Consider the following 57,671-nt stretch of genomic DNA (forward strand, 5'->3'; position numbering starts at 1 on the left):
GGGGTCAGCGGCCGCTTCGTGAACGCCCAGCTCCTGCGGCGGCGCGCCGGGGCGCCCGAGACCCCCGACACCTTCGGCACCACCAACGTCTCGGCCGGCTATGAGCTGGACACCCTGGGCGCCCAGGCGGGCCGTTTCCGGGTCGGCCTGGACACCGACGTGCCCCTCACCGAGACCCTGAGTGCCCAGCTCGCCGCCGAGGTCGACACCACGGCGCGCAGCTCGGTCGCGGTGGGGCTGAACTACGCGCGGGGGAATACGCGCGCCTCGGGCCGCGCCGAGTTCTCGGTCTCGGGAGGGGGGGTCAAGCAGGTGTACACGGCCTCCGCCGCCCTGCAGCTCAGCCCCGACGTCGTGATCTCGCCCAGCGGCGAGTACGCCGTCCTGGAAGACGGCACGCGCGGTTCGCGCTTCTCGCTGGCAGCGGCCTGGCGCGGCGAGCGCTGGAGCCTGCTGACCAACAACGTCCTGCGAGGCGGCTTCTACGGCGATCTGCTGGAGGGCGAGCTGCGCGCCTCCTACCAGCAGGGCGAACGCCTCTTCATCCGGCCCGGCGCGGCCTACCGCCTGACCGGCGGGGTGTTCACCGGGCAGCTCGGCCTGGGCGCCACCTACTATGTCACCAACATCTTCGGCGTGGGCGGCAACGTGGCCTACCTGTACCAGCCGGCCACGGGCACCGGCCAGCTCGCTCTGGGCGCCGAACTCAGCGCGCGGCTCGCGCCGGGGCTGGTCGCCTCGGCCGGCGTGAACGTCCGGGGGTTCAGCGGCCTGGGCAGCACCTCCAAGACCGAGCCCGGCTATTACCTGCGGCTGGACTACCTCTTCGACGAGACGCTGTTCCGGAAGTAGGTCAGGCCAGAGCCCCGGCGCTGGCCGGCGGTGGGGCCGGACATGAAACAGCAGGGTGGGGATGCGGCTGACAGTGCGTTCCCACCCTGTCGTGTCGGCCCGGGCAGATCGGCAGCCGTGTCTCGTCCCACACACCGCGGCGCCTCTGTCTTGACCCCGTTCTCTGAAACCCGGGTTTCCTGAATTCCGGTCTCTCTATCCCCTGACCTCGGTGAGCCCGGCCGGGTCAGGGGGGTGCGGCCCGTTCGGGCGGCGTGTCCACCACGTTCAGGTCGGCCTGGACTTCCCAGACCAGATCGCGCCAGACCCAGCCGCTGCCGGGAAAACGCAGGCCCATCTTCAGCTCGTTCAGCAGCCGGGCGCGGGCCTCGCGGATCGGCATGCCCCCCGCGATCATCTGTCCCAGGGGTTCCAGCGGTTCGGCCACACGGGGCACGCCGCCCGCGCCCCGGCGCGGCGCCGCGTGCAGTTTCAGGCGGAACCACTCGTAGCGCTCGACCGCCTCCAGCCGCCCGTCGCGCAGGGCCTGGGCCACGAACTGCGCCACCTCGAAGACCGGCACCTCGGCCTCGCGGGCCGCCGCCCGCACCGAGCGCCCGCCCTCGCGCTCGAACAGCGGCTCGGCCCCCCGGAAGTAGCCGCTGGGACTGCCGATCACGGCGCACAGCTGGCTCCATTCGTCGCTGGTGCGCGCCCAGTCGGAGATCAGGTGGGTGTAGCCCCCCAGCGCCTGACCGGTGACCGCCTTTTTGGTGAACGCGAACGAGCCCACCTCGGGAACGAGCGGACTGGCGTACAGCGCCTCCAGGCCCAGCCAGTCGAGGATGCCGCCGGAGACGATCTCGCCGCCCACGAAGGCCACCGCGTAGGGCACCTCGGCCTGGACATCCAGCACGCCGGTCTGGCGGGTCGAGTGGATCAGTTCCAGCGCGCCCAGCAGCGGGATGTCACTCAGGAGGCCCTGCATGGCCTGAAGCTAGCATGACCCCCGCGGAGCGGCAGGCTTGAATGCCGGCCTCCCGGTCGGCCAGGAGATCCGCCCAGGCGCCCCCGAGTTCCCCGGCCACGTCCGAGGCGATCAACCCGTAGCCGTGCCGCGCCCCGGCGCGCTCACCGGCCCGCGCGTGCAGGCGCACCCCCGCGATGGCGGCGCCGGGGGTGTCCAGTCCCTGCCCGAGCAGCGCCGCCAGCACGCCCGAGAGCGTGTCGCCCATGCCGGCGCTGGCCATGCCCGGATGCCCCCCGCGCGACACGCTCAGGCCCGCCGGGTGGGCCACCACGCTCGGCCCGCCCTTGAGCACCACCACGCCGCCCAGCCGCGACTGCAGGGCTCGCGCCGCCATCAGTGGGTCACGGGCGACCTCGCGGGTGTCCACTCCCAGCAGCCGGGCCGCCTCGCCGGGGTGGGGCGTCCAGATGCAGCGGTCGTGGCCGGCGCCCGCCAGCTCGGGCTGCAGCGCGTCGGCGTCCAGCACGGTGGGCACGTTCCAGGACAGCGCCGCGCGGGCCACGGCGGCGGCTTCCGGCCCCAGGCCCATGCCCACCGCCAGGGCGCCCGGCAGGGGAGAGCGGCCCAGCTCCAGAAGGGTCGCCGGCCAGTCCGGGTGCCGGCGCACCATCAGCTCCGGCGTGACCAGCGGCACCTCGGCCAGGGAGTGGATGGTCACCAGACCGGCGCCGGCCCGCAGCGCCCCCACCCCCGCCATCGCCGCCGCGCCCGTGGTGCCGGGGTGCCCGCCCACGATCCAGACCCGCCCGGCGCTGCCCTTATGGGCGTCGGCGCGGCGCACGGGCAGCAGCGCGGCGACCTCGGGGTCGCTGGGCCGCGTGGCCTGGGCATGTTCCTGCACCCATTCCGGCACCACCCGCAGCGGCAGCAGCGTGACCTGTCCGGCCCGCGCGGCGGCCGCGCCGAACAGCAGGGCTGGCTTCCAGCCCATGAAGGTGACCGTGTGGTCGGCCTGAACCACCTCGTCCGTCACCTCCGACGAGGCCGCGTCCAGGCCGCTGGGCAGGTCGATGGCGACCACCCGCCGATCCGCGCGCTGCTCCCGCCAGCGCTGCACCTGGGCCAGCCACTGGGCCAGGGCTGGGCGCACGGGGGGCGTGAAACCGGTGCCCAGCAGGCCGTCGACCACCACGCCGGCTCCGGCCAGCGCCCGGCGCAGGCTACGGGGGCTGAGGAGTCCGGTCTCGCCCCCGACCGAGCGCCAGCGCCGACGGTTCAGGCGGGTCAGCGGGTGCGTCGACGGCAGGGCCAGCACGTCCACGTCGCGCCCCAGCACCTGCAGGTGGCGGGCCGCCACGAAGGCGTCGCCCCCGTTCGCTCCGCCCCCGGCCAGCAGCAGCACCCGGCCCCCCGGATAGTGCGCGTGCAGGACATCGGCCACGCCGCGCCCGGCCTCCTCCATGGCCAGGTCGAGCAGCCCCGCGCGCTCCAGCCGCTCGTCGACCCGCCGCGCCCCCTGGGGGCTCAGGACGAATGCGGTCACGGCCCGGCCACCTCCGGCTCAGCTCAGCGCGCCGCGCAGGGCCAGGACGATGACCACGGCGACCAGCGCGAGCACGCCCCAGCGCAGCCATTTGAGCAGCGGACTGACCGAGAACTGCTCGCGCATCTCCGCGTCGGTGTCCTCCTTGGAGCGGCGCATCCCCAGCCGCTGGCCGCGCCGGATCGAGCTGACGGATTCCCCGACCCGGCCCTGGCGGCGCAGCGCCACCCCCAGGTTGTGATGGGCACCGTCGTAGTCGGGGTGGATCTTCAGGGCCTGACGGTAGCGGGCCTCGGCCTCCGCGCTCTGGCCGGCCTCCAGATCGAGGTTGCCCAGGTTGGTCAGCGCCCGGTAGTGGGCGGGATCGGCCAGCAGCGCTTCCTCGAAGTGGGCGCGGGCGCCCGCCGTGTCGTCCAGCAGGGCCGCCTGCACGCCCAGTGAGTTCAGCGCCTCGGCGCGGGTCAGGCCCAGTTCCAGCGCGGGCGCCAGCCGGGCCTCCAGGCTCTGCGCCACCTCGCCCCTGGGCGCCGGGCGGCTGTCCAGCGCGGCGACGGCCCGTTCCAGGGCGGCCGGGTCGAGCAGCCGGCGCAGCACGCTCAGCTCGCCCGCCGGGGCGTCCTGTATGGCCCGCTTCAGGTCGGCCAGGGCGCGTCGGGCCGCCGGGTAGCGGCGTGCCCGCAGGCCCTCCTGAATGCCGACCACCGCGCTCAGGGCCTCCTGCACGTCCGGATCGGCGCCGGACAGCCGGGCGGTGGCCAGCGCGCGGCGCCACTCGGCGGCGTGGATCAGTTCGTTCAGGTCGGGCAGTGCAGTGGCGGGAGCGCTCAGGCCGACCCCGGCGGGTTCCGTCATGCCTGCAAGTATAGGGGCGGGGCCGGCGGGACAATCGTGCCGCCACCGCGGATCGGCAGCAGGCAGGCTCGCGGGAAGGGCATGGTCGGTGTCTCTGACGGACAGTGGCCGATGGGGAGCCGAAAAGGGCGTTCTGGCCGGCTTTTCTATCGCCAGATCACCGGTCTTTGTCCCTCCTCTTGTGGGCGACCCGGAGAGCTGCACAGCACAGGGTCGGCGTCGCGGGCTGAGCCTGCCTTCGAGTTGGGCGATGAACGACCACCCCTCGTCCAACCCCGGTGGGTCTCGTCTTACGTCAGACCTTCCCGGCGGGAGGGTTTCGGAGGGGCTGACCCGGACAGGAGCGAGGCAAGAGGGCACTTGGCAGCGTCGACTGGACGAGGCATGGTGCGTCTGCCCCGGCCCGCGCCTGCGGTGGCCCGGCATATACTGATGCGCTCAGCGCGCCGCCCGGTGTCGCCACCCCCTTCCCGCTCCAGCGGGTGAGCCCCGGAGGAGCCGTGACCCAGCCCGATCCAGTTTCCGCCCCCACCGAGTCCCAGCACGAAGGCACGCCGGCCACCAGAACGGTGCCCCTGCACTCGCCCGCCCGCGTGCGCGAACTGCTGGCCCGCCACGGCCTGCGCCCGACCAAGAGCCTGGGGCAGAACTTCCTGATCGACGGCAACATCCTGCGCGCCATCGCCGAGGCGGGCGGGGCCGGGGCCGGCGGGCACGTGCTGGAGGTCGGCCCCGGCCTGGGCGTCCTCAGCGCCGAGATCGCCTCGCGCGGCGCGCGGGTCACGGCGCTGGAAAAAGACGAGCGCCTGCGGCCGGTGCTGGCCGAGACCCTCCAGGGGCTGGACGTCACGGTGGTCTGGGGCGACGCGCTGGACTTCGATTACGCCGGCCTGCCCGGCGGCACCCGGGTCATCGCCAACCTGCCCTACTACATCACGGGGCCGCTGCTGAGCCGCTTCATGCGGGCCGCGCCCATCGTGTCGGCCACCGTCCTGGTGCAGAAGGAAGTGGCCCAGCGGCTGGTGTCCCCGCCGGGCAGCGACAGCTACGGCTTCCTCAGCGCCCTGGCGGCCCTGTACGGCAGCGTGCGCCACGTGCGGGACGTGCCCAAGGGGGCCTTCCTGCCCGCGCCGGACGTGACCAGCTCGGTGATCCGCCTGGACTTCGACCGCTCCCGCCCGCCCCCGCCGCCCGAACTGGAGCGCTTCGTCGAGGCCGCGCTGCACCACCGCCGCAAGACCCTGCGCAACAACCTGCGGATGGTCGGCCACGACGCGGCGCAGATCGACGGGGCCCTGGCGGACATTGGCCTGCGCCCCGACGTCCGCGCCGAGGACGTGCCCCTGGCTGCACTGGAAGCGGTCGCCCGGAAACTGGGCGTGATACGGTAACCGCAGCTCTACACCTGATTTCCACCCGAGTAGTCGAGTTCCTGTTCATCCCCACAAGGGCCAGTCCAGCCGGCCCTGGAGGTCTCCACCGTGAAGTTCTACGTTATTGGCGATGTCACCGTCGACCACCTCTACCACCTTGATCACCTGCCCCGGCCCGGCGAGGAAGTCACGCCCCTGCGCTCCAGCATGAAGCCGGGCGGCGCGGGCGGCACCATCAGCGTCACGCTGGCCCGGCTGGGGCACACGGTCACGCTGGCGGCGCGGGTCGGCTCCGACCCCTTCGCCGAGTACGCCATGAGCCAGGTGCGCCTCAGCGGCGTGGGCATGGGCGCCATCCAGCAGGACGAGCGGCACCTGACCAGCACCATCACGGTCATGCAGACCGAGCACGGCGAGCGCACCATGATCAGCGACGGCGCCGCCAACCGGCAGCTCGATCCGGCCAAACTGAAGAAGAAGGACATCGAGGCCAGCGACGCCCTGATCGTGAACGCCTACAGCCTCATCGAGGGGCCGCAGCGCGAGTACTCCCTGCAGGCCATCGAGTACGCCCGCGCCGCGAAGAGGGCGGTGCCGGTGTTCATCGACCTGGGCACCGGCGCCGTGAACAAGGCCCGCACCAGCCTGCTGGACGACGTGATCGGCGCGGACTACCTGAGCCTGAACCAGCACGAACTGCAGGCCCTGACCGGCACGGGTTCCATCAGCGCGGCGCTGGCCAAACTCGGGCAGGCGGGGGCGCAGCGCGTGGTCGTCAAGGTCGGCAAGATGGGCTCCATTACCTGGACGCCGACCGAGACCGAACTGGTGGACGCCGTGCTGCCCGAGGGCGACGTCGTGGACTCGACGGGCGCGGGCGACACCTTCACCGCCACCTTCGCGCACGCCGTCCTGGGGGGGCTGAGCATGGCCCAGGCCGCGAAAGCCGCGAACGCCGCCGGGGCGCTGGCCGCCACCAGCGTGGGCGCGCAGGAACGGCCCATCACGGCCGCCGATCTGGCCGACGTGCTGCCCAAAGCCAAGAAGTAGGCTCCACGGTTCCCCGCCCCCAGGCGCCGCCGTGGCCTGGGGGCGAACTTGCTAGCCTGCGGCCATGTCCTACCAACCCGATACGCTGGCTCCGCGCCGCCCGGTCTACGCTGCGCGCGGCATGGTCGCCACCGGACAACCCCTGGCAGCCCAGGCGGGCCTGAGCATCCTGCAGGCGGGCGGCAACGCCATCGACGCCGCGATCGCCACGGCGGCGGCCCTGACCGTCGTGGAGCCGACCAGCAACGGCCTGGGCGGCGACCTCTTCGCGCTGGTCTGGACCGGGGGTGAGCTGCACGGCCTGAACGCCAGCGGGGCGGCCCCCGCCGCGCTGAGCCTGGAGGCGCTGCAGGAGCGCCACGGCGGCGAGATGCCCCGCCACGGCTGGACGCCCGTCACCGTGCCCGGCGGCGTGCGCGGCTGGGCCGACCTGCACGCCCGTTTCGGACGCCTGGAGTTCGCGCAGGTGCTGGCCCCGGCGATCCGGTACGCGCGGGACGGCTACCCGCTCTCGCCCGTGCTGGCGGCCGGCTGGGCGCGCGCCATCCAGATCTACCGCGCCCTGGAGGCGCCCCTGCTGGACGAATGGTTCCGCACCTTCGCCCCAGACGGCTTCTCCCCGGCCCCGGGAGCCCTGTGGCGCAGCGAGGCCCACGCCCGCACCCTGGAGGCCATCGCGGCCAGCCACGGCGAGGCCTTCTACAGCGGCGACCTGGCCGCGCGGATCGACGCTCACGCCCGCGCGACCGGCGGCCTGCTGCGCGCGGCCGACCTGGCGGCCCACCGCTCGGAGTGGGTCACGCCGATCCACACGGACTACCTGGATCACCGTGTCTATGAGATTCCACCCAACGGCCAGGGGATCGCCGCGCTGATCGCCCTCAACGTGCTGCGGGATCTTCCCCTGCCCGGGCGCCGGGACGATCCCGAGGGCCTGCACCTGCAGATCGAGGCCATGAAACGGGGCTTCCACGACGCGCACCGCTTCGTGGGCGACCCCCGGCACGCTCCGGTGGATGTCCAGTCCCTGCTCTCGGAGGCGAACGCGGCCGCCCACCGCTCCCTGCTGGGCACGGTCGCCCACGACCCGGCCACCCGCGCGCCGGGCACCGGCGGCACCGTGTATCTGGCGACCGCCGACGACGCCGGGAACATGGTCAGCCTGATCCAGAGCAACTACATGGGCTTCGGCTCCGGCGTGGTCGTGCCCGGCACCGGCGTGGCCCTGCACAACCGGGGCCACAACTTCAGCCTGGAGGCCGGGCACCCGAACGTGCTCGCGCCCGGCAAACGCCCCTACCACACCATCATCCCCGGCTTCCTGGGCCGCACGGACGGCACCCCGGTCGGCCCGTTCGGCGTCATGGGCGGCTTCATGCAGCCCCAGGGGCATCTGCAGGTCGTGCTGAACACCGTGCGCTACGGCATGAACCCGCAGCAGGCCCTGGACGCCCCGCGCTGGCAGTGGCACAGCGGCCTGCAGGTCGAGGTCGAGCCCGCCCTGGGCACCGGCCTGTCCCGCGAGCTGGCGCGGCGGGGGCACGGGATCACCGTGGGGCTGGAGCCCGGAAGCTTCGGGCGCGGCCAGATGATCCGCCGCAGCGCGGACACCGGGGTGCTGGAAGGCGGCACCGAGAGCCGGACGGACGGCCATATCGCCGCGTACTGATCCATGCCCTGCGTGAAGATATCGGCAGGCGTTTTTCGTCGGATGGGACAGTCTCGCTGCTACAGTGGTTTTCCCCCCTCGTTATTGTCCTCATCTTCCAGACACCCGCCTGACATGCCGGCGTATCCTGACGGGCGTGAAAAAACATCTTCCCCTGATCGGGGCGCTGCTGCTCGGTGCAGCCGGCGCTCAGACCGTCGAACTCCGCATTCTGGAAACCACGGACCTGCACACCAACGCGCTGGGCTACGACTACTACCAGGACAAGCCGACCGGTGAGTACGGCCTGGAATACACCGCCACGCTGATCAAGAATGCCCGCGAGGAGAAGCGCAACTCCATGCTCTTCGACAACGGCGACCTGATCCAGGGTAACCCGCTGGGCGATTACGTGGCGCGCGTCAAGCCCCTCGCCGCCGGCCAGATGCACCCCATGCACGCCGCGATGGCCGCCATCGGCTACGACGCCGGCAACCTGGGCAACCACGAATTCAACTATGGCCTGCCCTTCCTGCAGGGCGTGCTGGGCAGCGCTCCCATGCCCTACGTCAGCTCCAACGTCTTCCTCGCCGACGCTGACACGGATCCCTCCAACGACAAGAACGCCTTCACGCCCTACCTGATCCAGCGCAAGCTGGTGCGCGACACCTACGGCCGTCCGTACTATCTCAACGTCGGCATCATCGGCTTCCTGCCTCCGCAGATCATGCAGTGGGACAAGAGCAACCTGGAAGGCAAGGTCACGACCCGCGACATCGTGGAGACCGCCCGCCGCTTCATCCCCGAGATGAAGGCGCGCGGCGCCGACGTGATCGTGGCCATCGCCCACTCGGGCATCACCGCCGACTACCAGCCCGGCCAGGAGAACGTGGCGACCGAGCTGACCAAGGTGGAGGGCGTGGACGTGGTGCTCAGCGGCCACAGCCATCAGGTGTTCCCGGGGCCGGTGTACAAGAGCATTCCCGGCGCCGACATCACCAATGGCACCATCAACGGCAAGCCCGTGGTCATGGCCGGCTTCTGGGGCAACGACCTGGGCATCGTCGACCTGAGCCTGACCAAGAAGGGCAACCGCTGGGCCATCACATCCGGCAAGGCCAGCGTGCGACCGATCTGGGACACGGCGACCAAGAAGAACCTCGTCACGCCCGACCCGAAGATCGCGGCGGCGGTGAAGGCCGCCCACGAGGGCACCCTGGCCTATGTGCGCGGCAAGGTCGCCGACCTGTCTGCGCCCATCAACTCCTACTGGGCACTGGCCCAGGACGACCCCTCCGTGCAGCTGGTGAGCAACGCCCAGACCGCCTACGTCAAGGCGGCCCTGAGCAGCGGCCCGTACAAGGATCTGCCGGTGCTGAGCGCGGCCGCTCCCTTCAAGGCCGGCGGACGCGGCGGCGCCAGCTACTTCACCGACATTCCTGCGGGCACCCTAGCGATCAAGAACGTGGCCGACCTGTACGTGTACCCCAACACCGTCCAGGCCGTGGTCGTGACCGGCGCCCAGGTGGGGGAGTGGCTGGAGCGCTCGGCCGGGCAGTTCAAGCAGATCGACCCCGCCAAGACCGAGCCCCAGGTGCTGGTCGACGATTCCTTTCCCACCTACAACTTCGACGTGCTGGACGGCGTGACCTACGAGATCGACGTGAGCCAGCCCAGCCGCTATGGCGCGGCGGCCGAACTTGCCAACCCGAATGCCAGCCGCATCAGGAACCTGCAGTACCAGGGCAAACCCATCGATCCGGCCCAGAAGTTCGTGGTCGCCACCAACAACTACCGCGCCTCCGGCGGCGGCAAGTTCCCCGGTCTGGACGGCAAGAACATCGTCCTGGAAGCGCCTGATGAGACCCGCCAGGCGTTGATCGGCTACTTCCAGCAGCAGAGGACGGTGAACCCCACCGCCGACGGCAACTGGAAGCTGACGCCCCTCCCCGGCGTGACCCTGCTGTATGTCAGCTCGCCCAACGCCCAGAAGTACCTGCCCGCCGGCGCGACGCTGCTCAGGACGCGCGACGACGGCTTCGCGGAGTACACGATCAAGTTCTGATCCGAGCTAACTGAGGTGGCCCAGAGATGTAATGGTCTCTGGGCCACTTGCCATGGAATTTGATAGGGGCCTTCCTTAAGCTGGATGGAGCTTTGACTGGAATGTCACGTGCTGGAGGGTTGGGAACACGCTGTCTCCATGTCAATCCAGGACGGATGGATCGCCGTGCGCTTGGAGTCGGTGGGATTAACTTCTCAAGTCTCCATATTGAGGGGCAAAGCAATGAAGGCCGCAGGACTAACCTGGGCCTCCACCGGGAGAGAAGACTTTACTTGTTGACGATGACCTGTACCGTGTCACCAGGTACCGTCGTGACTATGCCTGTGTCCATGTCTTCGACCAACCAGATGACCTGGTACACGCCGGCTCCACCGAAGGAGACAGTGCTGGCAACGCTGCCCTGAGCGCTCGCCGTGAACGTCACGTTCTGCTGAACATTGTTTTTGTACAGCACCCCTGCCACACGGCTGATATTGGTCAGGCCGCTCAGCTTCCATGAGCCACTTTCGTAGTTCTGTTCGCCAGGAACGGTGTTGGGAGGAGTGGGCGCCAGGGTGGTCGATGTCGAGTAGGGCACCCTGTTGGCGGCCGTGAACAGCCGGTCGACAAGTACCGGAATGCACTGGATATTGCGATTTCCTTCGGTGTCGATGGTCGTGACTCGCAGGTCGTACCGCTGGCCGGCAGTGTTGTCCGGCACTCGGGCTGAACCGTCGATGTCGAAATTGGGCACGACGACATCACCGAAGGTGATTGGTGGAGTGAAGCCGACATTCAGCATCAGCACGTCCACTGGGGTGGCCACCGGCACACTCTCCAGGCACTGTTGCGTGCCATTGAGCGCGAGCGGTTTCGTCGCATCGAAGGGTCCCGTCATCCGGGCCTCGACCACCGAGACGCCGGTATTGTCGCTCACGCTGACCAGAACGCCGGAGCTGCTGTCGAGTCTGGCAGGGGCCAACTTGCCCGTGATGGCCGGGAAGCGGATCGTAGCCGCTGGCGGCAGGACGCTCGTCTGGTTGCTGGTGAACTTGCTGGTGGCGGTGATGATCTGAGTCGTGGGGGACGCGCCGGTCACGTTCGCCTGGGCCGTCGCCTTGAGCGTGTAGGTGTCGGCCGGGAAGGAAGCCATATCGAATTCGGTGTTGCAGGTAGACGTCGCTCCATCAACACTGGCGACACACTTCATGGCCTTGGGGCCAGTGGATACGTTCCCAAATCGCTGTTCGACGACTCTGCCACGGTAATCCAGCAGATCGACCACCAGGGTGTTCGGATCGAAGGTGAACGAGGTGTCACCGTTCTTCGTCAGCGTCAGGCGCACAGGAACTGAAGGGGTCATGACTGTCGAGCCGTCGGCCGGGGCGGCCACCGCCAGGATCGGGTTGAGGATGTTCTGCACGTTGACAGTGGCCGACGTGATCCCGCGCAGGCCGCTCTTGGTGTAGGCGATCAGCTCCAGCTTCATCGGGCCGTTCGCGAACTTGGTGGTGTCGATGCTGAAGGTGGCCTGGGACTGAGGCGTCACGAAGGTCGTGTTGTCGATGAATCCCTTGGCGTCGGTGACCTGCAGGATCATCCGGTCAACCGTACTCAGGGTGTCGAAGTTGCCGGACACGTTGACGCTCATGTTGCCGGTATGGGGATCGCCACCCACCACGCTCAACACGGGGTTGGGGGACGCTTCGGCGGGCACGGTCGTCACGCTGTAGGTGAAGGTGGTGGGCGGCGTGGTGCTCGTATTCCCGGCCGCGTCCGTGGCTTTGAAGATGACCTCGTAGGCGCCCGCCTGCGAGGGCGAGAACACGGCGTTGTACGCGCTGCCCGTCTGCTTCCCAAGGGTCGTCGGGGCCTGTCCCTGCAATCCCACGAGCGCTTCCATGCTGGAGACGCCGGCGAGGCCGTCCGTCGCTGTGGCGCTGATCTTGATGGGCAGGGTGCCCACGGACTGAGCGTTGGTCGGGCTGGTGACCGTGATCTCCGGCCCTGCAACGTCGTAGGTCACGGAGGTCTTGGCGCTGCTGGCGTTGCCGACCTTGTCGGTCGCCGTGGCCGTGATGGTGTACACACCGTCAGCAGAGGGAGTCCAGGGCGAGGTCACGGCCGCGCCGTTCACGCTGTACGTCACGGCCTGGAGTCCGGCACCCGTGTCGTTGGCGGCCGAATCGAGCACAAAGGGCTTCGACGACAGACTTCCACTGATGGGCGAGTTCCAGCCCAGGGCCGGCGCGGTCTTGTCGACGAACGTATCCAGCTTGCTGCTGTCGAACACGGCTCCGGCCTTGTCGAACCAGCGGATGCTGACCTGGTGGAGCCCCTCGCTCAAGGTGCTGAAGTCGACCGTGAAGCTGGAGGGGGCAGCGTTGCTCGCCGCGCTGGGGGTGCCCTGCGGCGTGCCGTCCACGATCAGCTGGGCGCCCGTGATCCCCCCGGTGCTGGTGGCGCTGCCGCTGACGCTACCCAGGCCCTGCACGAACGTGGGGTTGCTGCCGCTGGTGGTGCCGGCCACCGTGGGTGCCGTGGGCGTAATGACGCTGCTGCTGGTCAGATTGACATTCAGGGCGACGGAGTAGGGCGTGCTCGGGTTGTTCGCCTTGTCGTAAGCAATGGCGGTCACGGTCTGGGCACCGTTCGGAGCCACCCAGGAAAGGGTGCCCTGCGCGCCCGAAACGGTACCGATATTGCTGCCTCCAGCGCTCAGTTCGATACGGTCGACGCCCTGATTGTCGGTCGCGCTGACCGCGATGCTCACCGGATTGCTGGTGACCGTGGCGTTGGTGGCCGGGCTGGTGATCTGCACCAGGGGGGCCTGACCGTCATACGTGACCGTGCTGCTGGCGGTGCCGATATTGCCGGCTCCATCGGTGGCCCGAACCGTAAAGGTGTGAGGGCCGTCGGTGGCTGGAATGGTGGGGGCGGTGGCGCTGAAGCTCCCTCCGTCCATGCTGTAGCTCAGGTTCACGGTATCGCCGGGGGTCGGGTCGCTGCCGGTGGCCTTGACCGTCAGCGGGCTGGTGGTGCCCAGGAGAGCGCCGTTGGCCGGAGACGTGACGGTCACGCTGGGCGCGGCGTTGTTCACGCTGAGATCGGCATTCCTGCTGCCCGTGCGGCCCACGTTGTCGGTCGCCACGGCGCGCAGGGTGCGGACGCCGTCGGTCAGCTTGGTGGTGTCCACGCTGAAGGTGTACGCCCCACCCGCCGGCGCGGTCTGCACGCCCAGGCTGGTGCTGCCGTCGAACAGTTCGACCTTGGCGAGACCACTGCTGGGGCTGGGATCGCTGGCGGTCACATTCACCGACACCACGCCGCGCTGCATCCCGCCCGGCACGGTCAGGGCGTCGACCGTCGGGGAGGCGCTGTCGGTGCTGCTCAGGCGCACCACGATGCCACTCACCGTGCTCACCGTGCGGCGGCCGGTCTTGTCGATGGCCGTGGCGCGCAAGGTGTAGGTGCCGTTCATGGGCGCCCACACGACGTCTCCGGTGGCCTGGCTGATGACGCCCACGGACGCGTAGGCGGTCGCGTCGGTCTTGGCCTCCAGCAGGATGCTGGCCACGCCGCTCACGGCGTCGGTGGCGGTCAGGCTGACCTTGATGGGGTTCTGGGTGAACTCCTGCCCCTGTTGCGGCGCCGTGATCTGGACGGTCGGGTCACTGTTGTCGATGGTGACCGTCCGGGTCGTGCTGAAAGTCTTCCCCGCGTCCACGATGCTGGCGGTGATGGTCTGCAGGCTGCCGTCGACGCAGTTGGTGGAGGCTGTCCAGGTGCTGGCGTTCACGCTGCCGCAGGTGACGGTGTACTTCACGCTGCTGGAAAGGTCCTGATCGTTACGCGTGGCCGTGACCCGCAGCGGGACGTCTGCACCGCCGCTGATGAAGGTACCCGCCGGGCTGAGCCAGGTGAAGGCGGGCGGGGTGACCGTGCCTGGGCCTGTGCCCCCGTCCGTGGCCGAGCCCATGAAGTTGATCGAGAAGGTGCCCGAGGTGGTATAGCCCACCGAGTCCGTGGCCCGCGCCGAGAAGGTCACGACGCCGGCGACGCGCGCCTTGTTGTCGGAGGTTTTGCTCAGGTCGACGTTCAGGACGCCGTTCGTGCTGCTGCCCAGGCTCCGGGTTCCCTCGAACACGCTGATGGTCACGGGCCCCTGGGTGGAGTCCTTGTCGCCCCGCAGGTCGCTGGCGACCACGCTCAGATTGGCGGCGTCCGTCACGGACAGGGTCTGGCTGCTGCCGGCGGTGATGGCGGCGCCATTGAGCAGCAGACCGTCCAGGGTCGGGGCGGCGGCGTCGACCAGGAACGGAGCGTCCACGGTCGAGCTGACGCCTGCGTTGTCGGTCACCGTCACGCTGACCTTGTGGGCCCCGCCGCTCAGGGTCGGCAGCGTCAGGCTGATGCTGCCAGAGGGCACGAGGTTGGCCGGGGCGCCCCCGTCAATGGCGTAGGTGACCTTGGTCACGCTACCGTCGGCGTCGGCGGTACGGACGTTCAGCGTGCTGCCGCTGGCCACGTAGGTGCCGGGGAGCATCTGTTTGTTGTCCGACCCGTAGACCATAGCCTCCGGCGGCTTGTTGGCGCCCGTTGCTGGGGGGGTGTTGCCACCGCAGGCCGTCAGGGTCGCGGTCAGGAGCCAGAGAATCTGAGATCTGAACTTGGGGCTGGACTTCATTCTTCGCTCCGGGTGTCGCTGATTCGGTAGACAGGAATGGGGGCGCGTTTGACCTGAATGGTCTGGTTCCGCTGCAGGTCATCCACGAGGTGGAAGGTCACGTTCATGCTGAGATTGGCCGGGCAGGGGCCCGCGATGCAGTCCCCCGTGGCCACCTCGCCGATCCGGGGAGTCAGGAGCTGGACAGCGCTGGCATTGTTGGCGCCAGGGAAGATCTGCTGGCGGGAATACTGGATACGCTGGGCGAACACGCACGACTCCGGGTCGGCCGAAGCGTTCGGCACTCCCTTCTCGTCCGCGCAGGCGAAGCCCTGCAGCAGGCGGGCGCCGATGCTCTGGGTGTACTGACCGCTGACGTCGCCGTAGCGGTTGCCGCTTTCGTCCAGAATGGTGACGTCGGCACTCACCAGCCGCGCCCCGACGCTGCCGGCCGCGGTCGCGAAGCTCAGATTGGGCTGCACCAGCTGAAACACGGAGTCAATGGACTTCAGTTCTCCGGTCGTTTTCGAATAGATGCGCTTGATCGTCACATCGATGCGCGCGCCCGAAATGATCCCCTGACTGGTGAACGCCAGGGGACTTGGAGTGCCGTTACACGCGCTTAATACCAATAACGTAGGAGGAAGTGAGAGCTGCAGCAGACGTCTTATCTTCATTCAGTGTCCTCCGTCATGGGGGCGTCTTTCAGGTGAGGGTTCAGGATGTAGAAGGCGAGGCGCTTCATTCCAGCGAGAAAATCGACGTTCTCGATGATTACACCACGCCATTCATCACTAATTTCTTGCTGAACCGTGGCCTCGACGGGAGGCTGAATGACCACCGGAGCAAAATTAAGGATGCCCCGGACACCTGCGTCCACCAGCATCTGTGCGGCGTCCTGGGCACGGTCCGGAGGCACGGCCAGAAAGCCCATGTCCACCCGGTTGTGGCTGGTGAAGGCTCGGAGGTCGTCCATGTGCTGCACGGTCAGGTTGCGAACCTGGCGCCCCACGATGGCCGGACTCACATCGAACAGCCCGACGTACTGGAACTGGTAGTCGCTGGCGCCGGGGTAGTTGGCGATGGCCTGACCCAGCCGGCCCATGCCCACGATCACCACGTTCCAGGTCTGGTTGAGTCCCAGCACCCGCACCAGCTCGCGCTTCAGGATGGGAACCGTATAGCCCATGCCCCGCGTGCCGAACCGGCCGAAATAGGCCAGATCCTTGCGTACCTGAAACGCGCTGACGCCCGCCCGCTCGGCGAGGTCGCTGGAGCTGGTGCGGCTGATGTCCTGGGCTTCGAGCTGTTCGAGGATACGCAGGTAGGTGACGAGGCGGCTGATCGCGGCGGTGGGAATCTCCGCCATCACTGCACCCGGAAGTGATCCAGGCCGTTGCTGCTCAGGCGCTGCTCGGTGCGGGTCAGGGCGTCGCCGGTGAAGGGGCCGACCAGCACGCTGACCTTGCGGCCCTCCGGAGCATTCACGGTGGGGGAGTAGCCGAGGTCACGGAGCTGCCCCACCAGGCGCTGGGCGCTCTCGACGCGGTCGAAGGCGCCGACCTGCAGGTAGGTGGGGCCACTGGGGGCAGACGAGGTGGAGCCCGTGCTGGACGAGGCCGCACCGGACGTGGTGCCACTGCTCAGGCTGCGGTTGCGGGGCGGGTAGAGCAGGGCGCCGGGATAGGCGCGCTGGATGTCGGCCAGGGCCTGCCGCGCGCTGGCCTCGTCGGCAAAGGGGCCGACCTGCGCGACCACCTGGCTGCCCAGGTCGATCGGGTAGACGGTGTAGCCCAGGCCGCTGACGCCGGCGGTGCGGGCGCGCGCCGTCTGCTCGCTGGTGAAGGTGCCCAGGGTGATGCGGTAGTCGCTCCGCAGGGGCGTGCGCCGCTCGCTGGTGGCGACGGCCCCACCGCTGCGGGGAGGGGCGGTGGTGGCCGCGTTCTCGTCGGGCGCGGCGGGCTGGGCGCTGGTCTCTGGAGCGGTGCCCGGCTCCTGGGTGGGGGTCGCCGTGTCGGGCGTGGAGCTGCTCTGGGTCGGGCTGCTCTGGGGCGCCTGGGTGATCTCGGGCGCCGCGGCGATGGTGGGGGGCTCAGCCGCATCGGGGGCCGCTGAGCCATCGGTGGTGGGAGCAGTCTCGGCAGGAGTCGTCTCCGTCGCCGCGTCCGGAGTGGGGGTGCCCGTGACGTCGGGAGCAGGGGTGACGGCGGTGGCAGGTGGGGCGGTCTCAGCCGTGGATGTGCCGGGCGCCGCCGGAATGGTGGCGGGAGTGTTGCCGGGCTCGGTCGGGGCCGCGCTGGTGGTCGCCACCGGACGGCCCTCGGGCCTGAACAGCAGGAGCCCGAAGCCGACGAGCAGCAGCGCCACCAGCAGGCCGATCAGCAGATCGGGCCAGCGGCGTGCGGAACTGGCGGGGCGGCTCATTTCATGGCTCCTTTGGCCTTGGCGCTGCCCAGGGTGGCGGCCGTCTTCAGCGAGACCTTCGCGTCGCCCTCACGGAGTTGTGCGCGCTGGGCGAGTCCGAGCATGAACCAGGCCTCGGCATTCCTGGGGGCGTCGGTGACCAGCCCCCGCAGCACGGCCTCGGCCTCGGCGTAGCGGGCACTGGCCAGCAGGGCAGAGGCCAGGTTCATGCGGGTGGTGGGCGCCGGGTTGAGCTTCACGCTTTCGGCCAGCGCACTGGCGGCGCCGCCGTAGTCCTTGCGGGCGTAGGCGCTGAGGCCCAGCCACAGGGCGGTGTCGGCGCTGGGGCTGCGGGCCTGGCTGGCCTTCAGGGCCGCGACGGCCTGGGCGTAGTTCTGCTGCCGGTAGGCCGCGACGCCCTGGATGAACTGGGCGCGCGCCTGGGTGGCCCCATCGGGCTGGAGCTTGAGCACCAGCGCGGCGTCCAGGGCCGCCTCGTCCGTCTGGTTCAGCGTGAGCCTCACGCCGGCCAGCCCGACCCTGTACGCGGCACTCTTAGGCGACAGCTTGACCGCGTTCTGGTAGGCGCCGAGGGCTCCCGGACGGTCGTTGCGGAGCACCCGGAGTTCACCCAGTCGGGCAAACGCTGCGGCGTTCCGGCCGTCCTCGCGGGTGGCGTTCTGGGCCGAGAGCACGGCGCCGTAGCTGTCGCCACCGGCTGCCAGAATGGTGGCCTTGCGCAGCAGCAGTTCGGAACGGTCGGCGCCAGTCTTCACGCGTGCCAGAGCGGCGTTCACTTCCCGCAGGGCGCGCTCGGGCAGACCCTGGGCCACGTAGATGTCGGCGAGCAGCAGGGCGCCGTCCAGCCGGGCGGGATCGCTCCTCAGCAGGGCGTACACACCGGGCAGCGCCGCCGCGCCCTGGCCGGCCAGGGTGCGGGCCTGGGCCAGCCGGTACTGGGCGTCCAGATCCTTGGGGTCGAGCGCGGTGATCTGCGCCAGGGTCGCGCCCAGCGCCGTAAAGTCGGCCTTGCGGGTCTGCTCGGCGGCCAGCGCCTCGAGCACCTGCCGCTGGGCAGCGGGCGGGGCCTTCCCGGCCATCAGCGTCTGCGCCTGGGTGTAGAGCTTCAGGGCCTCGTCGTGGTTGCCGGCGCGCGTGGCGATGACCCCCAGGTTGTAGGGGCCCTCGTAGCGGTCGGGGGCCAGGGCCACGAACTGACCCAGCTCGAAGGCCGCGCCCTTGTCGTCCTTCTGGGCCAGCAGGGCCAGGGCCAGCCCGAAATGCGGCTCGGGGTTGGTGTAGTTGGCCGCGACCAGCAGTTCGAATTCCCGGCGGGCCTTGGCGTAGTTGCCGGCCCGGAAGGCGCCCTGAGCCCCCTGCAACTGTGCCTGCTGCCCCGCCGTGAGGGGCGTGACCGGGATGGCCGGCGCCGTGGGAGCCGCGCCCGCGGCCGAGGGGTCGGCCGGTGTGGCGGCGGGCGTGGGCAGGGTCGGCACCTTGAGGGGAGAGCTGCCCGTCGATTGCAGGGTGTTCTGGATACTGGTGGTCGTGGCGACCTCCACCAGAGTCTGGCCGGAGGCAGAGGTGGCGAGGCCCAGCATCAGGCCGATCAATACGGAGCGAGTATGTTGCGTCACCTGAAAGCCTCCTGGGGTGCGGAAACGCGTATAGCGTAGCATTGCCCTCTTTCTGAACCCTTACTCATTTGTCACGGGAACCGATCTGGCGCGGCTTTTTCAGCTGGGTGCGGCTCGCTCAGGCCGAACCGCTGACCGCGCCGGGCCGCTTGAGGGCCAGCTGTCCGCAGGCCGCGCCGGCGTCCTTGCCGCGCGAGCGGCGCACGCTGACATCCACCCCGCGTTCCTCCAGCGCGTCGTAGAAGGCCTGGATCTGGGTTTCACTGCTGGACTCGAAGCCCGAGCCCTCCCAGGGATTCATGGGGATCAGGTTGACGTGGCTGACCAGCCCGCGCAGCAGCCCGGCCAGCAGTTCGGCCTGCCAGAGGTGGTCGTTGACGCCCTGCAGCATGGCGTACTCGAAGGTCACGCGCCGCCCGGTGGCCGCCTGGTATTCGCGGGCGCTGTCCATGATCTCGGCGATCGAGTTGCGGTGCCCGGTGGGGATGATCCGGTTGCGCGTCTCCTCGTCGGGGGCGTGCAGGCTGATGGCGAGCTTGATGCCCAGGTCGTCCTCGGCGGCCAGCTGGCGGATGCCTCTGGGGAGGCCCACGGTGGACAGCGTCACGCGGCGTTTGCTCATGCCCAGGGCCTGCGGGTGCAGCAGGATGCGCGCGGCCTGCATGGTGTTCGCGTAGTTCAGCAGCGGCTCGCCCATGCCCATGAACACCAGATTCCGCAGCTCGCGCGGCTCCAGGCCCTCGCCGCCCGCGACCGCGAGCACCTGCCCCACGATCTCGCCGGGGGTCAGGTTGCGCCCGAAGCCCATCGCTCCGGTGGCGCAGAAGGCGCACTTGGCGGGGCAACCCACCATGGTGGACACGCAGATGGTCTTGCGGTCGAGGTAGGGCATGTACACGGCCTCCATCTGCCGGCCGTCCAACAGGGTAAAGAGGTACTTGACCGAGCCGTCGGTGCTGCGGACCGTCTCGATCTCGCGGTAGGGGTTGAGGTGGTACTGCGTCGCCAGTTCGGTGCGCAGGTCGGTGGGCAGGTTGGTCATGGCGGCGAAACTGCCCGCGCCCTGGCCGAAGACCCAGTCCAGCACCTGCCGGCGGCGGAAGCCCTCCAGCGGGTACAGGTCGGGGTGCAGGTCGAGAAGAAGCTCCATACGCGCAGTCTAAAGGTCGCCGCCCCCCGGTTCCGTGACCGGGAGCTGCGCGCCGGACGGCTGGGGCTGCGCCGATCCGCCGACCCAGACCTCGACCCCTCCTGGCAGCGTGGCGAACTGTACGCTCAGGCGGGCGGGCTGGCCGGGCATCCGCTGGGCGGCGCGCAGCAGGTTGGTGTCGGCGGGCAGGCGACCCAGGTGGCCGAGTACGCCGATCAGGCAGGCGCCCATGTTGGAACTGGCGGCGTCCTCCACAAAGCCCTTGAGCGGCCCGAAGGCCCGGAAGCTGACGTCCTCCCGCGCGGGGCCGCCCATGCAGAACACGACCAGCCCGGTGGTGCCCGTGGCGCGGCTCACCGCCGAGATAGCGTCTGCATCTGCCGAAAAGGTCTCCAGCGCGGTCAGGTCAGCGACCTCGACCACCAGATTGGGCCGCTGGGTCTGGGCCGACCAAATCCGCGCCGCGCTCAGCCCGAGAGGGGAGAGGTCGCCCTCCACCTCCTGTACCCGCACCTCGCCCTGGCGCAGCAGCCATTCGCCGCCGCAGAGCTGGGCCGGCAGGGTCTCGCCGCCCATCGTCACGTCCACCACGTCGAACAGGGGGCTTCGGGCGTGCAGGAAGGTCAGGGCCGCCAGCGCCGCAGAGTCGGACGAGCCCTTTTCCTTCTCCAGAGTGAAGACACGCAGATGAACGGCTGTGGTGTCGGCCTGCTCTATGAACACGCTGAGGGGTGCGCCCGCCGTAAGCGCACGGGCCTGGAGGTCGCCGGAAGCGCCTCGGAAGAGGGCGACGAGCTTGCCGCTGGCACCGGGCGAGGGTGCGAGGACACGGTAGAGGACGGGCTCGGCGGACATCGGCTTATTTCAGCACGTCGGCGAAGGGTCGCTCCATCTTTGCTTTGAAAGCTTCGATGCTGACGCGCTCCGACTCGGACAATCCGTTTTCTGAGAGCGCTTGATCCACAACCGTTTTTATTCTGGAGAGCAGGTCGGGTGAATTGCGCCAGAAAGAAGCGTTCTGATGCAGCACGCTACTGAGGAGGTCACCGGGATAGCCGTCACCGTCCAGCAGCGGCTCCTGCTCCAGGAGTGGCAGGGCAAGAGGCACCAGGGTTTCAGGATAAAACTGCTGATACAGCATGACCCTCAGGTCGCCCGGCTCAAATTGCCGCAGAGGTTTGACCAGCAGGCGCTCACAGCGGTCTATCAGGCCAGAACCAAACGTCGATGGCTGGCCGTCTGGCCCGACACTGAACGGTTGACGAAGTTGATAGAGCTGAGCGAGTGAACTCGCGGTGTCTATAGGCTTGCGTTTCTTCTGCCCACTCGCTTTCGGCTTACGCACTGACCCACTCCCGCAAGACCTGCTCCAGATGCGCGTCGTCCAGCTCGTCCTGCTCGGCCAGGGCCTTGATGTGGTCGGTCACGCGCCGCAGGGCGTCCTCGCCGTAATGCAGGCCCAGCTCGCGGGCCTTGTAGGCGATGGCGTGCTTGCCCGTGACCTTGCTGGCCGCCTGGATGCGCCGGCCCACCCCGAAGGCGCCGGGCGGAATGGCCTCGTAGGCGCCGGGATTCAGGTAGATGGCCTTCAGGTGCATCCCCGCCTTGTGGTTGTAGGCGAATTCGCCGGTCAGGTAGTTGTTCCAGGGAATCGGCAGCCCCACCATGCGGGCGATCATGGCGTCCAGCTCCGGCAGCCGCTCCAGGTCGTACTTGTCGACCAGTCCCTGGGGGTCGAAGGTGAACATGCGGGCCAGGAAGCCGCCCAGCGGCGTGATCCCGTTGCGCTCCCCGATGCCCAGGATGGTCGTGTCGATGTGCGTGGCGCCGGCCTCGATGGCCTCGTAGGCGTTGGAGACCGCGCAGCCGGTGTCGTTGTGCCCGTGGAACTCGATGCCGCACTCTGCGTGAATGACCTTGCGAACCTCGCGCACGAGCGTATAGACCTGCCTCGGCGTGGCGACCCCCACGGTGTCCGCCAGCCCGACCCGGTGGACGCCCAGATCGGAGACCGCCCGGTACACCGCCATCAGGTCAGCCTCCTCGGAGCGGAAGGTGTCCTCGGCGGAGAAGCGGATCTGCAGATCCGGATGGTGGGTCTTGATCCAGCTGATCACCTTCTGGGCCGAGTCGATGATGCCGGCGATGTCCTTGCCGTGCGAGAACTCGCGCAGGAAGGAACTCGTGCCGAACAGCAGATCCAGGCCATGGACGCCGGTGTCCACCGCCCGCTGCACGTCGTCCATATGACAGCGCACGTGGGTCAGGAACTTGGCCTTCAGGCCCAGCGAGGTCAGCTTGATGATGTCGGCGCGCGTCTGCGGGCTCACCATCGGCGTGGTGACCTCGATGAACTCTGCCCCGAAGGCGTCCAGCGCCCGAGCGATCTCGATCTTGTCGCCGGTCTTGAAATTCCCCCGCGCGAACTGCTCGCCTTCCCGCAGCGTGGAATCGATGATCGCCCAGGAGCGTGCGGGGATCAGGGGAACGTAGTTGACGGCGGCCTCGGGGAGTGGTGGGGTCATGACTTACCTCTGTGGCGGGTAGTCTTCCAAACTGCTTAATGAATGTCAAGAAAAGTGTTAGATCAATTTACAATTGAAAAGCCTATAGTCCTGCTTTTTGTCGGCAGATTGTTGGGGCCGACTGCCAGTGTGCCCTGGACGGAGGGCGCCTGTAGGTCGGCTGGGTGTCCGCACTGTTGACGATGCCTGTCCCACCTCGCCTCTGTAACGCCCGATGTTGGCTATTGAATCCCAGTCGAACCGACGCGGCTCACGGCAGCGCGAATCGGCCGACGCCCATTTCCTGCCCTGAACGACCCGAACCTCCTGCATCACCTTCCCGCCCCGCTCAGACCGGGTGCAGCCCCGCGAACTCCAGCCCCGTCGTCTCCGGCCAGCCCTGCGCGATGTTCAGGCTCTGGATGGCGTGCCCGGCGGTGCCCTTGACGAGATTGTCGATGGCGCTCATCAGCACCACGCGCCCGGTGTCCTGATCCATCTCGAAGCCGATGTCGCAGTAGTTGGTGCCGTCGAGCAGCATCGGGTCGGGGTAGCGGTGGAGCCCCCGCGCGACCTTCACGATGCGGATGAAGGGCTCGGTGCCGTAGACCTCGCGGTAGGCCGTCCAGACGTCGCGGTCGCTCCAGCCGTCGGGCACCCAGGCCTGGATGGTGGTCAGGATGCCGCGCACGCGGGGGGTGGAGATGGCGGTCAGGTGGATCGGGAAATTGCCCGGCAGTTCCTGCACGGCTTCGGCGGTGTGCCGGTGCCCGACCGGCTTGTACACCCGCAGGCTACCCGCCCGCTCGGGGTGATGCGAGGAGTCGCTCGCGCTGGCCCCGGCCGCCGACGACCCGACCAGCCCCGTGGCGATCACATCCTTCGGCAGCAGCACACCCAGCTTGAGCAGCGGATACAGGGCCAGAATCACCGAGGTGGCGAAACAGCCCGCGCAGGCGATGCGGGTCGCGCCGACCAGCTCGTCGCGATGCAGTTCGGGATTGCCGTACACCCACTCGCCCAGCTTTTCCGGCGCCGGGTGATCCTCGCCGTACACCCGGCGGTAGACCTCGGGGTCTTTCAGGCGGAAGTCGGCCGACAGGTCGATCAGAATCCGGCCCTTCGCCTCGAACTCCGCGATCCTTTTGGCAGCGGAGTTGTGGGGCAGCGCCAGCACGATCACGTCGGCCTCGTCCAGCTCGGCGGCCTTCCTGAACTTCAGGGTGGTGCGGCCGCGCAGGTTGGGGTGGATCAGGCTCACGGGGGTGCCGGCGGAGCGCTCGCTGGTCACCTGGGTCACGTCCAGGTTCGGGTGGTTCAGGGCCAGACGCAGGAATTCCCCGCCCGCGTAGCCGCTGCCGCCCACGATGGCGACGCTGAGTGTCTCGGATGCAGTCATGACGGGCAGCATAGCGTTCCCTGACGACTATTCACCTGATCTGTCTAAGCCCACGAATAATGGCAATTGAAAAGCCCGCCCCGAAGGTGGGGCGGGCTCGGATCAGGGGAGGCTCAGGCTTTGGCGGGCTGGCCACCGGCCTTGCGTTTGCGGTTCCATTCCTCGAAGTACACGACCAGCGGCGCCACGATGTAGATCGAGGAGTACGTACCGATGATGATGCCCACGAGCAGGATGATGCTGAAGTCGCGCAGCACCGGGCCGCCGAAGATCAGCAGGCTCACCAGCGGCAGCATGGTGCTGACCGAGGTCATGATGGTGCGCGAGAGGGTCTGGTTGATCGAGGTGTTCACGATTTCGCGGTAGCTCTGGCCGCGCATTTCCTTGATGTTCTCGCGGATGCGGTCGGAGACGATGATCGAGTCGTTCAGCGAATACCCGATGAGGGTGAGCACCGCCGCCACCGTGGCGATCGTGAACTCCAGCCCCAGCAGCGAGTACAGGCCCATCACGATGCCGACGTCGTGCACCACCGCCACGATCGAGCCCAGGCCCATGATGAAGTCGAAGCGGAAGCCCACGTAGATCAGGATCAGCGCCATGCCCAGCAGCACGGCCTTGATGGTCTTGTCGGTCAGCTCCTTGCCCACCGCCGGGCCGACCGTTTCGCGGGCCTGCACCTGACCGCCGGGCAGTTTGGCGACCGCCGTCTCCAGGCGGGTGGCCTCGGCGGTGGTCAGCTCGGGCACCTTGATGGTGTACTGCGCGCCGCTCAGGGTGGGGGTGATGTCGCGCTGGATGACGGCGCTCTGTTCGGTGACCTTCGCCACACCGGCGCCCGCCACCGCCGTGCGTACCTGCTCGGTGGTCGTCGTGCCGGCGGTCTTGAGGGTCACGGTCGTGCCCGAGATGAAGTCCACGCCGTAATTCAGGCCGCGCGACCCCAGGACGCCCAGCCCGGCCAGCGCCAGCAGCACCGAGGCCGTGGTGACGATGGGCGCGGCCTTGATGAAGTCGATATTGGTGCGCTTGATCCAGTTCGGCGCCGTCATGGTGGGCTTGCGCTGGGCCAGCCACCCCAGGAACCACTTGGCGAACACCAGGTTGGAGAAGGTGGAGGCCACCACGCCGATCATCAGCGTGACCGCGAAGCCCTTCACCGGCCCGGTGGAGTAGTTGTACAGCGCCAGCGCGGACAGCAGGTGCGAGGCGTTCACGTCGAGGATCGCGGCGGTGGAGTGTTCGTAGCCGGCCTGGATGGAGTTCTTGATGCCCTTGCCGCCGGTCAGCTCTTCTTTAATTCGCTCGAAGGAGATCACGTTGCCGTCGACCGCCGCCCCGATGGTCAGCACCAGACCGGCGATACCCGGCAGGGTCAGCGTGGCGCCGAAGCCCGCCAGCATCCCCAGGATGATGACGCTGGAGAACAGCAGGCCCAGCGCGCCCACCAGGCCGAACCAGAAGCCGTAGTAGAAGAACAGCATCAGGAACACCAGCCCGATTCCCACCAGCGCGGCAATGGCGCCGCTGCGGATGGCATCGGCCCCCAGCGTCGGCCCGATGGCGCGCTCGGCCTCGGTCTTGATCTTGATGGGCAGGGCACCGGATTTCAGCACCAGAGCGAGCTGGTTGGCTTCCTCGGCGGTGAACGAGCCGCTGATCTGCACGTCGCGGAAGAGGCGCTGCTGGATGGTCGCCACACTCTGGATCTGGTCGTCCAGCACCACCGCCATCAGTTTGCCCACGTTCTTGCCGGTGAATTCACCGAACGTCTGGGCACCCTTGTCGGTGTTCTGGAAGTTCACGACCCAGCGCCCCGACTGCTGATCGGTGCCCGCCTGGGCGTTGGACACGACCTCACCCGTGGCCTGCACCGGCCCGAGCTGGGTCAGGGTATAGCCGCCGGTCTCGGGTTTCTGGGACTGCAGGGTGGGATCGGGCTGGGCGTTCGCCTGCACGATGCGGAATTCCAGCCGCGCGGTGCGCTGGATGATCTCGCGGGCACGCTGCTGCACGGCGGGCGTGGCGCCGGGAATCTCCACGACCACGCGCCGGCCGCCCGAGACGGTGACGGTCGGTTCCGCCACGCCCAGGGCATTGATGCGGTTCTCGATGACCGTTTTCACGCGGTCGAGTTCGTCCTTGGTGGCCGTGCCCGATTCCGGCGCCAGTTCGATCCGCAGGCCGCCCTTGAGGTCGAGGCCCAGCGTCACGAACTCGAACTTGCCCGGATCCCAGACCGTCCAGAGGTTGTCGCGGTGCTCCCAGGGCCGCCAGATGTAGGCCAGCGAGGCCAGCAGCGTGAGCAGCAGCAGAATGGCCGTCCAGCGGGAGTTCGAGGACTTGGCCGCGGGATTGCGGCGGGGTGGGGGTGGGCGGCGGTCGTTGCCCCCCCGGTTGCGGTTGGTGTTCTTGTTGCCGTAGGTCACGTTGAACGTCTCCTGAAGTGGGAATGACAGGCGGATGGGTCAGATCGGTCTCTGGAGACCCTCCGCTAGCCACCGTCGGTCTGGTGTCGGCCCAGCACTGCCAGGTCGAGGGGCCGCACGGGATTGACCCAGAACCAGCCCGGCAGGAGAGTCGCCAGCGGAGGCCGGGTCAGCCGGAAGGGTTCGGGGGCCGGCGGCGCCTGCAGCGGTGTGGCCGGCGCCGGTTGAGGCGCGGCGCGCAGTTCCGGCAGGGCCGGGGCCACGTTGCTGGCGCTCAGGCGTGAACTTCCCTCCGGCGTGGGTGTGGGCGTACCCAGCACCACGGCCAGCACCGACAGCAGGGTCAGCAGGCCCGGCCACGCGGCCAGGCGCGCCTGCCACAGCGGGGAGACCAGAGGGATGTGGCCGGGGCGTCTCAAAGCGCCACAGCATACCAGACCTTCATGTTGGCCTTCTGACCGGGGGGAGGTGGCGAAGGTGACCGCATAGTCGACGGCACTGCATAGTCAGCGACGTGGTGACGAGGCTCACGCTGCGGGCAACCCCTCCGCTCCGCAGTTCTGCGAGTCCCCTGAGAAGGGGGACAGGGAAAAGCCCAGCTGGCACGTCATTCTCGACTCCATTTCGAGGGATTCATCCGGCGGAAGCGCGGCGGCGACACTTGGGACGTTCCATCAACCTCCCGAATGAGCAGTGGCCAGCCACCCCACACCCTCCAGAACCACCTCCAGCCCGTTAGCCCCCCCTTAACCGCGCTCTGACACGCTTCAGCTGTGGAACGAATGGAACCCCCATCCGCCACGAGGAGAGTGCCCGATGAACGAGAACACGACCCGCAACACCCGTCGCCTGCCCCTGATCGCCTTCGCCAGCCTGCCGCTCACCATCGGTCTGGGGTTTGCCCAGCAGAGTGCGGCCAGCACGTCCGCCGCCCCCACGGCCCAGGCTCAGCGCTTGCAGCCGGCCCAGCCCGGTCAGACCATGCCCGGCCAGACCCGGCCTGGTCAGATGCGGCCGAACAGTGGCACCAATCATGCCGACGTGTTCCTTCAGAAGCTCGCCGCGCAACTGGGCACCACGGTGCCTAAGCTCAGGGCCGCCGCCATCGCCGCCGGCAGCGCCACCATCGACCAGGGCGTGAAGGCCGGGGATATCCCAGCCGGGCGGGCCGCCGCGATGAAGCAGCGCCTCCAGCAGCACCCCTTCGCCGCCTTTGGGGGGCGGGGCCACGGTGGGCCGGGCCTGGGCCGGGACGGCGGCCCGCGAGGCCCGCACCCGCATGACCGCAGTGGCAACGACGTGGGCGACCCGTCGGGCCGTGTGACGGTTCCTCAGACCGGTGCCCAGACGGAGGACGGAACCTGAGCCTGAACTTCTCGACAGCAGAGCAGCGACCGGGAGCACATCCCCGGTCGCTGCTCTGCTGTGCTCGAAGGGTCGAACCCTCGGGCTCAGGCCTGCACGACCTCGACCATTTCGCTGGCTTCGATGATGTCGCCCACCTGCACGTCGTCCCAGTCCACGTTGATGCCACACTCGTAGCCGGTCTGCACCTCGCGGACATCGTCCTTGAAGCGCTTGAGGCCCACGATGGTGCCCTCGTAGACGACCTGCTTGCCGCGCGTGACCTTGGCCTTGGCGTTGCGCTTGAGAGAACCGTCGGTCACGTAGGAACCGGCGATGTTGCCGCTCTTGGGATGCTTGATGATCATGCGGACTTCGGCGCGGCCCAGGTACTTCTCCTCGAAGACCGGCTCCGTCGTGCCCTTGATCAGACGGTCCACCTCGTCGATCAGCTCGTAGATGATCCGGAAGGACTTGATGTCCACGCCCTTGCCCTCGGCCATCTTCTTGACGCCGCCCGCCGGGGTGGTGCTGAAGCACAGGATGGTCGCCTCGGCGGTGGAGGCCAGCAGCACGTCGGCCTCGCTGGGCGACCCGATGCCGGCGAACATGACGTTGAGCTTCACGTCGTCGGATTCCTTGCGGGCCAGGATGCCCTGGATGGCTTCCACCGAGCCCTGGGTGTCGGCGCGCAGGATCAGGTTCACGGTGCGAACCGAGCCCAGCGGCCCCATCATCTCTTCCAGGGTCAGGCGGCTGCGGACGCGGGCGTTCTCGGTGTCGCGGCGGTCGCTGGCGCGGGCCTCCACGAGTTCACGGGCGGCGTGCTCGTTCTTGGCCGAGCGCACCTTCTCGCCGCTGTCGGGCACCTCGGAGAAGCCCAGCACCTGCACGGGCGTGCTGGGGCCGGCGCTCTTGATGCGCCCGCCGGCACTGTCGGTCATGGCCTTGATCTTGCCGTATTTCTCGCCCACGACCAGGAAGTCCCCGATGTGCAGCGTGCCTTCCTGCACCATCACGGTCGCCAGGACGCCGGCCTGCTTGTCGACCTTGCCCTCGATGATCACGCCGCTGAATTCACCCTTGGGGTCGGCCCGCAGATCTTCGAGTTCGGCGGTCAGCGAGATGTACTCCAGCAGATCCTCCACGCCCTCGCCCGAGCGGGCGCTGACCGGCACCACGATCAGGTCGCCGCCGTACTCCTCGGGCACCAGGTTGAGCTGGGTCAGGTCGGTCTTGACCCGGTCGGGGTCGGCCTGCGCCAGATCGATCTTGTTGATGGCGATGATCATCGGCACCTTGGCGGCCTGCGCGTGGGCGATGGCCTCGCGGGTCTGGGGCATCAGGCTGTCGTCGGCGGCGATCACGATGATCGCGATGTCGGCGACGTTGGCGCCGCGCGCCCGGATGGTCGTGAAGGCCTCGTGGCCCGGCGTGTCGATGAACACGATGCGGCCCTTGGAGGTCTGCGCCTCGAAGGCCCCGACGTGCTGGGTGATGCCGCCGGCCTCGCCCGCCGCCACCTTGGTCTTGCGGATGTAGTCCAGCAGGCTGGTCTTGCCGTGGTCGACGTGACCCATGATGGTCACGACCGGCGCGCGGTGGGGCGCGTCGCTGGCGGGCTGAGGGGTGCCGGGCTGCGGGTTGCCGGGCTGCATGCTGCTGGGCTGGACAACCTCGCCGGGCTGCCGCTCTTTGACGGGTGTACTCACTGGACTTCCTTGCGCTCCGGCCGAGCTGCTGGCCGCGGGCATCTCGCTGGATCTGGGCTCTGGAGCGGGTGCGGCGGTGGGCGCCGGGGCAGAGGCTCCGGGAGTCGGCGCTTGAACGTCGTCAGCGGCCGGCTGGGCGGGGCTGGTATTGGCTGGACTGGTGCTGGCTGAGCTGGTGCTGGCCTGGCTGGCCTCAGCCGCTGCCCCGCTGCCCGCGCCCTGCGCTCCCTCTTCCGCCACGATCTGCTTGATGAGTTCGACGGTGTCCTCTTCGATGGTCGAGCTGACGCTCTTGTACGACACGCCCAGACCATCGAGAATTTCCAGCATTCGGTGGTTCTCCACGCCCACTTCTTTGGCGAGGGTATAAATTCGGACTTTCGACATGCTCACCTCCGGTGAGTTCCGCGCCGGCCCATCCAGCAGGCTGCGCGGCGATAAATCAGTGTTCCTGTAAGGGGCCAGCCGGCTGCGGGGTCGTCAGCAGCAGCGCACTCAGGGCGGGCGCCGCGGCCCCGAAGGCCCGCCGCAGCCGCTTGTCCTGCCAGCAGGAGGGCGAATCGGCGCAGACATACGCCCCCCGCCCCGACCGTGGCCCGGTCAGCAGCTTCCACGTTCCGTCCACCTTCGACACCCGCCGGAATTCCGGCTGGGGCCGCTTGCGCCGGCACGCCACACACGTCCGCTCCGGCACGTGCCGGAGGAGCGGGGTAGCAGGGGCCGACACAGTTACTCCTGGGTGTCTTCCGGACTGGCGGTGGCGACCGATTTGCTGTCCTTGAACAGCGCGTCGAAGGCCGACTTGGCGGCGCCCTGCTCGTCGTGGCCGCCCTGCTCGTCCTGCAGCGCCTGCTGCATGGCGGCGTCCAGGTCGGACACGGCGGCGGTTTCGCGCAGGTCGATCTTGAAGCCGGTCAGCTTGGCCGCCAGCCGCACGTTCTGCCCGCCCTTGCCGATCGCCAGCGAGAGCTGGTCGGGCGTGACGGTCACGGTCGCCTCGCGGCGATCCACCGCCACGTCGATGAGTCCCACCTTGGCCGGCGAGAGCGCGTTGCGGATGAAGTCGCGGGTGTTGCCGTCCCAGAGGATCACGTCCACGCGCTCGCGGCCCAGTTCGCCGGTCACGGCCTGGATGCGGTTACCGCGGTGCCCGATGCAGGCGCCGATGGGATCGACGTTCGAGTTATGGCTGAACACCGCGACCTTGCTCCGCTGCCCGGCCTCCCGCGCGATCGCCTTGACCTCCACGATGCCGTTGGCGACCTCGGGGATTTCCTGGCGCAGCAGGTAGTCCAGCAGCCGCTCGTCGGCGCGGCTGGCCAGGATGGTCGGCCCCTTGGGCGTCTTGCGGACTTCCTTGAGGTAGATCTTGACGCGGTTGCCGGGGGTCAGCTTCTCGCCGGGGATCTGCTCGCGGGGGGGCAGGATGGCCTCGCCCGCGCCCAGCTCCACGAACCAGTTGCCCTTGTTGTCGCTTCTCACGACCTGCGCGGTCAGCACCTGCCCCTCGCGGTCTTTGTACTCGTTGAAGACCACGTTGCGCTCGGTCTCGCGCATCTTCTGGGTCAGGGTCTGCTTGGCGGCCTGCAGAGCGATCCGCGAGAACTTCTCCTTCTCGACCGGGAACTCCATCTCCATGCCCAGTTCCACGCCAGAGTCCAGTTCCAGCGCGTCGGCCAGCGAGATCTGCAGGTTCTCGTCCTCGATCTTCTCCACGACCTCGCGCACGACCAGCACTTCCAGCTCGCCGCTCTGCGGGTCGAGGTGAACCTCGATGCGCTTGTCGGGCTCGACGTTACGGGTGTAAGCCTGCGCCAGCGACTGCTCGAAGGCCTCGATCAGCTGCAGCTCGTTGATGTTGCGGGCCTGCGCCACCTCGCGCAGGGCGTCCGCGAAATTGAACTCGGGTTGGCTCATCTCACTCTTCCTTTTTGGGTATGACTTGTGGTGTGGCGGCGGGGTGCTGCCAGCCTCAGCGGTGGCGATCCGGGAACTCGGCCAGGTTCGCCTGGAAGGTGCCGGCTCCCAGGGTCACGTCGTCGCCGTTCACGTCGAAGGTCACCTGATCGCCGGACACGGACTTGATGGGCGCCGTGAAGGAATGGCCGTCGGCGCGCACCTTCGCCTTGAGCCCCAGCATGCGCTCGAAGTGCCGTGCCCGCAGCAGCGGCCGTTTCGCGCCGGGCGACTCGAACTCCAGGCGGTACTCGCCGGGGATCGGGTCGCGCAGGTCGAACTCGGCCTCGGCGGCGCGGCTGGCCTTCGTCAGGTCTTCCATCGTCACGGGCTGCTCGTCCAGGCGGTCGATGCGTACCAGCACGATCCGGTCGCCGCCCACGGTCTGGAGCTGGACTTCCAGCACCTCGAAGCCCAGTGGGCCAGCGGCCAGTTGGGCGATCTCCTGAAGCTTTACATTGTCGGTTGCGTTGTTATTCATATTGTATCGGCCCCAATCTGGCGGCCAAGAAACCACCCCCTCCACGAAAAAAGGTGGGTCAGCCCCACCCCCCGTTCGAGGAATTCCGACCAGCAGTATACAACGTTCGTCAAATCGGGCTGGCGCTGACCTCACACTCGACAGGGCGGCGGCACAGTCAGGGATGTGTTGCGGTCAATACCGCTGTAGACGACTCTGCGGCTTCGCAGTTCTACGGGGCCGCCTCATAGGGAGGCAGGAGAAAGCGCGACTGCAACGAAGTGAAAGTGATCCTGCGACATCCGAGACCCCTCACCCTTCCGCCGCGTTGCGGCTCCCTCCCTCTCCCCTGGGGAGAGGGTTGGGGTGAGGGGTCTGTTGGTGGCGAATCAGCCAGGTCTTGCCATCACTTGAGTCCCGTATGAAACGCCATTCCTGACCGCCTCTGACTCGCAGAGCCCGAAGAGAATGTGGTGGTACCGAAGGTGACAGACTCGCACAGCCGAGGAGTAGACGGGCCTACCCACAGCGTTGTCGAACTTCCAACTTCCGGTTGGGCTGACTTTGCGGTTGCCGTGTCACCTTCGTCGCGCACGAACATGAGGGGGGGAGGGCTGAAAGGCACAGGGTCGATCACGCCCCGGTGCAGGGAGACCAGACGAGGCGCTGCTGCAGGTTCCCAACCCTCAGTCCTACTTCTGGATGTCGATCACGATCTGCCCGTCGTGGAGCCTCGCCAGTTCGGCCACGGGCGGCCCCTCGCGGCGCTGCATGTTGCTCAGGCTGCTGCCCTCGGGGGCGCGGGCCACGGCGTCCCCGATGCGGAGCTGGGCGCTGGCGATCGGGCGCGCCCAGACGATGGCGTCGGCGTAGCCTCCCTGCCCGGCGTGGGCAATTCCGCGCAGCGCGCCGACCACGATCACGTCGCCGCCCGCGATCACCTCGGCGCCGGGGTTCACGTCGCCCAGGACGATCACGCTGCCCAGATACTCGCGCCGGGTGCCGGCCCGCAGGCTGCCCGGCACGATCACGGTGCGGGCGCTGTCCAGGGGACTCACGGCGGTGGGCGCCGCGCCGGGAGCGGCCACCGTGACGCGCGGCGCCCGGATCCGCCCCGGCGTGCCTCCAGCGTTCCGGATGGCCTGGAGGGCCGCCCCCAGCGCGTCCGGGTCGGCGTCTCCCAGGATCTCCAGCGTAACGTGGCTGCCGAGCAGCTCGCTTCGCGCGGCCAGGGTGCCCTGCACGCTCTGGGCGGTATCGCCGGGTTCCAGCAGGAGATTCAGACCACCCAGGGTGCCGCGCAGCTTCATGAGTCCTAATCTAGCGTCCAGCGGCGCTCCGGAGCGTGCGGCGTTCCCAGCGGGCGGCGGCGGGGCCATCCCCAGCCAAAAAAAGAGCCTCCCTGGTGGGAGGCCCGACGTGCCCGGAGACGACCGGGCGCCCGGAAATCACATCTTGCGTTCGGCGTCGCGCTTGGTGTCCTTGGCGGCCTTCGAGACGTCGCGGGCGGCGGCGCGGGCCGTGTCGCCCGCGTCCTTCGCGGCGCCCTGCACGTCGTCCTTGGCCGCTTCGGCGGTCTGCTGCATGTTGGACTTGACGTCCTTGGCGGCGCTCCGGGCGCTGGCGGCCAGATCCTGTCCGGCGGCCTTCGCCTCTTCGGTGCCGGCCTTCACATCGGCCTTCACATCAGACTTGACGTCGGCGGCCACGTCCTTCACCTGGGCGGCGGCCTTCTGGGCCTGATCGCCAGCGGTGTCGGCGGCGTCACGGGCCGCGTCCTTCGCGGTGTCGGCGGCCTGACCCACAGCGGTCTTGACGTCCCCGGCCACGTCCTTCGCCTTGTCCACTGCCTTCTCCACAGCGGCCCCGGTGCCTTCACTGGCGGCGTCCCTGACCTCGCTGGCTTTATCGGCGATCGCGGAGCCGGCGGCGGTGGCGGCCTCCTTGGTCTTCTCCCAGCCCCTGGTCACGCTCTGGCCCACGTCCTGCGCGGCGTCCTTCAGGCCCAGTTCGGCCAGCTTGGCGTCCAGGGCGCGGCGGTTCTGCTCGCGGCTGAAGTAGTACGCCCCGGCGCCGATCAGGGCCCCCAGGGTCAGCAGACGTTTGATCGGGAAGTGTCGGTCATCACGTTTAAACATGAGAACCAGCCTACGCGGCCCATTAAGGAGCGGGATGAGCAGGGATTTACAACAGGTTTACACGGTCGTCCAGCGCTGCCTCGCCTGCCGCTCAAGCGGCAGCGCCGCCTGGCAGGCCCAGGCGGCGGGCCAGATCGCCGCTCAGGATCCACTCCTCGGGCTCTTCAAGGCCGGTGATCCTGATCAGCACGCAGCCCCGGCTGAGGTAGAAGTCGGTGATCCGCTGCCACGCCTCCTCGTCGGAACTGGCCGTCTCCTCGATATCTTCCAGGGTGCCCCACAGGTCGCCCTCGACCTCGCCGCTCAGCAGGGCCTCGGCGTGGGCGCTCATCACGTAGGCGTCCACGGTCTCCAGCGGGGGGTAGGTCTGGCCGGCCTCGCGGAGTTCCAGGCGGTCGTCCCGCTCGTACAGGCTCGCCAGGAACCCGTCCCATTGCTGGGCGGTCAGGCTGATGGTGCTCGCGCTCGGGTCGGTGTCCACGCCCGGAGTGTACCGGCCGGCGGCGACATGAAAGGCCAGCGGGAACACGCGGAAGAAGGAAATCTTCAGCCCACCCGGATCGGGTCGAGCCCGGCCCCGTCCAACCCAGCCCCGTTCAACCCGGCCCTGTCGAGTGGACGGAGCGGCTCAGGCCGATCTCCAGCCTCCTGAATCCCTGCTCCGGACGCCGGCGCCTGACCACCTGCCCTAAACGGCTCGTAAACGGCAGGACGGGAACGCCCGGCCCCCGGGCGCCGTACACTCCACGTATGTCCCACGCCGCGCCCGATGCTGGATTCCGTTCCCCCGGAGACCGCCCCCGACGTTCCCAGTTGCACGTCTGGCCCCTGCTGCGCGTGTGGCTGGTGGTGCTGGCCGCCCTGACCCTGACGCTGGGGAGCCTGCTGGCCGGCAGCGCCAGCGCGCAGTCCGGCGGCGGCTTCGGTGGCAGCTCCAGCGGCGGTTCGTCCGGTGGGGGCGGCGGGGGCGGCTACTCGGGCGGCGGCTACAGCGGGGGCGGGTACTCGGGGGGCGGCGGCTTCGGGCCGGTCATCATCAACGGGGGCGGCGGCTATTACGGCGGGAGTGGCCTGAGCGGCTTCGGCATCGTGCCGCTGATCATCTTCGGACTGGTCATCTTCGGCGTGGTGGGCGCCATGCGCCGCAGCCTGGGCGGGGGCGGCGGCCGCGGGCTCGCCGGGGGTCTGGGCGGGCTGTCCTCGCTGAGCGGCACGGCCCAGGCGGTCAGCGTGCAGCTCCTGCTGGCCGAGGGCGACGAGGTCAAGAGCGCCCTGCAGCGCGTGGCCCGCTCGGGCGACCCGGACACCAACGAGGGTCTGGCCCGCATGTTGCAGGAGGCCGCCCTGGTCGCCCTGCGCCACCCGGAGCGCTGGGTCTACGGCAACGTGGAACGCGCCCAGGGGGCCCGGAATGCCGCCGACAGCCAGGTGGGCGCCTGGGCCACCGAGGCCCGCGCGGCCTTCACGGATCAGACCACCAGCAACTACCAGAACCGCGACCCGAACAGCGGATTTGCCCAGCAGGGCGGGTATTCCTACGACAAGGATGCTGGCGACCAGTATCTGGCGGTCACGATCGCTGTGGCGGCGCACGCCATGGGCACCCTGCCGCCCGCCGGGGTGACCACCGCCGCCGAGGCCCGCAGCGCCCTGAGCGCTATCAGCGCGGTCGCGCCGGGCGACCTGATCCGCGCCGAGGTGATCTGGAGCCCCGACGTGGAGGGCGAGTTCCTGAGCGAGGATGAAGCCATCCAGAAGTACCCCAAGCTGACGAAACTCTAGCCCCAGACCCTACGATCCTGGTCAGTCATGGCCCGCCGCCAAGCCGATCCCCTCTGGCCGCCACCCGCCGCGCCGCCCGCCACCTGCGCCCTGTGTGGGCGCGAGGTGCCCACGCTGACCGAGCACCACCTGATCCCCCGCTCGCAGGGGCGGCGGCGCGGCGTGAAGGTGCAGGAACTGCCCACCGTGCAGCTCTGCTCGGCCTGCCACAAGTTCCTGCACAAGACCTTCAGCAACGCCGAACTCGCCCAGGAATACACCACGGTGGACGCCCTGCTGGCCCACGAGGCTGTGCAGCGCTTCGTGGCCTGGATCAGGCGGCAGCCCGGCTCGAAAGGCGTGCGGGTGCGGTAGAGAGGCGATGGCCCGGAGGCGTCTGTGTGGGATTCTTCTCTGTCGGATTCGTCTGCGCTGACCGCTCCTGTGCCGACTTCCTGTGAGCCGGATTTCGGTATAGAAGGCTGTCGAAGAGTGGCTCAGGAAGGTGTTGGGGAAGGTCAGGCGGCCACAGAGGCCTGCGCGGCCGAACTCATCGGGGCGCGCGGCATCCAGCGGCCCAGCAGGGCCGGTACGCCCTCGGCCGCCACGACCACCAGCAGGGCGTAGCGCAGGGCGCGGATCAGGCCCAGGTTCCGCAGGTCGGCCGGCAGGGCCGCGAGGCCGAAATAGACCAGGAAGACCAGCAGCAGCCCAACCACCGGCACGATGATCCGGCCGGCGACGGTGGTGGGCGGCATGAAGCTGGGCCGCACCCACCAGAACCCAGCGAACAGGCCCAGCCCGGCGGCCAGTTCGCGTGGAGCGCTGGCGGGCAGGAGGGCGGCGGCCAGCAGGATCACCACCGGGGGCAGGGTGCGGGTCAGGCCCCGCCCCGGCACGTCCGGGCGTGCGGCGGCCACCGCGAAGACGGCGCCCAGCAGCAGGCCCACGATCACGTCGGCCGGATAGTGGACGTTCAGGGCCAGCCGCGACACCGAAATCAGCACGATCAGTGCCAGGGCGACTCCCCACATCCAGCCCCGGTTCACCTGCATGGCCAGCCCGCCCCAGAGGGTCGCGGCCATCTGCGTATGTCCGCTCGGCAGGCCCGGCCCGCCGGCCGTGGCCCGCGCCGCTTCTGTGGCCAGGGCCGGGTCGCCCGTGAAGGGGCGGGGGAGATTCAGGCCGTATTTCAGGGCCGTGTTGAGCAGATAGCTCGTGGCAAAGGCCACCCCCAGCGTGCGGCCGCCCCGGGGATTGACCAGCCAGGTGTACAGCGCGAGCACGACGATGAACACCTCGTCACGTCCCAGGGTCGTGACCGCCAGCCAGAAGGATTCCATGCTCACATTCTGAGGGTGCGGCGGGCTGCGGCATAGCGCCCCTGCCGTGGGCTGCCGGCTGACCGGCCCGGGCCGGCGGGGGCGCTACACTGGCCCCATGAGCGCCCCCACTGCCGACGTGCTGCGCGAGGTGCGGCACCAGTCCGACTACGCGCTGGAACTGCGCGGGATCACCAAGAGGTTTCCCCTGGTGCTGGCCAACGACGATATCTCCATGCAGGTGCGCTGGGGCTCCGTGCACGCCCTGTGTGGGGAGAACGGCGCCGGCAAGAGCACGCTGATGAAGATCGTGTACGGCATCCAGCCCCCCACCAGCGGCGAGATCGTGGTGGACGGCGAGGTCGTGAACCTGAGCGACCCGTCCGAGGCCATCAAGCGCGGGATCGGGATGGTCTTCCAGCACTTCATGCTGGTCGAGCCGCTGACCGTGACCGAGAACGTGATCCTGGGGATGGAACCCCGGGCGGGCACCTCGATCGACTACGCCGGAGCGCGGCGGCGGGTGGCCGAACTGATCAAACAGTTCAACTTCGACCTGAACCCCGACGCCATCGTGGGCGAGCTGCCGGTGGGCCTCCAGCAGAAGGTGGAGATCCTCAAGACGCTCTACCGCGGCGCCCGTATCCTGATCCTCGACGAGCCGACCGCCGTGCTGACCCCCAGCGAGACCGACGAACTGTTCGACTTTCTGGTCAACCAGTACGCCAGGAGCGGCAACGCCGTGGTGTTCATCAGCCACAAGCTGCACGAGGTGCTGCACATCTCCGACACCATCTCCGTGATCCGCGACGGGAAGATGATCGGCACCATTCCGGCCCAGGGCGCCACCACCGACACCCTGGCCCGCATGATGGTCGGCCGCGACGTGACCCTGAAGGTGGACAAGGCGCCGGCCCGGCCCGGCGAGGTCGCCCTGGAATTGCAGCATCTGGTCGTCAGGGGCGAGCACCGCAACGCCGTGGACGACGTGAGCTTCCAGGTGCGGGCCGGCGAGATCGTGGGCATCGCCGGGGTCGAGGGCAACGGGCAGAGCGAGCTGGTGGAGGCGATCACCGGGCTGGAGGCCTACACGGGCACCATCCTGTACCAGGGGCAGTCGGCGCGCGGCGTGCTGGGGGTCGAGGCGGCGGGCGTGGCCCACGTGCCCGAAGACCGCAACGAGCGCGGGCTGGTGCTGGACATGACCACCGCCGAGAACTACATCCTGGGCAAGCACGACAACGCCCCCTACGCGGGTCGCCTGGGCCTGCTCGACCTCGAGGCGATCGACCGCAACGCCCGCGAGCTGAGCGAGAAGTACGATGTCCGGCCCCGGAGCGCCAGCCTGCAGGCCAGCCGCTACTCTGGCGGCAATGCCCAGAAGATCATCGTGGCGCGCGAGATGAGCAAGAGCCCGAGGATCCTGGTCGCCAGCCAGCCGACGCGCGGGGTGGACATCGGCGCCATCGAGTTCATCCATGCCCGGATCGTGGAGGCGCGCGACCAGGGGCTGGCCGTGCTGCTGATCAGCGCCGACCTGGGCGAGGTGATGAACCTCGCGGACCGCATTCTGGTGATGTACGAGGGCAAGGTCGTGGGCGAGGTCGAGGCGGCCCAGGCCACCGAGACCCAGCTCGGCCTGCTGATGACCGGCAGCGGCGGCGGGGTTCAGCCGAGCGGCGGACGCAGCGGTGAGGTCAGCGCCACGCAGGAGAGCGGCGAGCGGAACTGAGGGCACAGAACAGGGAGTTCGTCGGGGACGCCCATGCCCTCAGTCCGGCGGCTCCGGTTCGGCGTGCGCCCGCGGGCTGGTCAGGTTGATGCCGGCGCTCGCGGCGATCACGCAGCCCATCGCCAGCCACTGCCCGGTGGTGAGCCGCTCGCCCAGGAACAGCAGGCCGCTCAGGGCGGCCAGGGCTGGCTCCACGCTCATCATGACGCCGAAGATCCGGGCCGGGATGGCCCGCAGGGCGCGCATCTCCAGCGTGTAGGGCAGGGCGCTGGAGAGCACCGCCACCCCGAAGGCCGCCGCCAGCAGGGGCGCGGAGCCCAGGCCCACCGCCGCCTGGGCCGCGCCGAAGGGCAGCGTGACCAGGGCCGCGACCAGCATCCCCGCAACCACGCCGGTCGTGCCGGGTACCCGCCGCCCCACCGCGCCGCCCGCCAGGATGTACAGCGCCCACATGCCGCCCGCGCCCAGCGCCAGCGCGACCCCCTGCGGCGACACGGCCCCGGCGCCGCCCCCATGCGGGGTGATCAGGTATACGCCCAGCCCGGCCAGCGCCACCCACGCCAGATCGGCCACGCGCCGCGAGAGCACCAGCGAGAGCAGTAGCGGCCCCAGGAACTCCAGCGTGACCGCCAGCCCCAGCGGCAGCCAGGTCAGCGAGGCGTAGAAGGCCAGGTTCATCAGGCCCAGCGCGGCGCCGTAGGGCACGATGGCCTGCCAGTCGGCCCGCGTGAGTGCCCGCAGGTTGGGGCGGAACACCAGCATCAGGATCGCGGTGGCCAGCGACACCCGCAGCGTGGTCGTGCCCGCCGCCCCCAGCGCCGGGAAGAGCGTCTTGGCGAAGGCGGCGCCGCCCTGGATGCTCAGCATGGCCAGCAGCAGGGAGGGGATGGGAGGAAGGGCGACCCGGGGCATCGGGTGGTCAGTATGCACGGCGGATGGAACAGGGGGGTCGGGAAGGGCCGCGTCGAGCCCTGTGCCTCAGGTCAGGCGCCCCGGATGGCTCGTCCTGCCCCGAGGGGGAGCGCTCAGCCCCTGGCGGTTCGCCTCAGCCCTCGCCGTCCCTCTGAGCGAACACGCGCCTGGCCGTATTCAGGGCGCTCAGGCCCGCCGGTACGCCCGCGTACACGGCCACCTGATGCAGCACGTCGCTCAGGTCGCGCTCGCTGACGCCGGTATTGGCCGTGGCGCGGATATGGCCCTCCAGCTCCTTCTCGCGGCCCAGCGCGGCCAGGATGCCCAGGGTGATCATGTGCCGCTCGCGATCCGTCAGGTTCCCGCGGCCCCACACGGCGCCCCAGGCATACTCGGTCAGGAAGCGCTGGAAGTCCGCCCCGAAGGCGTCCGGCGGCCCCCCCAGCGCCCGTTCCACGAACTCGGCCCCCATGACCTGCGAGCGCTTGCGCCGGCCCTTCTCGAACATATCGTCCATGGGGCAGGCTACGCCGGATCGTGTCCCAGCACCACAAAAGAATGGACGGGCGCAGTTGGCGCCCGTCCACATCCAGCCTGCCGTCAGCCCTTCACGCCCACTTGATCAGGCCGGCTTCCAGCTCGTTGCTCAGGCCACCCAGCACCGGCACCATCCGCACGCCCACCGAGTACAGGCCGCTGTCGTTCAGGGGCACGTCGGCGCAGAAGGCTCCGTTGCCCTGGCTCCGCAGCGGCACCCGCGTGACATGGCCGGAGCGCTCCAGCACGGCCTCGACCCGCAGGTCGTCCAGGTTGATCCCGGCCGAGTTCACCTGGGCGGTCACGGGCACGGTCTGGCCGGGCTGGCTGGTGGCGGGCAGCGTCGCCTGGGCGCTGATGCTGGTGTAGGGCCACTGCTGGCGCACCCAGGTCTTCCAGCCGGCGATCTCGCGGGCACGCCGGGCGTGGTCGGCCGCCACCTGGGCGCCGCGTTCACCCACCGGAATGTAGTACTTCTGCACGTAATCGATGACCTGACGCTGCATGGAGAAGCGCGGGCTGACGGTCTCGATGGACCGGCGTACCGTGTGCGCCCACGACTCCGCGCCGGCCAGGGTGCCGTAGTAGCGCGGCACGATCTCGCTCTCCAGGGTCTGGTACAGGCTGTAGGCGTCGGCGTCGTCCTGCACGTTCAGGTCAGCGTACTCGCGCTCCTCGCCGATGGGCCAGCCGTTGGTGCCGTCGCAGCCCTCACGCCACCAGCCGTCCAGCACGCTGAAGTTGGGCGAGCCGTTGAAGCTGGCCTTCATGCCGCTGGTGCCCGAGGCCTCCAGCGGGCGGCGCGGGTTGTTCAGCCAGATGTCCACGCCCTGCACGAGGTGGCGGGCCACGTTCATGTCGTAGTTTTCCAGGATCACGATCTTGCCGCGGAACTCGGGTTCCTGCGACACCTTGTAGATCTCCTGGATGAAGGCCTTGCCGGGGTTGTCGGCGGGGTGAGCCTTGCCGGCGAACACGAACTGCACGGGCCGCTCCGGATTGTTCACGATGCGGCTCAGGCGCGCCTTGTCGCGGAACAGCAGCGTGGCGCGCTTGTAGGTGGCGAATCGGCGCGCGAAGCCGATGGTCAGGGCGTTCTCGCTCATCAGCGTGTCGGTGGCGGCCACGTCGGCGGCCGAGGCCCCGTTGCGGATCATCTGGTCGCGCATCCGCGAGCGCACGAAGCGGATCATCTCGCTCTTCATGGCGAGCTGGACGCCCTGCAGCTGGGCGTCGGTCAGCCCCTCCACGGCGCCCCACATGGCCTCGTCCTCCAGGCGCTGCGTCCAGTCGGTGGGCAGCACAGTCGAGAGAAGGTTGCGCATGGGCTGCGAGGTGAAGGTCAGGTTGTGCGCGCCGTTGGTCACGTGCCCGATGGGCACCTCCTCGGGGCGGGCGCCCTCGTAGAGGAAGTTCCACATCTTGCGGGACACCTCGCCGTGAAGCTCCGAGACGCCGTTCGCCGCGCGGCTCATGTTCAGCGCGAAGACGGTCATCGAGAAGGTGGGCACGAGGTGGTTGTCCCAGACCTGCTCGTGCTCGGCCAGCGCGTACAGCTCGTCGCGGCTGACGTTCAGCAGCCCCGGCCACTTGGCCATGTAGCGGTCCATCATCTCGTACGAGAAGGCGTCGTTGCCGGCGGCGACCGGGGTGTGGGTGGTGAACAGGGTGGAGCTGGCCACGCTCTCAACCGCCGCGCGGAAGTCGAGCCCGGCCGCCACGGCCTCGCGGATGCGCTCCAGGCCCAGCAGCGCGGCGTGGCCCTCGTTCATGTGGTAGACCTCGGCCGGCACGCCCAGCAGCCTCAGGGCGCGGATGCCCGCCACCCCCAGCAGGAGGTACTGCTGCACGCGCAGTTCCTGGTTGCCGCCGTAGAGGCGGGCGGTCAGCTTGCGGTCGTCCTCGCTGTTCTCGGGCACGTTGGCGTCCAGCAGCAGCACCCGGATACGCCCCACGTTCAGCGACCACACACGCACATGCACGTCGCGCGTGCCGATCCGCACCTTGACGCGCGCTTCCTCGCCGCTGGCCGTGGTGGCCGGCGTGATGGGCAGGGTGGTCAGATCCAGCTCGTCGTAGGCCTCGGTCTGCCAGCCGTCCTTGTCGAACAGCTGCCGGAAGTAGCCCTGGTGGAACAGCATCCCCACCGCCGTAAAGGGGATGCCCAGGTCGGAGGCGCTCTTGCAGTGGTCGCCGGCCAGCACGCCCAGGCCGCCCGAGTAGATCGGCAGCGACTCGTGGTAGGCGTATTCCATCGAGAAATAGGCCACGGGCTTCATGGCGGGCGCGTGGCGGCGGGCCCAGGTGTCCGTCTGGCCCATGTAGGCGTCGAAGTCGGCCATCACCCCGGCGTAGCGCCGCAGGTAGGCCGGATCGGCGGCCAGCTCCTCCAGGCGGGCCTGGGGCACTTCCAGCAGGGTTCTCACCGGGTTGTGTTGGAAGCGCTCCCAACTTTCCCAGTCCAGTTCGCGGTACAGCTCCTGGGCGTGGGGCGTCCACGACCAGTAGAGGTTGTAAGCCAGCTCGGACAGCCGCGCGATGGCGGGCGGCAGCTGAGGCAGCACAGTGACTTTCCCGATGACGTTCATACCCGCAGAGCTTACACCAGCCCCCCAATCCATGACAGGTTGATGAACAGTGCTTACAGCGGTAAAAACTCCCCCTGTATGGACAGGAGGCGGGGGTGCCGGGGGGGCCGTGTGGCCGCCTGGCCGGGCGTTCAGGGAGCGCCGGTTCAGGAGGGGTTCAGGGCCAGCGGGCGGCCGGGCCGGGCGGGCGCCGGGGGCATCTGGGGGAGTCCGGCCCCCCGCGCGGCCCGCGCGCTTGCAGCCCCCCACGCTGGAGCCCACAATGAGGGCGGCTCATGACTGCTGCTCCCGCCCCTGATCGGCCCGCCCCCGGGTGGTGGCCGCTGGACGATCTTCCCCAGACCTCGCTCACTCCGCTGGAGCTGGGCGTGGCGCGCCTGGGCCTGCAGGGCCGCGCGCGCGGGCTGGCCGCCGCCCTCTCGCTGCCCGATCCCGGCGGCCTCTCCCGGCGCCTGATCGCCCAGCGCCAGGGCCGCCTGTTCGTCCACGCCGGCCACCTGGAGGCGCTGTGTGCGCCGCTGCCCCCGGCCCAGGCGCGTGCGTTCCGGACCGCGCTGGGCCTGCCCGGCCCCCTGGGCCCGGAAGAGGTGCCGGAGCTTCCGGCCCCCCGCCCGCGCCTGAACGTGCTGGCACCGGCGGCCCGCGCCGACGCCGCGCTTCACGGCCGTGCCGCCTCCCACGCGGCTCACGATCCCGCTACCGACCTGACCCACGCCATGCAGCAGCTGGCCGACGCTCCCGGCGCGCTCAGCGCCTACAACGCGGCGCTGGCCAGCGAGGCGCTGCGGGGGCTGTGCTGGCACTGGCTGGACACCCGCAGCGCCCTGCACCTGGAACTGCTGGGCGGTCTGGGCGAAACGGACGGCCCCGGAGTGACCTCGGCCCGCGCGGCGTGGCAGCAGGTCGAGACCACCCTGAGCGGGGCCCGCCGCAGCGCCGCCCGCGCGCTGGTGGGCGAGGCGCGGGCGCAGCACCTGGCCCTGCAGCGGCACCTGCAGGAGCAGCGCGACGCCCGCCGGGCGCTGATCCGCGCCGCCATGCAGGGGGCGGGCGACCTGCGCCGGGGCGGGCACCTGAACCGCAGCGCCGACGTCCGCTGGCTGACCCCGGCCGAACTGCGCGACGCCCTGGACGGCACCCTGGATCCCACGACCCTGCGCGGCCTCACGCAGCTGCGCCGGTTGCAGCACGTGGCGGGCTCCGGCGTGCCCACCTGGAGGGCGGTCGGCCAGCAGTTCCAGGCGGCGGCGCTCTCCACCGGGGTGCGCGACGGACTCCTGCACGTGTGGCAGCCCGGCGTGGCGGTGCCGGAAGGCCGGATCGTCCTGTGCGCCGAACTGTTCCCCTGGCAGTGGCCGCAGCTCCAGGGCGCCGCCGCGCTGCTCCTCGACCGCGCGGGCGAACACTCCCCGGCCGCGCTGCACGCCCGCGCCATCGGGCTGCCGGCGCTGAGCCTGCGGGGCCGGCGGCCCGAATGGCTGCAAGGCGGCGCGTTCGTGCGCCTCAACGGCCACCAGGGCACCCTGACCCTGCTGCGCCGGGCCGAGAGAACGGGAGAGGAGACCGGGCTGAAGGATGGTGGGGCACCTGAGTTCGCGTTCTCCGGGACTCCGTCCGCGTCGGCCACCGCCCGGTCGGAGCCCCTGATCCCGACAGACGGCGCCTCCCTGAACGCCTCACCTGTGAACCCCACCTCCCTGGCGCCCCCATCCAGGCTGGTGCCCAGCGAGATCACCACCATCAGTCTGGACTTCGACCCGGTCTGAGCGGCGAGCGCGGATGCGGCCTCAGGGCAGGGTGGCCAGCCGCTCCAGCAGCAGTGCGAAAAAGGCCTCGTGGCGCACGCCGACCGCCACCGAGGCGTTGGGCGCGTGGCCGCCCACGCCGTACAGGTCGCACACCGTCCGGCCCAGGTTCGGCCCCGGCTGCACCTCGACCTCCACAAACATGTCCTGCCAGTCCAGCAGTTCCGGGCGCAGGGCTGCGGCCACCGCCAGCGGATCGTGCAGCGCCCCACCCTCCAGCCCGTAGCGGGCGCGGTAGACCCCGGCGTAGAAGGTGAGCAGCTCCGCGCAGACCCGCCCAGCCCGGGTGCCCAGCTCCCGCAGCGCATGGATACGCTCCGGCGTGGCGATGCACCGCATGGTTACGTTCAGGCCCACCATGCTGAGCCGCAGGCCGGACTCGAACACGATCCGCGCCGCGTGCGGGTCCGACAGGGCGTTGGCCTCGGCGGCGGCGGTGCGGTTGCCCTGAGCCGTGCTGCCGCCCATCCAGACCACCTCCCGCAGCAGGCCGGGCAGCTCCGGCGCCAGCCGCAACGCCAGCGCCAGATTGGTGAGCGGGCCGCTGGCGATCAGCGTGATCTCGCCCGGCCGGGCCCTCGCGCGGCGGATCAGGGCGTGGACGGCGTGCTCGCTTTCCGGTGCCCTGAGCGGTTCGGGCAGATCGCTGGCGGGAAGCCCGCTTGCGCCGTGGATGGAGGCGGCCGTGGTCTCGGCGACCACCAGCGGCTGGTCGGCGCCGGCACCGTAGGGCACCCCCTCGCCGGCCGGGCCGGCCAGGGCCAGCACCACGCCGGCGTTGCGCGTGGTCAGCGGCAGGCCCACGTTGCCGTGGACGGTGCTCAGGGCCAGCACCTCCAGCTCCGGACTCGCCAGGGCCAGCAGCCAGGCCACTGCGTCGTCCAGGCCGGGATCGCCGTCGAGGATGACCGGCCGGGGGGAAGGCAGGGAAGAGGAAGTCACGGGCCGAGTCTAAGGGCCGGCCGGCGGCGGTGCCTGGCCCCAACTGTGACGAGCCCCAAGGCGGCTTCACCTCTTCCTGACCCCCCGGTGCGGGCGATCCGGAATCGTCGGGAGGTTCGCCCTGATCCCCCCGCCCCTGTGCCCGCTGGAGGTTCCCATGACCCGACGTCCCGATCACGCTCAGCTCTCCGAAGACGCCGACTCCCAGTCGCTCCACGACACTCAGGCGCCTCAGGACGCGCCGCAGCTTCCAGACCGCGCACCAGACTCCCCGGCTTCCTCGCCCGCGGGGGAACCCGGGCCGGAGCAGGGCACCCACGGCCGACCCTCCGACGACGCCGATCCCGGCCACAGTTGAGCGCGGGGCTGCTCTAATCCGGACATGGAAAGTTTCGCCCAGTTCAGCGTGGACGGCCAGCGTCTCTACGGGATGCTGCACACCCCCGATGCCCCGGAAGGCGGCGCCCCTCCGCGCGGCTGGCCCTGTGTGGTGATGGTGCACGGCTTCACCGGCAACCGGCTGGAGACCCACCGGCTGTTCGTGGTGTTCTCGCGGATGCTGGCCCTGCGCGGGGTGGCCAGCCTGCGCTTCGACTGCCGGGGCAGCGGCGAGTCCCAGGGGGAATTCAGCGAGATGACCGTCTCGCGCGAGGTCGAGGACACGCTGGCCGCCTGTGATTACGTGCGCCGCCAGCCCGGCCTCGACCCCGAGAGGGTGATGCTGCTGGGCTTCAGCCTGGGCGGGCTGGTGTCCACCCTGGCCGCCGCCGGGGCCAGCGCCCACCGGCTGCTGCTGTGGGCGCCCGCCCTGCCGGAACTGTGGCTCTCGCAGCTGCGGGGCGGGCAGCTGCCGGCCGGGATCAGCGACGTGAACGGCTGGCCGGTGGGGCGGGGCTTCTTCCAGGAACTGCCGCGCCTGCGCCCCCTGCAGGCGGCGGCGGCCTGGGGCGGGGTGGCCCGCGTGCTGCACGGCGACGCCGACACGACCTGTCCGCCCGAGTGGGGCGTGCGCTACGCCCAGGCCCTGGGAGCCGACGCGGTGGGCATTCCGGGCGCCGACCACGGCTTCAGCAGCCTGCCGGCCACCGAGATGCTGCTCTCGGAGAGCCTGCGTTTCCTACGCGGGGAGTGAGCCGGCCGGCTGGCTCTGCAGGCGTTCGAGGTCGCCCAGCGCCGCGCTGGCATGGGCGCCGGGGTTGGCCGTGCGGTAGCGGCCGGCCAGCAGGCCCTGCGGGTCGATCAGGAAGGTCTCGCGGGCGGCCATGCCCAGCAGGCCGCCCAGCCCCGCCATGACCCCGTAGGCCCGGCACACCGAGCGGTCGCTGTCGGGCAGCAGGGGAAAACTCAGGGTGCAGGTGTCGCGGAAGCTGGCCTGGCGGGCCTCGGTGTCGGTGCTCACCCCGATCACCTCGGCGCCCAGCCGGGTGAATTCCGGCAGGGCGGCCTCGAAGCGCTGGGCCTCGACCGAGCAGCCCATCGAACCGGCGCGCGGGTAGAAGAACAGCACCACCCAGCGGCCCCGCAAGTCCGCGAGCCGGATCAGGCGGCCGTCGTCGCTGCGTTTCTCGAAATCTGGGGCGCGCTGGCCGACACGGAGGCTCATGTCCACATTCTACCGGCGGAGTGAAGACCCCCGGAGTCGATGTGGTGATCCAGCCCTCACAGTGATGGTTTAGAGGGTGTGCCGCGGGAATGGAGGGGTTCGGCGGCGTTCCGGAATCTCGCACCGGGAGGGGCGACGTCCCTAGAATGCCCCAGTGTCCACTGTGCCGCTGGCCCTGAGCGGGCCGCTCGCCGCGTACCGGGAGCGGGCGGTGGTGGTCGGCGTGTCGGGCGGGGCCGATTCCGTGGCCCTGCTGCGCGCCCTGCTGCTGGTCGGCGCGCGGCCGGTGGTGGCCCACCTGGATCATGCGCTGCGCCCCGGTTCGGCCGACGACGCGGCCTGGGTGGCGGCGCTGGCGGCCCGCCTGGGGGTGAGGGCCGAGGGCGTGCGGGTGGACGTGGCCGGGGTCGCCTCGCGGCGGGGCTGGAACCTGGAGGACGCCGCCCGGCGCGTGCGCTACGATTTCCTCTCGCGGGTGGCCCGGCAGTCCGGCGCGGGGTTCATCCTGACCGCCCACACCCGCCGTGACCAGGCCGAGACGGTACTCGTGGGGCTGCTGCGGGGCGAGGCCGTGCTGAGCGGCATTCCGGCAGCGCGGGGCAAGGTCCGGCGGCCCTGGCTGGAGGTGGGCCGGCCCGAGGTCGAGGCCTTCCTGCACGCGCTGCGCCAGGACTGGCGCGACGATCCCAGCAACGCCGATCCCGCCTACACGCGGGCCTGGCTGCGGCGCGAGGTCATGCCGCGGCTCACGGCGCGCTTCCCCGGCCTGGAGGGCAGCCTGGCCCGGCTCGCGCGGCAGCAGGGCCAGGACAACGAGGCCCTGGGGGCGCTCGCCGCGGGAGTCACGGCCCACGTCCCCAGGGAGACCCTTGCGCCCGCGGTACTGCGGCGGCTCGTGCGTCAGGAGCTGCGGGCGGCGGGCCTGGACGTGCACGCCGGGCAGGTGGGCCGGCTCGCCGAGGCGCTGGGCTCGGGGGAGACCGCGCACCTGACCCTGCCGCGCGGCGCCGACGTGACCGTCACGGGCGGGCGCCTGTTCTCCGGGCCGCAGGGGTACCGTTCGCCTGCGTTCCCGCTGCCGGCCGGCTGGGCGCTGCGAACCCGGCAGGACGGCGACCGCATCCGGCTGCTGGGAGGCACGCGCAAGCTGAGCGACGTGTTCACGGATCTGAGGGTGCCGCGCGCCGACCGTGACCGGGTGCCGGTGCTGGTCTCAGCGGATCGGGCGGAGGGGGACGCCGTGCCGTGGAAGGAGTCCGTGCAGTGGATCGGCCTGACGCCCCCGGTCTGGGCGGTCGGTGCCCGCGAGCACGCCGGCCAGCCCGAAGACCCCCTGCACGCCGCGATGGGCGAGGCGCTGGCTCTGGCCCGCGAGGCGGCCGGGTCACGGGAGGTGCCGGTCGGGGCAGTGGTGCTCGGCCCGGACGGCGCGCTGGTGGGCCGGGGCCGCAATACCAGCCGCGCCGACGGCGACATGACCCGACACGCCGAACTCGCGGCGCTGTGGGGGGCGGCCGCCACGCTGGGCACCCCCTACCTGACAGGCTGCACCCTGGTCGTGACCCTGGAACCCTGCCCGATGTGTCTGGGCGCCGCGCTGGAGGCCCGCGTGGGGCACATCGTCTTCGGGGCCCGCAACGTCAAGGCGGGGGCGCTGGGCGGCGTGACCGACCTGCTGGCCCACCGCTGGGGCCACGCGCCGCAGGTCACGGGGGGGGTGCGGGCCCCCGAGGCGGCGCGGCTGCTGCGCGAGACCTTCCGCACCCTGCGCCGTGCCAGCCCCGCCGGATCCCATCGCGAATCCGGTCACCGTGAAGGCCCGGATCACCCCGAAGGCCTGTGACAATGGTGCGGACACTTTCAAAACACGATGATTTGGCATAACACGATGATTTGGGAAGGAGAGTTTCGCCGGCTGGGATGCTCTGTCTGTTCACTCCCTCCCAACGGGGGAGGGGCAAAAACGGCGTGTTCATCGCCAGAGGAGCACCCCGATCTGGAAAGTGTCCGCACCATTGGTGAGCGGGGTTCAGGTTATGACCGCGTGGATCGTCGCCGTCCACTTCCGAACGAACCCTTCCCGCGACCCTGGACTCTGTTCGCACGCGGCGTTCCGGCCGGTCGTCCAGACGGGCAGGACACCCGCGGCGGCGCGGCAGCCCCGGCCCCCCGACCCGCTGAGGCAGACTACCGGGGCATGATCCAGACCCTGACCGACCGTGTGCCGCGGGCCGCCCGGCCCACCCCGAGGAGTGAGAGATGACCCGCCCCCCCCTGAAAGCTGCCGACCTGCACGACCACGACGTGGTGATCGTCTCCGCCGTCCGGACGGCCATCGGCACCATCCGGGGCGGCCTGTCGGCGGTGAGGCCCGACGATCTGGCCGGGCGGGTGATCCGCGAGGCCGTGGCGCGGGCCGGGGTGCCGGCTGACCAGATCGAGGAGGTGGTCTTCGGCTGCGCGAACCAGGCCGGCGAGGACAACCGCAACGTGGCCCGCATGGCGGGTCTGCTGGCGGGTCTGCCTGACTCGGTGGCCGGCGTGACCCTGAACCGCCTGTGCGCCAGCGGGCTCGCGGCCGTGAACACCGCCGCCCGCGCCATCCGCTGCGGCGACGGCGACCTCTACGTGGCGGGCGGGGTGGAGAGCATGACCCGCGCGCCGCTGTCCATGCCCAAGGGGGCCCAGCCCTTCGCGAGCGGTAACGTCACGGTGTACGACACGACCCTGGGCTGGAGGTATCCGAACCCGGCGCTGGAGGCCCGCTTTCCGCTGGAGGCGATGGGCGAGACCGCCGAGAACATCGTGGAGCGGAGCCGGGAGGGGGCCTACGCCGGCGGCGAGATCAGCCGCGCGGATCAGGACGCCTTCGCCCTGGACTCGCAGCGCCGGGCGGTGGCGGCCCTGAACGCCGGCACCTTCAGGGATGAGATCGTGCCCGTGGAGGTCAGGGGGCGCCGGGGCACGACCCTCTTCGACACCGACGAGCACCCCCGCGTCCAGCGGCAGGGGGACACCTTCACCCTTGCCACCGATGCCGAGACGCTGGCCGGACTCAAGCCCGCCTTTCGCCCGGGGGGCAGCGTCACTGCCGGGAACGCGTCCGGCCTGAACGACGGCGCCGCCGCCCTGGTGCTGGCGAGCGCCACGAAGGCCCGCGAGCTGGGCCTGACCCCGCTGGCCCGCTGGGTGGGCGGCGCGGCGGCCGGCGTGGACGCCCGCGTGATGGGCCTGGGCCCCATTCCCGCGACCCGCAAGCTGCTCGCGCGCACCGGCCTGAGCGTGGCCGATCTCGACCTGATCGAGCTGAACGAGGCCTTCGCCGCGCAGGCGCTGGCCTGTATCCGCGAACTGGGGCTGGATCAGAGCCGGGTGAACGTGAACGGCGGCGCCATCGCGCTGGGGCACCCGCTGGGCATGAGCGGCGCGCGGCTGGTCGTGGCCCTGACCCACGAGCTAGGGCGCCGGGGGGCCCGTTATGGCCTGGCAACCCTCTGCGTGGGGGTCGGGCAGGGCGAGGCCGCGATCATCGAGCGGGTGGAGGCGTGAAGACGGTGCCGGTGATCACGGCGCCGCAGGCCGCTGCGCTGGTGAAGTCCGGGCAGACCCTGCTGGTGGGCGGCTTCGGCATGACCGGCAACCCGGTGCACCTCGTGCACGCGCTGGCCGAACTGCCCACGAACGCGCTCACGTACGTCGCCAACAACGTCTCCGAGCCGGGCCTGAGCGGCGGGCGGATGCTCCGCAACCGGCAGCTCAGCAAGGCGGTGGGCTCGTACTTCACCTCCAACCCCGAGGCGGTCAGGGCCCACCAGGAGGGCTGGCTGGAGGTGGAGCTGCTGCCCCAGGGCACGCTGGCCGAGGCGATCCGCGCGGGCGGCGCCGGGCTGGGCGGCTTCTACACGCCCACGGCCGCCGGCACATTGATCGCCGCGGGCGCCGAAGTCCGCACCCTGGGCGGGCAGGAGATGGTCTTCGTGCCGGCCCTGCGGGGCGACGTGGCTTTCATCCGGGCGTGGCGCGCGGACACCGCCGGCAACCTGCAGTACCGCCTGACCGAGCAGAACTTCAACCGGGCCATGGCGACCGCCGCCGACCTGGTGGTCGCCGAGGTCGAGGAGATCGTGCCGGTGGGCTCTATTGCGCCCGAGCAGGTGCACACGCCGGGGCTGTACGTGGACTATCTGGTGCAGGCGACGCTCACGCTGGACGACCTGGGCACCAGCGCCTCGGTGCGCGGCGGGAGCAAGCGCGTGGACGAGGGCCGCCTGAACATGGCCCGCCGCGCCCTGCAGGAACTGCGGCCGGGCGACGTGGTGAACCTGGGCATCGGGATCCCCACGCTGGTGGCCGACCTGATCACGCCGGAGCACGGGGTCACCCTGCACACCGAAAACGGCATGCTGGGCGTGGGGCCGGCCCCCGAGGACGGCGGCGCGCTGGACTATCCGGTGAACGCCGGCAAGATTCCGGTGACCGCCCTGCCCGGCGCGAGCTATTTCGACTCGGCCGACTCTTTCGCCATGATCCGGGGCAGGCATGTGGACGTGGCCGTGATGGGCGGCCTGCAGGTCGACGAGCACGGCAACCTGGCGAACTGGGCGGTGCCCGGCAAGCCCCTGCTGGGCGTGGGCGGCGCGATGGACCTTGCCAGCGGCGCCCGCAGACTCATCATCACCATGAGCCACACCGATCCCGACGGCACGCCCAAGGTGGTGCCGGAGTGCACCCTGCCGCTGACCACGCGCGGCGCGGTGGACATGATCATCACGGATCGGGCGGTCTTCGAGTTCCTGGGGGGCCAGCTCACCCTGACCGGCCTGATGCCGGGCACGACGCTGGAGGAGGTGCGGGTCACGACCGGCGCGCGTTTCGTGGAGCGGCTGCAGGCCGAGGGGTAGACCGAACCAGCCCGTCCAGCGTCCATCGAAAGGTCAGGGCCCGTGACCGCAGTGGCTCCCTCCGCCACACACCTTCTCCGTCGGCCCGACCTTCTCCGCCAGCGGTTTCTCCGCTGCTCTGGGGGGAGGGGGAGCAACGACACACCACCTGATCGGTGGACGCTGAACCAGAGCGATCCCGGCGCCCTCAGCCCGCGCGGGGACTGCCCATGGTCTCGGCGTAGGCCTCGCGCACGGTCTGTTCCAGCTGCGGGAGGCTCGGCACGCCGCTCATGTCGAGCATGGTCAGGATCTGCCGGGGCTCCAGCGAGGGATTCGAACAGGCCCGCAGCAGCGCGTAATGCACCACGCTGGTGCCGGGCCGCGCCCCCCCCGCCGGCGTCCAGGTTCTGGGCAGCCGGGGCAGCAGCGAGGCCGCGAAGCGCACGATCTCCGGCCCCTGACGCCGCGCCTCGCCCAGCAGCGCGCCGACCGAATGCACCCCCACGTAATGCAGCAGGCTGGCCAGCCGCTGCGGGCGTTCGGGGTCGGGCCAGCCGCGCAGCAGCGGCACGTTCAGGGCGGCGGCCACGGCCTCGTCCAGCTCGTGCACGGGCGGCAGCTCCAGCAGGTGGGTCATGCTCTGGGCGTCGATGAACACGCTGTCCGGATTCTCCCGGACACGCTCCGGCAGCGTGGCGGCGTAGTCCCCGGACAGGCGGTGCAGCGCCATGAACTCCTCGTCGGCCATCTCCAGCAGCCCCGCCAGCCGGTAGAAGCGCCGCCGCACCTCGCGCGGCACCGCCTCGCGGTTCTTGTAGCCCAGGTCGTGCTCGATCTCGGCCCAGGCGTGCTGCAGGATCGAGCGGATCTGGATCTCGAAGGGAGTGCCGGGAAAGGCGCTGAACTCGGGCGCGTCGGGGCGGGGGCACACCACGTAGTGCACGCCCATGTACCCGAAGCGGTCGGGGTCATGCATCTTGCTCTTGTCGATGGAATGTTCCCAGTCCACCTCGAAGGTGTCCTCGATCAGCCGGGAGACGACGGCCACGTCGGACTCGAAATAGGTGATCACGCGCACGGCCACCAGATCGGTCACGTCGGCCAGCGTCTGGTAGCGGCCGGGCTTGCGCCGCAGCTTGTCCGCCAGGCTGGCGGGGCGCTTGACCCGTCCGGTGACGTGGTGGATGTTCAGGCCGGTGGTGCCGAGCAGCCGGGTGGTCTGCGCCACCGCCGCGTCCCGCACCTGTTCGTAGTGCGGCAGGGATGCCTCGTACGCCTTGACCAGCCCGTCGCTCATGAGTAGGGCCAGCATACGTCGCTCCCGGCCCGGCGTCGCCCCCGATGTGGGCCGTTCCCACTTGTCCAAGTGTTTATGCGCCCGCCGGCCGCCGCGTGCCGTCTCCTGTCATCTTCCGGCCCCCCCGGCGTGCTACACCCTGGGACATGCGCTTTTCCCCGCGCCCCTTGGCCGGTGCCCTGGCCGTCCTGCTGGCCCTGACCACCGCCCACGCGCCGGCCACGGCCGCCGCCCGCTCGACCCCCGACCTCTTCGTGGCCTACCCCGATCCCGGCGCGCGGGTCGCCCACGACCACGTGATCCTGGAGGGCAGCGTGACGCCCGGCGCCCGCCTGAGCATCGACGGCCGCCCGGTCGAGGTGGGGCCCGACGGCCTGTTCATGGAGTGGTGGCCGCTGCGGCCGGGCACCAACGACCTGCGGCTGGTGAGTACCCAGGGCGCCGGGCGCGCGGCCCAGACCCTGCGCGTGATCCGGCCCGTGGTGCGCGCCCTGCCCGCCACGCCCACTGCCATCGACCGCGCCAGTCTGAGCCCGGCGCTCGCCCTGCAGTACTGGGACGCCCCCGGAGACTCCCCGGCCGAACGCTCCGTGCAGATCTCGTTCAGGGGCTCGCCGGGTGGGCGGGCCTCGTACCGGCTCGCGGGCAGTCCGCCGCGGCCCATGCGCGAGGGGCCGGGCGGCACCTACAGCGCCGTGTACGTCCTGCCGACCACGGCCCGCCTGCAGGGCGCGGCGTTCACCCTCAGTCTGAGCGGGCGCGACGGCCGTACGGTCAGCGCCACCGCTCCCGGCCGCCTGAGCAGCGATGGCAGCGGCCCGCGCCTGGCCACCCAGAAGGCCGGTACGGTGCGCGGTCTGGCCCTCAACGACGCCACCAACCTGAGCACCGATCTGGCCGGCGAGCCCCTGCTCTACCCGCGGGACGGCATGACCTTCACAGTGGTCGGTCGCCAGGGCGAGGACGTGCGCGTGCGGCTGGCCCCGGGGCTCCCGGCGCTGGTCACGGCGGATCAGCTCGGCCTGGGCGCGGGCCGGATGGAGGCGGCGGCGGGCGGCCGGATGACGCTGGAAGGCGTGGCCGACCTTGCCCCGTCGGGTGCGGGGTCTGGCCCGGCCGCGAGGGTGCCGGCCCTGGTGGCGTCCACCCCGCCCGCCTCGGCACTCCCACCGGCCACGGCCCCGCAGACGCCGGCCCCGCAGACCTCTGCCCTGCCGGCGCCGACGACCCAGGAGCCGGCGCTGCCTGAACTGACGCCCACCGACGCCCTGCCTCCAGGCGAGCCCCCGGCTGCGCCCGCGTCCCCACCCTCACCCGAGGAGTCGGCCGGCGACCTGCGGGTGCGGATTCCGCTGGGCGGGGCGCGGCTGCCGTTCACCGTCTCGCAGGAGGGGGCCGGCGAACGGCTGGCGCTCACGCTGTACGGGAACTTCGCCCTGCCCCTGACCGCTCCCGGGCCCTCGTCCGATCCGCTGCTGCGCGGGGTCGAGGTCAAGGCGCAGGGGCTGGGCGTCACGCGGGTGGTGGTCAGCCTGACGCCCGGCCAGGCCTGGGGCTACCACGCCAACTACGACGGCGCCGATCTGGTGCTCAGCGTGCGGCGGCCGCCCCGCCTGAATCCGCTTCGCCCGCTGGAGGGCCGCGCCATCACGCTTGATCCGGGGCACGGGGGCTCCCAGAAGGGCGGCGCCGGCAGCCTCCGGACGCCGGAGAAGGGGCTGGTGCTGCCCATCGCCCTGCGCGCGGCCGACCTGCTGCGGGCCCAGGGCGCGGTCGTCCGGCTGACCCGCACGGCCGACGTGACCCTGGGCCTGTACGAGCGCGGGCTGGTGGCCGAGGAGACCCGCTCGGACCTGCTGGTGAGCATCCACGCCAACGCCCTGCCCGACGGCCGTGACCCACGCGGCATCCGGGGGCCGGAGGTCTACTTCACGCACCCGCAGGCGCAGGGGGTGGCCGGCGCGATCCTGGCGCAGCTGCGGCGCACCCTGCCCGAGCTGGGGCCGGGAGCAGGCCTGAGGGGCGGCGCCTTCCTGGCCCTGACCCGGCCCAGCGCCCAGCCCAGCCTGCTGGTCGAGACCGCCTACCTCACCGACGCCGGCAACCTGCGCGTGCTGCACAGCCCGCAGGGGCAGGAGCGCTTCGCCCAGGCCATCGCGGCGGGGATCGCGGATTTCTATGCGGCCCAGGTGGCGGCTCAGGCGGCGGCGCGGCTCCGCTGAGGCGGAGGGTCGAACGGTCAGAGAGTCAAACGGTCGAACGGTCGAACCGTAGGACGGACGGAAGAGTGAACGGGCTGAGAGTCCGGTGGATGAGAACGCTGTCCAACGTCCGGAACCCGCTCCTGTTTCCTGGTCGGGGCCAGTGCGGCGCTGCCCTGCGAGGCAGCAGAGCCTTCTTCCTTTCGACCCTTAGACGGTTCGACCGTTTGACTGCCCCCTCCTGACTGCCCCCTCGCCCTGAACATAAATCATCCCACAGCGCCCGGCGACCGATGGACGAAGCTCCCCATGCTACGGTCGATTCATGACGTCAGCCACGCAGAATGAAGGCAGAAGCGCCCTGGTCACGGGCGGCAGCAAGGGAATCGGCTACGCGGTCGCGCAGGCGCTGGCCGGGGCCGGGTACTCGGTGACCATCACCTCCCGCCAGGAGGCCGAGATCCAGGAGGCGGCCGGGACGCTGGGTGAGCGGGTGCGCGGCGTGGTCTGCGACGTGCGCGACGCGGGCGCCGTGCAGCGGGCCGTGGACGGCCACGTGCAGGCCTTCGGCGGGCTGGACGTGCTGTTCGTGAACGCCGGGGTGGGCCACTTCGCCAACATCGAGGACATGACCCTGGAGCAGTGGCGCGACGTGATCGACATCAACCTCAGCGGCGCTTTCTACACCATCAAGGCGGGCATCCCGGCCCTCAAGCGGCGCGGCGGGTACATCTTCACGCTCTCCAGCCTGGCGGGGCGCAACCCCTTCGCGGGCGGCGCGGCCTACAACGCCTCCAAGTTCGGCCTGAACGGGCTCTCCGAGGTGCTGACCCTGGATCTGCGCCAGCACGGCATCAAGGTCACCCAGATCATGCCCGGCAGCGTGGCGACCCACTTCGGCGGCCACACGCCGTCCGAGGCCGATGCCTGGAAGATCCAGCCCGAGGACATCGCCCAGCTCACCCTGGATCTGCTGGACATGCCCGAGAGGACACTGCCCAGCCGCATCGAGGTGCGGCCCAGCCAGCCGCCGCGCAAATAGGCTCGGGCGCAGGCCACCCCATGCGGCTCAGGGTGGCCCTGCTAGAATGCTCCGCGTGTACACGAACCGCCGCGCTCATTACGAGTACGAGTTGCTGGAGCGCTTTGAGGCGGGCATCGCCCTGACCGGAAGTGAAGTGAAAAGCGTGCGGGCCGGGGGCGTCGATTTCCGCGACGCCTTCGCCCGGCTCGTGGGCCGCAACCTGGAACTGGAAGGGCTGTATATCCCGGTCTATACCCAGGCCACCTACAACAACCACGAACCCCGCCGCACCCGCCGCCTGCTGATGCACCGCGAGGAGATCCTCAAGCTGCGCCGGGGGCTGGAGCAGAAGGGCCTGACCCTGATTCCCACCCGCATGTACCAGAAGGGCCGGGTCTTCAAGGTCGAGGTGGCCCTGGCCCGTGGCAAGAAGCTGCACGACAAGCGCCGCGCCGAGGCCGAGAAGACCGTGCGCCGGGAGCTGCGAGAGCTATGAGGCGTGCGCGGTGGGCAGGAAGGCGGGCGAAACTGGCCGCGCTGCTGGGCGGGGCGCTGCTGGCGGGTCTGGCGGGCGCGCAGATCGCTTTCTCGAAGCTGAATCTGGCGGGCCAGCCGGTGCAGAGCATCCAGCTCTACGGCGCCGAGTACGCCAGCGAGGCCACCCTGAGCCGGCTGTTGAACATCGGGCGCGAGGGCGGGCTGATCCGGGTCACGGGGCTGGGCCACACGCTGCTGCTGCCGCTCGACGAGGATCAGCAGCGCGCCACCACCGACTTCAACACGGTGCAGCTGGACACCGAACGCCGCCGGGCCCGCTCGGCCACGCTGGTGAACGGCAACCTGTACCTGCCGCTGGACACCCTGGCGCTGGGGCTGGGCGCCCGCTACGAGGCCGGCAACTTCACCGTGGCCGCGCCCCGCCTGCAGGGCGTGAGCAGCCGCGCCGGTAAGGACT

At 70.1% G+C, this 57,671-nt stretch carries 47 protein-coding genes (2 of these 47 cut by a window edge); 18 read left to right on the plus strand and 29 right to left on the minus strand.

What is annotated here, in order from left to right; translation table 11 throughout:
• Positions 1-852, plus strand: the 3' portion of a protein-coding gene (locus tag CVO96_RS14365) for a hypothetical protein (RefSeq protein ID WP_103312814.1). The gene continues 3,453 nt to the left of window position 1, outside the view; 852 of the gene's 4,305 nt are visible here — the last part of the coding sequence; its start codon lies beyond the left edge, outside the window; its stop codon occupies positions 850-852.
• Between the two features lie 226 nt (positions 853-1,078).
• On the opposite strand, the gene CVO96_RS14370 is transcribed toward CVO96_RS14365, so the two are convergent.
• From CVO96_RS14370 to CVO96_RS14380, 3 genes are read right to left on the minus strand one after another with little or no spacing between them, the layout of a single operon-like run.
• Positions 1,079-1,819, minus strand: a complete 741-nt coding sequence (locus CVO96_RS14370; RefSeq protein ID WP_103312815.1) for a DUF4388 domain-containing protein — start codon at positions 1,817-1,819, stop codon at positions 1,079-1,081.
• Entirely contained in the window at positions 1,800-3,344 is a 1,545-nt protein-coding gene (locus CVO96_RS14375) for an NAD(P)H-hydrate dehydratase (protein ID WP_103312816.1), read from the minus strand. Before CVO96_RS14375 ends, CVO96_RS14370 begins: the two co-directional genes overlap by 20 nt.
• 18 nt (positions 3,345-3,362) lie before the next feature.
• Complete coding sequence (locus CVO96_RS14380; RefSeq protein ID WP_103312817.1) at positions 3,363-4,196, minus strand: tetratricopeptide repeat protein; 834 nt, start codon at positions 4,194-4,196, stop codon at positions 3,363-3,365.
• Between the two features lie 500 nt (positions 4,197-4,696).
• Between CVO96_RS14380 and rsmA the strand changes: the two genes are divergently transcribed.
• From rsmA to cpdB, 4 genes are all read left to right on the plus strand, one after another.
• A complete protein-coding gene (gene rsmA, locus CVO96_RS14385) occupies positions 4,697-5,587 on the plus strand; it encodes a 16S rRNA (adenine(1518)-N(6)/adenine(1519)-N(6))-dimethyltransferase RsmA (protein ID WP_423739366.1) in 891 nt (296 codons plus the stop codon).
• Positions 5,588-5,677: 90 nt separating this feature from the next.
• Positions 5,678-6,619, plus strand: coding sequence for a carbohydrate kinase family protein (locus tag CVO96_RS14390; protein WP_103312818.1), 942 nt, complete (start codon positions 5,678-5,680; stop codon positions 6,617-6,619).
• A 64-nt stretch (positions 6,620-6,683) separates the two neighbouring features.
• Complete coding sequence (locus CVO96_RS14395; RefSeq protein WP_103312819.1) at positions 6,684-8,288, plus strand: gamma-glutamyltransferase family protein; 1,605 nt, start codon at positions 6,684-6,686, stop codon at positions 8,286-8,288.
• A gap of 136 nt (positions 8,289-8,424) precedes the next feature.
• Positions 8,425-10,332 carry a 2',3'-cyclic-nucleotide 2'-phosphodiesterase gene (gene cpdB, locus CVO96_RS14400; protein ID WP_243398378.1) on the plus strand — a complete coding sequence of 636 codons (1,908 nt, stop codon included), beginning with the start codon at positions 8,425-8,427 and terminating at the stop codon, positions 10,330-10,332.
• Between the two features lie 268 nt (positions 10,333-10,600).
• Here the strand turns inward: cpdB and CVO96_RS14405 are convergent, their stop codons facing one another.
• From CVO96_RS14405 to CVO96_RS14460, 12 genes are all read right to left on the minus strand, one after another.
• A complete protein-coding gene (locus CVO96_RS14405; protein WP_103312821.1) occupies positions 10,601-14,998 on the minus strand; it encodes a beta strand repeat-containing protein in 4,398 nt (1,465 codons plus the stop codon).
• Positions 14,995-15,654: a hypothetical protein gene (locus tag CVO96_RS14410; RefSeq protein ID WP_133161802.1), complete on the minus strand. Its 660-nt coding sequence runs from the start codon at positions 15,652-15,654 to the stop codon at positions 14,995-14,997. Before CVO96_RS14410 ends, CVO96_RS14405 begins: the two co-directional genes overlap by 4 nt.
• A complete protein-coding gene (locus CVO96_RS14415) occupies positions 15,651-16,346 on the minus strand; it encodes a redox-sensing transcriptional repressor Rex (RefSeq protein WP_103312823.1) in 696 nt (231 codons plus the stop codon). The genes CVO96_RS14410 and CVO96_RS14415 overlap by 4 nt, the downstream gene beginning before the upstream one ends.
• A complete protein-coding gene (locus tag CVO96_RS14420; RefSeq protein ID WP_103312824.1) occupies positions 16,346-17,401 on the minus strand; it encodes an SPOR domain-containing protein in 1,056 nt (351 codons plus the stop codon). Before CVO96_RS14420 ends, CVO96_RS14415 begins: the two co-directional genes overlap by 1 nt.
• Positions 17,398-19,017 (minus strand): tetratricopeptide repeat protein, encoded by a 1,620-nt coding sequence (locus CVO96_RS14425; RefSeq protein WP_243398379.1) that lies wholly within the window; start codon positions 19,015-19,017, stop codon positions 17,398-17,400. Before CVO96_RS14425 ends, CVO96_RS14420 begins: the two co-directional genes overlap by 4 nt.
• Positions 19,018-19,135: 118 nt before the next feature.
• Positions 19,136-20,167, minus strand: coding sequence for a dual-specificity RNA methyltransferase RlmN (gene rlmN / locus CVO96_RS14430; protein WP_103312826.1), 1,032 nt, complete (start codon positions 20,165-20,167; stop codon positions 19,136-19,138).
• A gap of 9 nt (positions 20,168-20,176) precedes the next feature.
• The gene (locus CVO96_RS14435) at positions 20,177-21,022 is read right to left on the minus strand and encodes a PhzF family phenazine biosynthesis protein (RefSeq protein ID WP_103312827.1); all 846 of its coding nucleotides are present in this window, start codon (positions 21,020-21,022) and stop codon (positions 20,177-20,179) included.
• A 4-nt stretch (positions 21,023-21,026) separates the two neighbouring features.
• Positions 21,027-21,512: a contact-dependent growth inhibition system immunity protein gene (locus tag CVO96_RS20785; RefSeq protein ID WP_133161803.1), complete on the minus strand. Its 486-nt coding sequence runs from the start codon at positions 21,510-21,512 to the stop codon at positions 21,027-21,029.
• Positions 21,505-22,692: a homocitrate synthase gene (gene lysS, locus CVO96_RS14445; protein ID WP_103312829.1), complete on the minus strand. Its 1,188-nt coding sequence runs from the start codon at positions 22,690-22,692 to the stop codon at positions 21,505-21,507. The genes CVO96_RS20785 and lysS overlap by 8 nt, the downstream gene beginning before the upstream one ends.
• Before the next feature lie 328 nt (positions 22,693-23,020).
• Positions 23,021-24,070 carry an N-acetyl-gamma-glutamyl-phosphate reductase gene (gene argC, locus CVO96_RS14450; protein WP_103313520.1) on the minus strand — a complete coding sequence of 350 codons (1,050 nt, stop codon included), beginning with the start codon at positions 24,068-24,070 and terminating at the stop codon, positions 23,021-23,023.
• Positions 24,071-24,183: 113 nt separating this feature from the next.
• Positions 24,184-26,499 (minus strand): protein translocase subunit SecD, encoded by a 2,316-nt coding sequence (gene secD / locus CVO96_RS14455; RefSeq protein ID WP_103312830.1) that lies wholly within the window; start codon positions 26,497-26,499, stop codon positions 24,184-24,186.
• A gap of 65 nt (positions 26,500-26,564) precedes the next feature.
• Positions 26,565-26,918: a hypothetical protein gene (locus CVO96_RS14460; protein ID WP_103312831.1), complete on the minus strand. Its 354-nt coding sequence runs from the start codon at positions 26,916-26,918 to the stop codon at positions 26,565-26,567.
• Positions 26,919-27,315: 397 nt separating this feature from the next.
• On the opposite strand from CVO96_RS14460, the gene CVO96_RS14465 reads away from it, so the two are divergent.
• The gene (locus tag CVO96_RS14465) at positions 27,316-27,864 is read left to right on the plus strand and encodes a hypothetical protein (protein WP_103312832.1); all 549 of its coding nucleotides are present in this window, start codon (positions 27,316-27,318) and stop codon (positions 27,862-27,864) included.
• 86 nt (positions 27,865-27,950) lie between these two features.
• Here the strand turns inward: CVO96_RS14465 and infB are convergent, their stop codons facing one another.
• From infB to CVO96_RS14500, 7 genes are all read right to left on the minus strand, one after another.
• Positions 27,951-29,942 carry a translation initiation factor IF-2 gene (gene infB / locus CVO96_RS14470; protein WP_103312833.1) on the minus strand — a complete coding sequence of 664 codons (1,992 nt, stop codon included), beginning with the start codon at positions 29,940-29,942 and terminating at the stop codon, positions 27,951-27,953.
• Between the two features lie 55 nt (positions 29,943-29,997).
• Positions 29,998-30,282, minus strand: a complete 285-nt coding sequence (locus tag CVO96_RS14475) for a YlxR family protein (protein ID WP_103312834.1) — start codon at positions 30,280-30,282, stop codon at positions 29,998-30,000.
• Positions 30,283-30,284: 2 nt separating this feature from the next.
• Positions 30,285-31,472: a transcription termination factor NusA gene (nusA, locus tag CVO96_RS14480; RefSeq protein WP_103312835.1), complete on the minus strand. Its 1,188-nt coding sequence runs from the start codon at positions 31,470-31,472 to the stop codon at positions 30,285-30,287.
• Between the two features lie 55 nt (positions 31,473-31,527).
• Positions 31,528-31,992 carry a ribosome maturation factor RimP gene (gene rimP, locus CVO96_RS14485; protein ID WP_103312836.1) on the minus strand — a complete coding sequence of 155 codons (465 nt, stop codon included), beginning with the start codon at positions 31,990-31,992 and terminating at the stop codon, positions 31,528-31,530.
• Positions 31,993-32,663: 671 nt separating this feature from the next.
• Entirely contained in the window at positions 32,664-33,281 is a 618-nt protein-coding gene (locus tag CVO96_RS14490; RefSeq protein ID WP_103312837.1) for a septum site-determining protein MinC, read from the minus strand.
• A gap of 138 nt (positions 33,282-33,419) precedes the next feature.
• Entirely contained in the window at positions 33,420-34,109 is a 690-nt protein-coding gene (locus CVO96_RS14495) for a desiccation-associated late embryogenesis abundant protein (RefSeq protein WP_103312838.1), read from the minus strand.
• 91 nt (positions 34,110-34,200) lie between these two features.
• Positions 34,201-34,590 carry a hypothetical protein gene (locus tag CVO96_RS14500; protein ID WP_103313521.1) on the minus strand — a complete coding sequence of 130 codons (390 nt, stop codon included), beginning with the start codon at positions 34,588-34,590 and terminating at the stop codon, positions 34,201-34,203.
• A gap of 269 nt (positions 34,591-34,859) precedes the next feature.
• Here CVO96_RS14500 and CVO96_RS14505 point away from each other — a divergent pair, with 269 nt between their 5' ends.
• Positions 34,860-35,891 carry a DUF1517 domain-containing protein gene (locus tag CVO96_RS14505; RefSeq protein ID WP_103312839.1) on the plus strand — a complete coding sequence of 344 codons (1,032 nt, stop codon included), beginning with the start codon at positions 34,860-34,862 and terminating at the stop codon, positions 35,889-35,891.
• A 27-nt stretch (positions 35,892-35,918) separates the two neighbouring features.
• On the plus strand, positions 35,919-36,245 hold the full coding sequence (locus CVO96_RS14510) for an HNH endonuclease (RefSeq protein WP_103312840.1): 327 nt from the start codon (positions 35,919-35,921) through the stop codon (positions 36,243-36,245).
• 143 nt (positions 36,246-36,388) lie between these two features.
• On the opposite strand, the gene CVO96_RS14515 is transcribed toward CVO96_RS14510, so the two are convergent.
• Positions 36,389-37,213 (minus strand): phosphatase PAP2 family protein, encoded by an 825-nt coding sequence (locus CVO96_RS14515; RefSeq protein WP_103312841.1) that lies wholly within the window; start codon positions 37,211-37,213, stop codon positions 36,389-36,391.
• Between the two features lie 97 nt (positions 37,214-37,310).
• Here CVO96_RS14515 and CVO96_RS14520 point away from each other — a divergent pair, with 97 nt between their 5' ends.
• Positions 37,311-38,924, plus strand: coding sequence for an ABC transporter ATP-binding protein (locus tag CVO96_RS14520; RefSeq protein WP_103312842.1), 1,614 nt, complete (start codon positions 37,311-37,313; stop codon positions 38,922-38,924).
• Positions 38,925-38,963: 39 nt separating this feature from the next.
• On the opposite strand, the gene CVO96_RS14525 is transcribed toward CVO96_RS14520, so the two are convergent.
• From CVO96_RS14525 to glgP, 3 genes are all read right to left on the minus strand, one after another.
• The gene (locus CVO96_RS14525) at positions 38,964-39,836 is read right to left on the minus strand and encodes an EamA family transporter (protein WP_243398380.1); all 873 of its coding nucleotides are present in this window, start codon (positions 39,834-39,836) and stop codon (positions 38,964-38,966) included.
• A gap of 133 nt (positions 39,837-39,969) precedes the next feature.
• Entirely contained in the window at positions 39,970-40,353 is a 384-nt protein-coding gene (gene pcaC, locus CVO96_RS14530; RefSeq protein ID WP_165795309.1) for a 4-carboxymuconolactone decarboxylase, read from the minus strand.
• Between the two features lie 91 nt (positions 40,354-40,444).
• Positions 40,445-42,961, minus strand: coding sequence for an alpha-glucan family phosphorylase (gene glgP, locus CVO96_RS14535; RefSeq protein ID WP_103312844.1), 2,517 nt, complete (start codon positions 42,959-42,961; stop codon positions 40,445-40,447).
• 275 nt (positions 42,962-43,236) lie between these two features.
• On the opposite strand from glgP, the gene CVO96_RS14540 reads away from it, so the two are divergent.
• Positions 43,237-44,727 (plus strand): PEP-utilizing enzyme, encoded by a 1,491-nt coding sequence (locus tag CVO96_RS14540; protein ID WP_103312845.1) that lies wholly within the window; start codon positions 43,237-43,239, stop codon positions 44,725-44,727.
• A gap of 21 nt (positions 44,728-44,748) precedes the next feature.
• On the opposite strand, the gene CVO96_RS14545 is transcribed toward CVO96_RS14540, so the two are convergent.
• A complete protein-coding gene (locus CVO96_RS14545) occupies positions 44,749-45,708 on the minus strand; it encodes a nucleoside hydrolase (RefSeq protein ID WP_165795310.1) in 960 nt (319 codons plus the stop codon).
• A gap of 382 nt (positions 45,709-46,090) precedes the next feature.
• Between CVO96_RS14545 and CVO96_RS14550 the strand changes: the two genes are divergently transcribed.
• Positions 46,091-46,840, plus strand: a complete 750-nt coding sequence (locus CVO96_RS14550) for an alpha/beta hydrolase family protein (protein WP_103312846.1) — start codon at positions 46,091-46,093, stop codon at positions 46,838-46,840.
• Here CVO96_RS14550 and CVO96_RS14555 read toward each other — a convergent pair.
• A complete protein-coding gene (locus CVO96_RS14555; RefSeq protein ID WP_103312847.1) occupies positions 46,826-47,311 on the minus strand; it encodes a peroxiredoxin in 486 nt (161 codons plus the stop codon). The two genes, CVO96_RS14550 and CVO96_RS14555, sit on opposite strands and share 15 nt — an antisense overlap.
• 154 nt (positions 47,312-47,465) lie before the next feature.
• Here CVO96_RS14555 and tilS point away from each other — a divergent pair, with 154 nt between their 5' ends.
• The 3 genes from tilS (at position 47,466) to CVO96_RS14570 (ending at position 52,212) form a co-directional block, all read left to right on the plus strand.
• On the plus strand, positions 47,466-49,154 hold the full coding sequence (gene tilS / locus CVO96_RS14560) for a tRNA lysidine(34) synthetase TilS (RefSeq protein WP_423739367.1): 1,689 nt from the start codon (positions 47,466-47,468) through the stop codon (positions 49,152-49,154).
• 416 nt (positions 49,155-49,570) lie between these two features.
• The gene (locus CVO96_RS14565) at positions 49,571-50,860 is read left to right on the plus strand and encodes a thiolase family protein (protein WP_103312848.1); all 1,290 of its coding nucleotides are present in this window, start codon (positions 49,571-49,573) and stop codon (positions 50,858-50,860) included.
• Positions 50,857-52,212, plus strand: a complete 1,356-nt coding sequence (locus tag CVO96_RS14570) for a 3-oxoacid CoA-transferase (protein ID WP_165795311.1) — start codon at positions 50,857-50,859, stop codon at positions 52,210-52,212. Before CVO96_RS14565 ends, CVO96_RS14570 begins: the two co-directional genes overlap by 4 nt.
• Positions 52,213-52,399: 187 nt before the next feature.
• Here the strand turns inward: CVO96_RS14570 and CVO96_RS14575 are convergent, their stop codons facing one another.
• Entirely contained in the window at positions 52,400-53,506 is a 1,107-nt protein-coding gene (locus CVO96_RS14575; protein ID WP_243398381.1) for a GTP pyrophosphokinase, read from the minus strand.
• 131 nt (positions 53,507-53,637) lie between these two features.
• Between CVO96_RS14575 and CVO96_RS14580 the strand changes: the two genes are divergently transcribed.
• The 4 genes from CVO96_RS14580 to CVO96_RS14595 all read left to right on the plus strand — a co-directional run.
• Positions 53,638-55,713, plus strand: a complete 2,076-nt coding sequence (locus CVO96_RS14580; RefSeq protein ID WP_103312850.1) for an N-acetylmuramoyl-L-alanine amidase — start codon at positions 53,638-53,640, stop codon at positions 55,711-55,713.
• Between the two features lie 304 nt (positions 55,714-56,017).
• Positions 56,018-56,734, plus strand: a complete 717-nt coding sequence (locus tag CVO96_RS14585) for an SDR family oxidoreductase (protein ID WP_103312851.1) — start codon at positions 56,018-56,020, stop codon at positions 56,732-56,734.
• A 46-nt stretch (positions 56,735-56,780) separates the two neighbouring features.
• Complete coding sequence (smpB, locus tag CVO96_RS14590) at positions 56,781-57,212, plus strand: SsrA-binding protein SmpB (RefSeq protein WP_103312852.1); 432 nt, start codon at positions 56,781-56,783, stop codon at positions 57,210-57,212.
• A protein-coding gene (locus CVO96_RS14595) for an N-acetylmuramoyl-L-alanine amidase (RefSeq protein ID WP_103312853.1) crosses the window boundary here: on the plus strand, positions 57,209-57,671 show its beginning. 920 nt of this gene lie beyond the right edge of the window; only the first 463 of its 1,383 coding nucleotides appear in the window; its start codon is at positions 57,209-57,211; its stop codon lies beyond the right edge, outside the window. Before smpB ends, CVO96_RS14595 begins: the two co-directional genes overlap by 4 nt.

This window comes from Deinococcus koreensis (genome assembly GCF_002901445.1).
GTDB lineage: Bacteria > Deinococcota > Deinococci > Deinococcales > Deinococcaceae > Deinococcus > Deinococcus koreensis.

Bases quoted from the DNA above. Each gene is read 5' to 3' on its own strand.
- infB (WP_103312833.1), bottom strand. From the start codon at position 29,942: ATGTCGAAAGTCCGAATTTATACCCTCGCCAAAGAAGTGGGCGTGGAG.
- CVO96_RS14465 (WP_103312832.1), top strand. From the start codon at position 27,316: ATGAACGAGAACACGACCCGCAACACCCGTCGCCTGCCCCTGATCGCC.
- CVO96_RS14420 (WP_103312824.1), bottom strand. From the start codon at position 17,401: ATGAGCCGCCCCGCCAGTTCCGCACGCCGCTGGCCCGATCTGCTGATC.
- CVO96_RS14405 (WP_103312821.1), bottom strand. From the start codon at position 14,998: ATGAAGTCCAGCCCCAAGTTCAGATCTCAGATTCTCTGGCTCCTGACC.
- CVO96_RS14490 (WP_103312837.1), bottom strand. From the start codon at position 33,281: ATGAAGCTGCGCGGCACCCTGGGTGGTCTGAATCTCCTGCTGGAACCC.
- nusA (WP_103312835.1), bottom strand. From the start codon at position 31,472: ATGAGCCAACCCGAGTTCAATTTCGCGGACGCCCTGCGCGAGGTGGCG.
- CVO96_RS14575 (WP_243398381.1), bottom strand. From the start codon at position 53,506: ATGCTGGCCCTACTCATGAGCGACGGGCTGGTCAAGGCGTACGAGGCA.
- CVO96_RS14555 (WP_103312847.1), bottom strand. From the start codon at position 47,311: ATGAGCCTCCGTGTCGGCCAGCGCGCCCCAGATTTCGAGAAACGCAGC.
- CVO96_RS14525 (WP_243398380.1), bottom strand. From the start codon at position 39,836: ATGCCCCGGGTCGCCCTTCCTCCCATCCCCTCCCTGCTGCTGGCCATG.
- rimP (WP_103312836.1), bottom strand. From the start codon at position 31,992: ATGAATAACAACGCAACCGACAATGTAAAGCTTCAGGAGATCGCCCAA.
- CVO96_RS14520 (WP_103312842.1), top strand. From the start codon at position 37,311: ATGAGCGCCCCCACTGCCGACGTGCTGCGCGAGGTGCGGCACCAGTCC.
- smpB (WP_103312852.1), top strand. From the start codon at position 56,781: ATGCTCCGCGTGTACACGAACCGCCGCGCTCATTACGAGTACGAGTTG.
- pcaC (WP_165795309.1), bottom strand. From the start codon at position 40,353: ATGGACGATATGTTCGAGAAGGGCCGGCGCAAGCGCTCGCAGGTCATG.
- CVO96_RS14370 (WP_103312815.1), bottom strand. From the start codon at position 1,819: ATGCAGGGCCTCCTGAGTGACATCCCGCTGCTGGGCGCGCTGGAACTG.
- CVO96_RS14415 (WP_103312823.1), bottom strand. From the start codon at position 16,346: ATGGCGGAGATTCCCACCGCCGCGATCAGCCGCCTCGTCACCTACCTG.
- CVO96_RS14565 (WP_103312848.1), top strand. From the start codon at position 49,571: ATGACCCGCCCCCCCCTGAAAGCTGCCGACCTGCACGACCACGACGTG.
- CVO96_RS14510 (WP_103312840.1), top strand. From the start codon at position 35,919: ATGGCCCGCCGCCAAGCCGATCCCCTCTGGCCGCCACCCGCCGCGCCG.
- CVO96_RS14580 (WP_103312850.1), top strand. From the start codon at position 53,638: ATGCGCTTTTCCCCGCGCCCCTTGGCCGGTGCCCTGGCCGTCCTGCTG.
- CVO96_RS14495 (WP_103312838.1), bottom strand. From the start codon at position 34,109: ATGTTTAAACGTGATGACCGACACTTCCCGATCAAACGTCTGCTGACC.
- CVO96_RS14550 (WP_103312846.1), top strand. From the start codon at position 46,091: ATGGAAAGTTTCGCCCAGTTCAGCGTGGACGGCCAGCGTCTCTACGGG.
- rlmN (WP_103312826.1), bottom strand. From the start codon at position 20,167: ATGGAGCTTCTTCTCGACCTGCACCCCGACCTGTACCCGCTGGAGGGC.
- CVO96_RS14435 (WP_103312827.1), bottom strand. From the start codon at position 21,022: ATGTCCGCCGAGCCCGTCCTCTACCGTGTCCTCGCACCCTCGCCCGGT.
- glgP (WP_103312844.1), bottom strand. From the start codon at position 42,961: ATGAACGTCATCGGGAAAGTCACTGTGCTGCCTCAGCTGCCGCCCGCC.
- CVO96_RS14410 (WP_133161802.1), bottom strand. From the start codon at position 15,654: ATGAAGATAAGACGTCTGCTGCAGCTCTCACTTCCTCCTACGTTATTG.
- lysS (WP_103312829.1), bottom strand. From the start codon at position 22,692: ATGACCCCACCACTCCCCGAGGCCGCCGTCAACTACGTTCCCCTGATC.
- CVO96_RS14505 (WP_103312839.1), top strand. From the start codon at position 34,860: ATGTCCCACGCCGCGCCCGATGCTGGATTCCGTTCCCCCGGAGACCGC.
- CVO96_RS14585 (WP_103312851.1), top strand. From the start codon at position 56,018: ATGACGTCAGCCACGCAGAATGAAGGCAGAAGCGCCCTGGTCACGGGC.
- CVO96_RS14380 (WP_103312817.1), bottom strand. From the start codon at position 4,196: ATGACGGAACCCGCCGGGGTCGGCCTGAGCGCTCCCGCCACTGCACTG.
- CVO96_RS14515 (WP_103312841.1), bottom strand. From the start codon at position 37,213: ATGGAATCCTTCTGGCTGGCGGTCACGACCCTGGGACGTGACGAGGTG.
- argC (WP_103313520.1), bottom strand. From the start codon at position 24,070: ATGACTGCATCCGAGACACTCAGCGTCGCCATCGTGGGCGGCAGCGGC.
- CVO96_RS14540 (WP_103312845.1), top strand. From the start codon at position 43,237: ATGACTGCTGCTCCCGCCCCTGATCGGCCCGCCCCCGGGTGGTGGCCG.
- CVO96_RS14395 (WP_103312819.1), top strand. From the start codon at position 6,684: ATGTCCTACCAACCCGATACGCTGGCTCCGCGCCGCCCGGTCTACGCT.